Annotated in this window: 50 protein-coding genes and 2 pseudogenes (2 of these 52 running past the window's edge); 20 read left to right on the forward strand and 32 right to left on the reverse strand. The window is 64.6% G+C overall.

What is annotated here, in order from left to right; all coding sequences use genetic code 11:
- From IVA91_RS10555 to soxX, 10 genes are all read right to left on the reverse strand, one after another.
- Positions 1-373, reverse strand: partial view of an MFS transporter gene (locus IVA91_RS10555; protein ID WP_247281913.1) — the beginning only. Its footprint begins 836 nt before the window's first position; 373 of the gene's 1,209 nt are visible here — the first part of the coding sequence; its start codon is at positions 371-373; the stop codon falls past the left edge of the window.
- A 176-nt stretch (positions 374-549) separates the two neighbouring features.
- Positions 550-738 (reverse strand): hypothetical protein, encoded by a 189-nt coding sequence (locus tag IVA91_RS10560; protein WP_247281912.1) that lies wholly within the window; start codon positions 736-738, stop codon positions 550-552.
- Positions 739-824: 86 nt separating this feature from the next.
- Positions 825-1,862 carry an MBL fold metallo-hydrolase gene (locus tag IVA91_RS10565; RefSeq protein ID WP_247281911.1) on the reverse strand — a complete coding sequence of 346 codons (1,038 nt, stop codon included), beginning with the start codon at positions 1,860-1,862 and terminating at the stop codon, positions 825-827.
- A gap of 252 nt (positions 1,863-2,114) precedes the next feature.
- Positions 2,115-2,573: a hypothetical protein gene (locus IVA91_RS10570; protein ID WP_247281910.1), complete on the reverse strand. Its 459-nt coding sequence runs from the start codon at positions 2,571-2,573 to the stop codon at positions 2,115-2,117.
- Positions 2,570-4,321 carry a thiosulfohydrolase SoxB gene (gene soxB, locus IVA91_RS10575; RefSeq protein WP_247281909.1) on the reverse strand — a complete coding sequence of 584 codons (1,752 nt, stop codon included), beginning with the start codon at positions 4,319-4,321 and terminating at the stop codon, positions 2,570-2,572. The genes IVA91_RS10570 and soxB overlap by 4 nt, the downstream gene beginning before the upstream one ends.
- A gap of 153 nt (positions 4,322-4,474) precedes the next feature.
- Positions 4,475-4,783 carry a hypothetical protein gene (locus IVA91_RS10580; protein ID WP_247281908.1) on the reverse strand — a complete coding sequence of 103 codons (309 nt, stop codon included), beginning with the start codon at positions 4,781-4,783 and terminating at the stop codon, positions 4,475-4,477.
- Positions 4,780-5,643 carry a sulfur oxidation c-type cytochrome SoxA gene (gene soxA / locus IVA91_RS10585; protein WP_247282052.1) on the reverse strand — a complete coding sequence of 288 codons (864 nt, stop codon included), beginning with the start codon at positions 5,641-5,643 and terminating at the stop codon, positions 4,780-4,782. The genes IVA91_RS10580 and soxA overlap by 4 nt, the downstream gene beginning before the upstream one ends.
- A complete protein-coding gene (soxZ, locus tag IVA91_RS10590; RefSeq protein WP_247281907.1) occupies positions 5,643-5,954 on the reverse strand; it encodes a thiosulfate oxidation carrier complex protein SoxZ in 312 nt (103 codons plus the stop codon). The genes soxA and soxZ overlap by 1 nt, the downstream gene beginning before the upstream one ends.
- 13 nt (positions 5,955-5,967) lie before the next feature.
- A complete protein-coding gene (soxY, locus tag IVA91_RS10595) occupies positions 5,968-6,459 on the reverse strand; it encodes a thiosulfate oxidation carrier protein SoxY (protein WP_247281906.1) in 492 nt (163 codons plus the stop codon).
- A 26-nt stretch (positions 6,460-6,485) separates the two neighbouring features.
- Positions 6,486-6,839, reverse strand: coding sequence for a sulfur oxidation c-type cytochrome SoxX (gene soxX, locus IVA91_RS10600; protein ID WP_247282051.1), 354 nt, complete (start codon positions 6,837-6,839; stop codon positions 6,486-6,488).
- A gap of 259 nt (positions 6,840-7,098) precedes the next feature.
- Between soxX and IVA91_RS10605 the strand changes: the two genes are divergently transcribed.
- Positions 7,099-7,773 carry a DUF938 domain-containing protein gene (locus IVA91_RS10605; protein WP_247281905.1) on the forward strand — a complete coding sequence of 225 codons (675 nt, stop codon included), beginning with the start codon at positions 7,099-7,101 and terminating at the stop codon, positions 7,771-7,773.
- Between the two features lie 11 nt (positions 7,774-7,784).
- Here the strand turns inward: IVA91_RS10605 and IVA91_RS10610 are convergent, their stop codons facing one another.
- Complete coding sequence (locus tag IVA91_RS10610) at positions 7,785-9,854, reverse strand: prolyl oligopeptidase family serine peptidase (protein WP_247458716.1); 2,070 nt, start codon at positions 9,852-9,854, stop codon at positions 7,785-7,787.
- Positions 9,855-10,052: 198 nt separating this feature from the next.
- Here IVA91_RS10610 and IVA91_RS10615 point away from each other — a divergent pair, with 198 nt between their 5' ends.
- Positions 10,053-11,300, forward strand: coding sequence for an MFS transporter (locus IVA91_RS10615; RefSeq protein ID WP_247281903.1), 1,248 nt, complete (start codon positions 10,053-10,055; stop codon positions 11,298-11,300).
- 189 nt (positions 11,301-11,489) lie between these two features.
- A complete protein-coding gene (locus tag IVA91_RS10620) occupies positions 11,490-12,722 on the forward strand; it encodes an MFS transporter (protein ID WP_247281902.1) in 1,233 nt (410 codons plus the stop codon).
- Between the two features lie 165 nt (positions 12,723-12,887).
- On the opposite strand, the gene IVA91_RS10625 is transcribed toward IVA91_RS10620, so the two are convergent.
- On the reverse strand, positions 12,888-13,382 hold the full coding sequence (locus IVA91_RS10625; protein ID WP_247281901.1) for a VOC family protein: 495 nt from the start codon (positions 13,380-13,382) through the stop codon (positions 12,888-12,890).
- 200 nt (positions 13,383-13,582) lie between these two features.
- The gene (locus IVA91_RS10630; RefSeq protein ID WP_247281900.1) at positions 13,583-14,128 is read right to left on the reverse strand and encodes a carboxymuconolactone decarboxylase family protein; all 546 of its coding nucleotides are present in this window, start codon (positions 14,126-14,128) and stop codon (positions 13,583-13,585) included.
- A 148-nt stretch (positions 14,129-14,276) separates the two neighbouring features.
- Here IVA91_RS10630 and IVA91_RS10635 point away from each other — a divergent pair, with 148 nt between their 5' ends.
- Positions 14,277-15,491 (forward strand): acyl-CoA dehydrogenase family protein, encoded by a 1,215-nt coding sequence (locus IVA91_RS10635; RefSeq protein ID WP_247281899.1) that lies wholly within the window; start codon positions 14,277-14,279, stop codon positions 15,489-15,491.
- A gap of 126 nt (positions 15,492-15,617) precedes the next feature.
- Positions 15,618-16,757 carry an acyl-CoA dehydrogenase family protein gene (locus IVA91_RS10640; protein WP_247281898.1) on the forward strand — a complete coding sequence of 380 codons (1,140 nt, stop codon included), beginning with the start codon at positions 15,618-15,620 and terminating at the stop codon, positions 16,755-16,757.
- 256 nt (positions 16,758-17,013) lie between these two features.
- Here IVA91_RS10640 and IVA91_RS10645 read toward each other — a convergent pair whose 3' ends face one another.
- From IVA91_RS10645 to IVA91_RS10690, 10 genes and pseudogenes are all read right to left on the reverse strand, one after another.
- Positions 17,014-18,051 (reverse strand): amino acid ABC transporter substrate-binding protein, encoded by a 1,038-nt coding sequence (locus tag IVA91_RS10645; RefSeq protein ID WP_247282050.1) that lies wholly within the window; start codon positions 18,049-18,051, stop codon positions 17,014-17,016.
- Between the two features lie 54 nt (positions 18,052-18,105).
- Positions 18,106-18,699 carry a L,D-transpeptidase gene (locus tag IVA91_RS10650; protein WP_247281897.1) on the reverse strand — a complete coding sequence of 198 codons (594 nt, stop codon included), beginning with the start codon at positions 18,697-18,699 and terminating at the stop codon, positions 18,106-18,108.
- Positions 18,700-19,147: 448 nt separating this feature from the next.
- Positions 19,148-20,119 (reverse strand): hypothetical protein, encoded by a 972-nt coding sequence (locus tag IVA91_RS10655; RefSeq protein ID WP_247281896.1) that lies wholly within the window; start codon positions 20,117-20,119, stop codon positions 19,148-19,150.
- 51 nt (positions 20,120-20,170) lie between these two features.
- Complete coding sequence (locus IVA91_RS10660; RefSeq protein WP_247281895.1) at positions 20,171-20,773, reverse strand: thioredoxin family protein; 603 nt, start codon at positions 20,771-20,773, stop codon at positions 20,171-20,173.
- Positions 20,774-20,804: 31 nt separating this feature from the next.
- Positions 20,805-21,502 (reverse strand): annotated as a pseudogene (locus IVA91_RS10665) (cytochrome c biogenesis CcdA family protein).
- Positions 21,503-21,869: 367 nt separating this feature from the next.
- Complete coding sequence (locus IVA91_RS10670; protein WP_247281893.1) at positions 21,870-22,481, reverse strand: sigma-70 family RNA polymerase sigma factor; 612 nt, start codon at positions 22,479-22,481, stop codon at positions 21,870-21,872.
- 338 nt (positions 22,482-22,819) lie between these two features.
- Positions 22,820-23,557, reverse strand: a complete 738-nt coding sequence (locus IVA91_RS10675; RefSeq protein WP_247281892.1) for a response regulator — start codon at positions 23,555-23,557, stop codon at positions 22,820-22,822.
- A 10-nt stretch (positions 23,558-23,567) separates the two neighbouring features.
- Entirely contained in the window at positions 23,568-25,313 is a 1,746-nt protein-coding gene (locus tag IVA91_RS10680; RefSeq protein WP_247281891.1) for a DUF3369 domain-containing protein, read from the reverse strand.
- Positions 25,283-27,361 (reverse strand): ATP-binding protein, encoded by a 2,079-nt coding sequence (locus IVA91_RS10685; RefSeq protein WP_247281890.1) that lies wholly within the window; start codon positions 27,359-27,361, stop codon positions 25,283-25,285. Before IVA91_RS10685 ends, IVA91_RS10680 begins: the two co-directional genes overlap by 31 nt.
- Before the next feature lie 6 nt (positions 27,362-27,367).
- Positions 27,368-28,363, reverse strand: a complete 996-nt coding sequence (locus tag IVA91_RS10690; protein WP_247281889.1) for a TRAP transporter substrate-binding protein — start codon at positions 28,361-28,363, stop codon at positions 27,368-27,370.
- 143 nt (positions 28,364-28,506) lie between these two features.
- Between IVA91_RS10690 and ugpB the strand changes: the two genes are divergently transcribed.
- From ugpB to IVA91_RS10740, 10 genes and pseudogenes are all read left to right on the forward strand, one after another.
- Complete coding sequence (gene ugpB, locus IVA91_RS10695; protein WP_247281888.1) at positions 28,507-29,889, forward strand: sn-glycerol-3-phosphate ABC transporter substrate-binding protein UgpB; 1,383 nt, start codon at positions 28,507-28,509, stop codon at positions 29,887-29,889.
- 210 nt (positions 29,890-30,099) lie between these two features.
- Positions 30,100-31,059 (forward strand): aminoglycoside 3'-phosphotransferase/choline kinase family protein, encoded by a 960-nt coding sequence (locus IVA91_RS10700; protein WP_247281887.1) that lies wholly within the window; start codon positions 30,100-30,102, stop codon positions 31,057-31,059.
- A 385-nt stretch (positions 31,060-31,444) separates the two neighbouring features.
- A complete protein-coding gene (locus IVA91_RS10705) occupies positions 31,445-33,067 on the forward strand; it encodes an ABC transporter substrate-binding protein (RefSeq protein ID WP_247281886.1) in 1,623 nt (540 codons plus the stop codon).
- 233 nt (positions 33,068-33,300) lie between these two features.
- Positions 33,301-34,314, forward strand: a complete 1,014-nt coding sequence (locus tag IVA91_RS10710; RefSeq protein ID WP_247281885.1) for an ABC transporter permease — start codon at positions 33,301-33,303, stop codon at positions 34,312-34,314.
- A 218-nt stretch (positions 34,315-34,532) separates the two neighbouring features.
- Positions 34,533-35,432, forward strand: a pseudogene (locus IVA91_RS10715) (ABC transporter permease).
- Between the two features lie 274 nt (positions 35,433-35,706).
- Positions 35,707-37,491 (forward strand): ABC transporter ATP-binding protein, encoded by a 1,785-nt coding sequence (locus tag IVA91_RS10720; protein ID WP_247418703.1) that lies wholly within the window; start codon positions 35,707-35,709, stop codon positions 37,489-37,491.
- A gap of 17 nt (positions 37,492-37,508) precedes the next feature.
- Positions 37,509-37,688 (forward strand): DUF4089 domain-containing protein, encoded by a 180-nt coding sequence (locus tag IVA91_RS10725; RefSeq protein WP_247281882.1) that lies wholly within the window; start codon positions 37,509-37,511, stop codon positions 37,686-37,688.
- 7 nt (positions 37,689-37,695) lie between these two features.
- Positions 37,696-39,090: an AtzE family amidohydrolase gene (locus tag IVA91_RS10730; protein ID WP_247281881.1), complete on the forward strand. Its 1,395-nt coding sequence runs from the start codon at positions 37,696-37,698 to the stop codon at positions 39,088-39,090.
- Positions 39,091-39,102: 12 nt separating this feature from the next.
- The gene (gene hpxZ / locus IVA91_RS10735; protein WP_247281880.1) at positions 39,103-39,498 is read left to right on the forward strand and encodes an oxalurate catabolism protein HpxZ; all 396 of its coding nucleotides are present in this window, start codon (positions 39,103-39,105) and stop codon (positions 39,496-39,498) included.
- Positions 39,495-40,217, forward strand: coding sequence for a GntR family transcriptional regulator (locus tag IVA91_RS10740; RefSeq protein WP_247458718.1), 723 nt, complete (start codon positions 39,495-39,497; stop codon positions 40,215-40,217). The genes hpxZ and IVA91_RS10740 overlap by 4 nt, the downstream gene beginning before the upstream one ends.
- 113 nt (positions 40,218-40,330) lie before the next feature.
- Here the strand turns inward: IVA91_RS10740 and atzF are convergent, their stop codons facing one another.
- Both atzF and IVA91_RS10750 read right to left on the reverse strand, forming a co-directional pair.
- Positions 40,331-42,136 (reverse strand): allophanate hydrolase, encoded by a 1,806-nt coding sequence (atzF, locus tag IVA91_RS10745; RefSeq protein WP_247281878.1) that lies wholly within the window; start codon positions 42,134-42,136, stop codon positions 40,331-40,333.
- 181 nt (positions 42,137-42,317) lie between these two features.
- Entirely contained in the window at positions 42,318-42,812 is a 495-nt protein-coding gene (locus IVA91_RS10750) for a MarR family winged helix-turn-helix transcriptional regulator (RefSeq protein WP_247281877.1), read from the reverse strand.
- A 150-nt stretch (positions 42,813-42,962) separates the two neighbouring features.
- On the opposite strand from IVA91_RS10750, the gene IVA91_RS10755 reads away from it, so the two are divergent.
- Positions 42,963-44,813, forward strand: coding sequence for a feruloyl-CoA synthase (locus IVA91_RS10755; protein ID WP_247281876.1), 1,851 nt, complete (start codon positions 42,963-42,965; stop codon positions 44,811-44,813).
- Positions 44,814-45,157: 344 nt separating this feature from the next.
- Here IVA91_RS10755 and IVA91_RS10760 read toward each other — a convergent pair whose 3' ends face one another.
- Positions 45,158-45,664 (reverse strand): MarR family transcriptional regulator, encoded by a 507-nt coding sequence (locus IVA91_RS10760; RefSeq protein WP_247281875.1) that lies wholly within the window; start codon positions 45,662-45,664, stop codon positions 45,158-45,160.
- Between the two features lie 83 nt (positions 45,665-45,747).
- On the opposite strand from IVA91_RS10760, the gene IVA91_RS10765 reads away from it, so the two are divergent.
- Genes IVA91_RS10765 through IVA91_RS10775 form a run of 3 tightly spaced genes read left to right on the forward strand, consistent with a single transcriptional unit; the run spans position 45,748 to position 48,573 of the window.
- Complete coding sequence (locus tag IVA91_RS10765; RefSeq protein ID WP_247281874.1) at positions 45,748-46,968, forward strand: cytochrome P450; 1,221 nt, start codon at positions 45,748-45,750, stop codon at positions 46,966-46,968.
- Positions 46,969-46,979: 11 nt separating this feature from the next.
- A complete protein-coding gene (locus IVA91_RS10770) occupies positions 46,980-47,303 on the forward strand; it encodes a 2Fe-2S iron-sulfur cluster-binding protein (protein ID WP_247281873.1) in 324 nt (107 codons plus the stop codon).
- Positions 47,304-47,361: 58 nt separating this feature from the next.
- Positions 47,362-48,573 carry an ABC transporter substrate-binding protein gene (locus tag IVA91_RS10775; RefSeq protein ID WP_247458728.1) on the forward strand — a complete coding sequence of 404 codons (1,212 nt, stop codon included), beginning with the start codon at positions 47,362-47,364 and terminating at the stop codon, positions 48,571-48,573.
- A 163-nt stretch (positions 48,574-48,736) separates the two neighbouring features.
- On the opposite strand, the gene IVA91_RS10780 is transcribed toward IVA91_RS10775, so the two are convergent.
- Positions 48,737-49,999, reverse strand: a complete 1,263-nt coding sequence (locus tag IVA91_RS10780) for an NAD(P)/FAD-dependent oxidoreductase (RefSeq protein WP_247281871.1) — start codon at positions 49,997-49,999, stop codon at positions 48,737-48,739.
- Between the two features lie 312 nt (positions 50,000-50,311).
- Between IVA91_RS10780 and IVA91_RS10785 the strand changes: the two genes are divergently transcribed.
- Positions 50,312-51,484: an ABC transporter substrate-binding protein gene (locus IVA91_RS10785; RefSeq protein WP_247281870.1), complete on the forward strand. Its 1,173-nt coding sequence runs from the start codon at positions 50,312-50,314 to the stop codon at positions 51,482-51,484.
- A gap of 273 nt (positions 51,485-51,757) precedes the next feature.
- Here the strand turns inward: IVA91_RS10785 and IVA91_RS10790 are convergent, their stop codons facing one another.
- The 5 genes in view from IVA91_RS10790 to IVA91_RS10810 are tightly spaced (at most 12 nt apart) and all read right to left on the reverse strand, a layout consistent with a single transcriptional unit that may run on beyond the window.
- On the reverse strand, positions 51,758-53,629 hold the full coding sequence (locus IVA91_RS10790) for a sugar phosphate isomerase/epimerase and 4-hydroxyphenylpyruvate domain-containing protein (RefSeq protein ID WP_247281869.1): 1,872 nt from the start codon (positions 53,627-53,629) through the stop codon (positions 51,758-51,760).
- Positions 53,626-54,363 carry an ABC transporter ATP-binding protein gene (locus IVA91_RS10795; RefSeq protein ID WP_247281868.1) on the reverse strand — a complete coding sequence of 246 codons (738 nt, stop codon included), beginning with the start codon at positions 54,361-54,363 and terminating at the stop codon, positions 53,626-53,628. Before IVA91_RS10795 ends, IVA91_RS10790 begins: the two co-directional genes overlap by 4 nt.
- 12 nt (positions 54,364-54,375) lie before the next feature.
- Positions 54,376-55,119, reverse strand: a complete 744-nt coding sequence (locus tag IVA91_RS10800; RefSeq protein ID WP_247281867.1) for an ABC transporter ATP-binding protein — start codon at positions 55,117-55,119, stop codon at positions 54,376-54,378.
- The gene (locus tag IVA91_RS10805) at positions 55,116-56,114 is read right to left on the reverse strand and encodes a branched-chain amino acid ABC transporter permease (RefSeq protein WP_247281866.1); all 999 of its coding nucleotides are present in this window, start codon (positions 56,112-56,114) and stop codon (positions 55,116-55,118) included. Before IVA91_RS10805 ends, IVA91_RS10800 begins: the two co-directional genes overlap by 4 nt.
- Positions 56,111-56,569 carry the 3' portion of a branched-chain amino acid ABC transporter permease gene (locus IVA91_RS10810; RefSeq protein WP_247450611.1) on the reverse strand. Its footprint extends 417 nt past the window's final position, so the window shows 459 of its 876 coding nt (coding positions 418-876); its start codon lies off the right edge, out of view — the gene reads right to left on this strand; the stop codon is at positions 56,111-56,113. The genes IVA91_RS10805 and IVA91_RS10810 overlap by 4 nt, the downstream gene beginning before the upstream one ends.

Here is a 56,569-nt window from a genome sequence, read left to right on the forward strand (position 1 = left end):
GATGGTAGACGCTGTTGGCGAGGCCCAGCAGCACGGCGCACGCGATTAGCGAGGCGTAGCTGAGGTGCAAGCCGAGCAGGATCAGCGCGAAGCCGCCGAGCGCGAGCCCGGCCAGCAGAATTCGTCGCGCGCCAAAATGGTCGACGAGATAGCCGGTCGGCGCCTGCGTCAATCCCGACACCACCGCAAACACGGTGAGTGCGAAGCCGAGCTCGATATAACCCACGCCGAGCTGGCTCTTGAGGAACGGGAACAGCATCGGAAGCACGAGCAGATGGAAATGGCTGACCCAATGCGCGATCGAGATCCCCGTCAGCGTGCGCAGCGCGCTGTCCGCCTTGCCTTGCTGCGGTGCGGCGAGAACGTCGACCATTGCAGTTCCGTCTTGCGTCCCAAAGGAGGCGCAAACTATCGGGCAGAGCGGTTATTTGTCCATGAACGCGGGCGCATGGCAGGTAGCGCGGGCGGCGGCATGAGGTTGCCTCCACTTCGCCGGAACGACTTTGGAGGATGTTGCGCCAGCGTGCGCTCAACCCGCGAGCACCGTCCTCACAACGGCTCGTCGTCCGGCCCGTAGCGGTCGCGCTTCGGGGTGGCGATGTCGCCGTCTTCGTAATCGTCATGGTCGATCTCGCGCGGAGGCTTGGGCTTTTTCGCCTTGTCTTGCGCTTGCTTATCGTCCGCGATCTTGTTGTCCGCGATCTTGGGCGGCTCGCTCGGCTTGCCGATCTTGGCCATGGCGGCTCCCGGATGGTGATGCTGCATCCGTCCTAGCCCGACATATGGGAACTTCCTGATCTATCTCAAGCACGGCACTCGGCCGTTCAGTGCACCACCGGCCCGCCTGCCTTCTTCCAGGCATCCAGACCGCCGGCGATGTGCGCGCTGTTGGAGAGGCCCGCCTCCTTGGCGGCGGCCACCGCCATCGCCGAGCGTTCGCCGAAGGCGCAGAAGAACACGACGCGGCGGCCGGTAGCGGCTGCGACCTCCCGCAGCATGCCGCCGGGCTTCAGGCTCTCCTCCACAGATTGATAGGGCGTGTGCAGCGCGCCTTCGAGCATGCCGTGCTTCATCCGCTCGTTGCTCTCGCGCAGATCGACCAGCAGGATGTCGGGCCGGCCGAGGATGCGGATCGCCTCGGCGGCGCTGAGCGCGCGGCCCTCTTTCTCGAGCTCCTCCTGATGCAGGCCGACATGCATGTTGGCAGGGACCGCCACATCCATCATCTTCGGATTGGGCAGCTTCAGATTGGCCATCAGCTCGATATATTCGTCGACCGAGCGGACCTGGAGCCGCGGATTGTAGCGCTTCTCCTCGCCGATGGTGGAGACGGTATCGCCCTTGTAGTCATGCGCCGGAAACACCATCGTCTCGTCCGGCAGCTTGAGCAGGCGGTTGAAAATCGAATCGTATTGCGCGCGCGATGAGCCGTTCTGGAAATCGGTGCGGCCGGTGCCGCGGATCAGAAGCGTATCGCCGGTGAAGACACGGTCGCCCATCAGATACGAATAGGAATCGTCGGTGTGGCCCGGCGTGTACATCACGTCGAGCGACAGGCCCTCGATCGTCACTTTGTCGCCGTCGGCGACCCGCATCGCCACCACGTCGGCCTTGGTCTGATCGCCCATCACAGTCATGCAATGGGTGCGGTCGCGCAACTCGCCGAGACCGGTGACGTGATCGGCATGCAGATGGGTGTCGATCGCCTTGACCAGCTTGAGGTCGAGCTCGCGCAGCAATTGGCAGTAGCGGTCGACCTTCTCCAACACGGGATCGAGGATCAGCGCCTCGCCGCCTGGGCGGCTCGCAAGCAGATAGCTGTAGGTGCCCGAAACACTGTCGAAGAGCTGGCGGAAGATCATGGCGGGACCTGACGTGTGGTGATTTCTAGGATTCTACTACGGGACGGGCCCCAGAGAGAAGCAAATCACTGTGTAGAGAATGAATTTTAGAAGATCTTTATTGCGCGGGTGGCCGTCCCCACCCACCCCTGTCATCGCCCGCGCAGGCGGGCGATCCAGTATTCCAGAGGCGCTGAACGGGATGAGGGGGCCGCCTTCGCGGGGAATGACACCGATTGTGTTGCGCGGACGTGCGACAAGCTCGGACAGCTCCTACGGCCGCACCACCGTGTAGCCGTTCTCCGCCAGGAACAGGATCTGCCCGACGCCCACCTGCACCGGCGTCGCCGCGGGAATGAACTCCGGCCGCTTGCCCGTCTCGCGCTCGATCGTGTCCACCGTATTGAGGCAGATGTCGAAGCGCACGCCCTGTGCGATCAGGCTCTCGACCTGCTTGCGACGCTCGCTGCCGGACAGCAGCAGATCGATACCGGGACCGAACGCCACCACTTCGACCGCGATCTTGTCAGGGTCGTAAGCCTTCAGCAGGTTGTTGGTGACGCTGAGCACCAGTGCCTGTTTCTTCGCATCGCCGTCGGAGAGCTGAAGCACGACCTTGTGCTCGGCGAACGGCTTGTCCTGCAGCGGCACCTGCTGCGCCAAAGCCGGCGGGATCGCTGCCCAGACGAGCAATGCCAGCAGCATCGCGGATGAGATTTGCGACCGCATCATCCTTGTCCTGCAATGCCTGGATTGCCCTCGACCCCTTTCAGCGTGACGCCGGAGCCGAGCCGCTCCTGAAACATCCGGCCCGAGCGCAGATATTTGCCAACGACGTCCCACACCGGCGCGCCTTGCTGGCGGTTGACCGAGGCCCAGCCTGCGACCTTGTAGCGGTGGCTGGCGCCGAGCGCCTTGCCGCCGTTGAGCTTCAGCTCGGAGATGCGGCCGCCGATCGCAGCCTCCGGCGTGCAGGTGTAGCTGAACCCGCCGGCGCGCACCATGTCGCCACCCTGCTGGTAATAGGGATCTGCGTTGAAGAGGTTGTCGCAGATGTCCTCCAGCACGTCCTTGATCTGTGCGCCGGTCATCTCCTGCACATAGGTCTCGGGATAGGTGATCGCGGTTTCCGCGAGCAGATCCTCCATGGTCAGCGCCTGGCCCGACAGCGCCGTGACGCCCCAGCGGAAGCCCGGCGACAGCGCGATCTCGGCATCGAGCTCGCTGCGCAGCGCCGTGCAGATCAACTCGTCGACGGGACCGGAAAAATTGCCCCGGCGGTAGAGCAGGCGATCGGGCGTTGTGATCTTCTCCGACCAGTCGCTCACATGCGGCGCGCGCAGCCGGCCGATCAGCTCGGCCATCCCCGGATCCGGCTTCAGCAGCTCGGAAAAAACCGGCAGCAGATGATAACGAATGTCGCTGACCTTGCCCTTGCCGATTGCGAGATCGAGCACGGCCAGGAATTTTCCGTTGGAGCCGGCATTGGTGACGAGCGTGGTTCCTCCAGCGTTCTTCACGGCAATCGGCTGCGGCACGGCGTCGTGGGTATGGCCGCCGAGGATGACGTCGATGCCGGTGACGCGGCTCGCGAGCTTGAGATCGACGTCCATACCGTTGTGCGACAGCAGGATGACGGCATCGACCTTCTCGGTGGCGCGCAGAGCATCGACATGCTTCTGCAACTCCTCTTCGCGGATGCCAAAGGTCCAGTCCGGCGTGAACCGCTTGGGATGCGCGATCGGCACGTAAGGGAACGCCTGGCCCACAATTGCGACACGATGGCCGCCGAGCTCCTTGATGACAGACGGTTTGAACACGCGCCCGCTGGCCTTGTCGAAGGCGGGGGCGTCGTTGAAGGCGGCCTCTTCGGTCAGGAAGACGTTCTGTGCCAGAAACTCGCCCTTGAAGCGCTCGAGATTGTCGCGCAGCACCTGCTCGCCATAGGTGAATTCCCAATGTCCGGTCATCGCCTCGATGTCGAGCAGATTCGCGACCTCGACCATGTCGCGGCCCTGCATGACGTTGGCAAGCCCGGTGCCCTGCCAGAGGTCGCCGCCATCGACGAGCAGCGAATGTTTTGCGCCGACGTCGCCGCGCAAGCGGTCGATCAGCGTCTTCAGATGGGCAAAGCCGCCGAGCTTGCCGAAGCGGCCCGCAGATTTCTCGAATTCGAAGCAGGTGAAGGCATAGGCATCCGCGCTGTCGGACCGGATGCCGAACCGCTCCAGGAAGGCGCGGCCAACCAGGTGCGGCGGTCGTCCCGCCATCTCGCCGATGCCGATATTGATGCTGGGCTCGCGGAAATAGACCGGATTGAGCTGCGCATGCGTGTCGGTGATGTGCAGGATGCGCGCATTGCCGAAACGCTCGATGTCATAGATGCTCGCGGTGTCGGCACCGCGCGCGAGCCGCGGCAGTCCGAGCGATGCGGCGGCTAGGCCCGCGCTCTTCAGGAAATCGCGGCGGCGGATGCCCATCTTAACTTCTCCGCGCCCTCAACGCTGTCGACTGTTCTACAAGCATATCCGGATCCGAAGGGCCGCGTCAGCGCAAGGTTTGGTGCGGCTTTCCGACAAGATCATGCTCAAAGAATGATCTGGAGCACGATGTTCTCGCGCGCCAAGCCCAGTCTAGCGGATTTCCATCGCCTTCCAGGCCTCTTTTTCGGAATTAGCCTGGAAGATCGACGCCTTCGCCAGCGCCTCGGCCTCTTTCGCTGCGGCAAATGCGCGGTCGAAATCGCCGCCATCGGCCGCCTTCTTCGCCGCCGTCAGCGTCGAGACGGTCGTGGTCCATTGGTGACGCAGGCTGGCCGCCTCCTTGGCTGCGGCTTCGGCGGCGGCATAGGCCGCCTTGTAGTCCGCTTCCGTTGCCGCGCGCGCCGACGGTAGCGCGATGGTCAACGCAACCAATGTGGCCAGGAGACATGCCCGCTTCATGGCCGCGCTCCCGGTCCCGAGATCGGCAGGCCGTTGGCGACGTAGGAGAGGAAATATTCGACGTCGCGATATTCGTCCGATTGCGGCTCCAGCGGAACCGCGCGGGTCTGGCTGTTGCAGGTGACGAAGCGGCGGCTGGTCGTGCCCATGCCGCTCCATTCGGAGCGGTAGATCGGCATCGCATTCAAAATGCCGAGCGCCGGCGCCAGAGTCTCGGCGCGGATGCGCTCGCCCGGGCTCTGCACGTGGCAGCTCGCGCAGGAGAAGTTCATCTGGCCGCGGCGGGTGTAGAAATACCGCTTCCCGTTCTCGAACGCTTCGAGCGCACGGGGATCATCGGGAATCTTGATGTCCATCGGCTTGCCGCGCGAGGTGTAGGCCATGTAGGCGGTGAGCGAGGCCATCTCGTCTTTGACGTAGGAATAGGGCGCCTCGCCATTGGCCTCGCGGCAGCGGTTCAGCGCGAGCTCCAGCGTGATGACCTTGCCTTCCTTGGTGTCGAAGTAAGGATAGTTCTGGCGGATGCCGATGCCGCCGTTCGGGAAGCAGTCGGCGTAAGTCTTGCCGTTCTTGAACGGGGTCGCAAACATTTCCTTGCCGGCGTCGAGCGCGAACTCGTAAGGCGGGAATTCTTCCTTCTCCTGCCACTGCCGCTTCATGTCCTCGTTCATGGAATAAGGACCGTTGACGAAATCCTCGCGCTTCACGTTCGGAAATTTCTGGAAGAAGAAATTCTGGAACGCCTTCGCATCAGCAACGGGATCGACCTTGTCGGCCGCGACGACGCGCGGCGAGGTGAGGGCGCACGCAACGAGTGCGGCGCCTACCGAGCCAAGCAGGAGGGAGAAGCGGGTCTTCATCACGCGATCTTCGCGGTGGTCGTATCCGACGCACCCTTGTTGTCGGTCCAGGAGATCTTGAGCTCGTCGCCCTTCTTGGCGCCCTTGAAGCTGAATTTGACGTAGGGGTCCTTGGAGACCGCCGTGCCCCAATTGGCGACAAAGACGTCCTTGCCGTTACATTCGAACTTCAGCTCCTGGATGAAGTGGGCCGGGATCAGCTCGCCCTTGGAATCCTTGACCAGGCCGGTGTCCATGGGGTGCTGAATCAGCGTCTGCACCTCGGTGATGTCGCCATTGGATGTTGCGCGCACGCGAATGCTTGATGCCATCGGACCGATCCTCCTAGCCGCCGCAGCCGCCGACGGTGACCTTCACTTCCTTGGTCGCGCTGTAGAGCTTGCCGTCAGCCTCGACGATGGCGACCAATTTGGTGGTCTTGGCCATCTTCAGCCGGTTGGCAACGCCCGGAATCGTGCCGTCGGCGATCCTGTAGGACGCGGCGAGAGCGTACGGGTTCTCCGCCACGAAGAACGAGATCGAGGTCACCTTGTCGAGCGTCGTCGTCACTGAGACCGGCACCACGCCGCCATTCTCGGCGATCTCCGGCGCGTCCAGCTTGACCTTGTCGGAGGGCTCGGCGGTCCTGCCATAGAGCGCCTTGATCGCGTCGGCCTCGCTCTTCTGCTTGAAGGCCTCTTCCGGATATTTATCGTTCGCCGCGGCGCTCGCTGGGCGGGCCGCGAACGGCAGGTTGCCGAGCCCGATCAGCGCGACCGAGGCAGCGCCCAGAAGGATCAGGCGCCGCGTCGGATGAGGGCCTGTGGTCGTGGTCATCGGAGGTCTCCTGGCCTACCGGCCGTTTACAGCGTTTGCAGGAAGTCAACGATCGCGTTGATCTCCTGTTCGGTCAAAATCCGGTTCCGGCCGAACGGCGGCATCATGGTCTGCGGATTGCGTTTGGTCTCGTCGAAGATGATCGCGGCCAGCTCGTTGCGGTCAGGGTATCTGGCCTTGATGTCCTTCAGTTCCGGCCCAATCGTCCCCGGCAGGTCGCCCCCCTGGATAACGTGGCAGGTCAGGCAATTGCCCTTGCTGCGGTCGAAGGCGAGCTTCCGGCCCTCGTTTGCCGCGGATTGGGCCTGCGCCGGGCTGGCGAGGCCGGCAGCGACGGCCAGCAGGAGGAACAGGACAGGCGTCCGGGACAAAGCAGGCAAGGCGTCATTCCGAGGCGTTATGGCGATGGTCGCGATCGCTGAAATAAAGGCGTTCCAGAGCATAAAGGACATCGCCTGACAATCGAGACTATGCACGGAGCAAAATGGAGTTAATATCTTCCGCATTGCAATTAAAGACATTATTGGTTCGGCCGATCTGGCCAACAATAAGGACAATGGGCGCGGGCCGGCTGTTTCGAGGGCGTTTTCGCGCCCATCCTGTTTTCATCGCGTTCTCGTGTTTTCAAGGGGACCTCACTTGGCTGAATATGTCGTCGAATTTGGCGGGGATGGCGGACGGGTCGCGCCCGATGGGCGGCTCGATGCGCCGGCCTTCCATCGCAACCACGAGCCGATCTGGGCGGCGCTGGAAAAGCATCTCGCCGGCACAACCGGTGACGTGGTCGAGCTCGGCAGCGGAACCGGGCAGCACGTGGTCCATTTCGCCCGTCATACGCCCGGCCTGATCTGGTGGCCGAGCGACCTCAACCAGCGCCATCTCAAGAGCATCGAGGCCTGGCGCGTTCATTCAGGCCTGCAAAACGTCCGCCCGCCCTTACGGATCGATCTCACCGACCCCGACTGGTGTCCGGAGATGAAAAGCGGGCAGGGGCCGACCAACCTTGCCGCATTGTTCTGCGCCAATGTCATTCACATCGCGCCATGGAGCGTGGCCGAAGGCCTGTTCGCCGGCGCCGGGCGCTATTTGCGCGCCGACGGCAAGCTGTTCCTCTACGGCCCGTTCAAGCGCGGCGGCAAGCACACCGCGCTCAGCAACGCCGTCTTCGACACGTCCTTGCGCGAGGGCAATCCCGAATGGGGCGTGCGCGACATCGGCGATGTCGAGGCGCTGGCGCAGGGCGTTCGCCTCCGGCTGATCGATACGATCGAAATGCCAGCGAACAATCTCACGCTGGTGTTTTCGCGGGACTGAGCGCGAGGCCGTCAGGCCTCGCCGTCCCGCCACCCGATCTTCTCCTTCAAGAACCGATAGCCCAGCACCTCGAAGCCGGCGCGCTCCTTGTTGTCCTTGCCGTAGCCGTGGCCGCCGGCTGCCGGTTCGTAGAACCAGGCCTCGTAGCCCATCGCCTGGAGCTTGGCAGCCATCTTGCGCGCGTGGCCGGGATGCACCCGGTCGTCGCGCCGTGTGGTGGCGATCAGGATCGGCGGATAGGGCTGAGCGGCCTTGACGTTGTGATAGGCCGAGTAGGTCTTCAGCCAGTCCCATTCCTCCGGCTTGTCCGGGTCGCCATATTCCGCGATCCAGCTCGCGCCCGCAAGCAGCTTGGTGTAGCGGCGCATGTCGATCAGGGGGATGGTGCAGAACAGCGCGCCGAAGCGCTCAGGGTATCGCACCAGCATGTTGGTGATGAGGATGCCGCCGTTCGATCCACCCTGTGCGGCGATGCGCTTTGACGTCGTCACGCCGCGGCGGACGAGATCGGCGGCGACGGCCGCGAAATCGTCATGCGACAGCCTCTTGCCGGCGAGCCGCCCGGCATCGTGCCAGCGCGTGCCGAACTCGCCGCCGCCGCGCAAATTCGCCTGCACAATCGTGCCGCCGCGCTCCAGCCACAGCTTGCCGAGCGCGGCATTGTAATACGGCTTCACCGAATGGGCGAAGCCGCCATAGGCGCTCATATAGACCGGTGCATCGCCGGTCTCGCCGGCAGGGCCGGTCTGGACATAGGGAATTCGCTCGCCGTCGATCGAAATGGCCTCGTGCTGCGTCACCACGAGACCATCGGCGGTGAACGTTTTCGGCGCCTGCTTGAGCACGGTCGGGCTGGCGACGCCGCGTTCGATCAACAGCAGCGACGGCGGCGTGAGTGGATCCTGCACATTGGCGAGCAGATCGCCGTTGCTTTCGGACGGATGGCGATCGAGCGGCCAGATGTCGACGACGCCGATCTGCGGCAGACCGCCAAGCATCTCGCGGCTCCAGCCCGCAGCGGATGGCGTGCAGATCTCGAAGCACGGGCGCAGCTCGTCGAGAATCGACAGCATGAGCTTGCCCGCGGCCCAGAACAGACCTTGCAACGCGCGCCGCGGCGCTGGCTCGAACAGCACCGAGAAATTGCGGCTACCGGCGAGGAACGCCGACAGCGACATGCCGAGCACCGTGTCAGCGGTATAGGTTCGGCCTTCGATGGACCAGTCCTTGCGCAGCTTGATCGCGAACCAGTCGCCATGCGCCTGCAACCAGATGCCGGTCGGCAGGTCGAACTTCGTCATCGCGCCGGCCGCATCGCGCAGCCAGATGGCGTGATTGAAGAAGTCGATCTGGTCGACGATCCAGGCGCGCGGCGCCGCGCCGGTGTCGTCGGCCATGCCGTAGATCACCATGTGATCGGCGGTGGTCTCGATAATGATCTCTGCCTGATCGACAGGCTGGCTGCGCCGCCACAGCCGAACGGTGCGCGCATATCCCGAGCTCGTGGCCATGCCCTCGCCATGCGCGCTCGACAGCAGCAGTGTGTCGGCATCGAGCCAATCCACGCCGCCCTTCGCTTCCGGCAGCGTGAACCCGCCGGCCACGAAGCTCTTGGTGTCGAGGTCGAACTCCCGCAACGTGACGGCATCGCTGCCGCCACGCGACAGGCTCAGAATCGCCCGCGAGCTTCCGGGCATCGTGGCGATCTGGCTCAGCAGCCAGTCCTCGCCTTCGCTTGCGGCGAGCTGGTCGATGTCGAGCATGGTCTCCCACGCTGGGTTGGCTTTGCGAAACTCCGCCAGCGTCGTCCGCCGCCACAGGCCCCGCGGATTGGTGGCGTCTTTCCAGAGATTGTGCAGATCGCTGCCGCGCCGGCTGACATAGGGAGTGTTGTCGGGCCGGTCGTAGATCGCGGCGAGCGTGTCGCGGTCGCGCACGAATGCTGGGCCACCGAACGCGGCGAGCGTCAGTTGATTCTGCCGTTCGACGAAATCGAGTGCCTGCTTGCCTTCGATCTCTTCCAGCCAGAGCCACGGATCATCGTCGGGAGCGCTGAGCGTAGGCCTGTCGTCGACGGTCATGAGCGAAACTCCAGGAAGATCGCGGCGAATAGGATTCAATCGAGCGCAAGGCGTCAAGGGCGCCGCTCGCTATCATCCGTCCGATTGCGCCAGAGGCATGGCCCGCGCCCGTTTGCGCCGGTTGCCCGCCCTCTCGCGCCCCTCCATAGTGCCGGGATCAATGAGAGCTTCTTGAGCGCCCTTGGGGCGGAAATGCCGATGTTAGACGTGATCTCTACCGCCGAAATCGCCGACGACGCGCGCGTGCGTGCCAATGTGGTGCGCCTTGCCGCCGCGCAGGCGCTGACCGGCGCCAACTCGGCGGTGATCTTCGCCACCGGCTCGATCGTCGGCGCGACGCTCGCGCCGGACATGTCGCTCGCGACCGTGCCGCTGTCGATGTACGTGCTGGGGCTCGCCGCCGGCACCTTGCCGACCGGCGCGATCTCGCGCCGCTTCGGCCGCCGCGCCGCCTTCGTCATCGGCACCGGCCTCGGCACGCTCACTGGCCTCACCGGCTCGTTTGCGATCCTGCACGCCTCCTTCGCGCTGTTCTGCGTCGCGACTTTCCTCGGCGGCCTCTACGGCGCGGTCGCGCAATCCTACCGCTTCGCCGCCGCCGATGGCGCCAGCGCGGCCTATCGTCCCAAGGCGGTGTCCTGGGTGATGGCGGGCGGCGTCTTCGCCGGCGTGCTCGGTCCGCAGCTCGTGCAATGGACCATGGACCTCTGGCCGCCTTACCTGTTCGCCTTCAGCTTCCTGGTGCAGGCGGCGGTGGCGCTGGCCGCGATGGGCATCCTCGCCGGCGTCGACATGCCAAGGCCCGCGCCGGCCGATCTGCATGGCGGCCGGCCGCTCCTCAGCATCGTGGTCCAGCCGCGCTTCATCGCGGCCGCTTTGTGCGGCGTCATCTCCTATCCCATGATGAACCTGGTGATGACCTCGGCGCCGCTCGCCATGAAGATGTGCGGCCTCAGCGTTTCCGATTCCAATTTCGGCATTCAATGGCACATCGTCGCCATGTACGGGCCAAGCTTCTTCACGGGTGCGCTGATCGCGCGCTTCGGTGCCCCGAAGATCGTTGCGGCCGGCCTGCTGCTGGAGGCCGGCTCCGCCGGCATCGGCCTTTCCGGAATCAGCGCAATGCATTTCTGGGCGACGCTGATCGTGCTCGGGGTCGGCTGGAATTTCTCCTTCATCGGCGCCTCCGCGCTGGTGCTGGAGACGCACCGTCCGCAGGAGCGCAACAAAGTGCAGGCCTTCAACGATTTCCTGGTGTTCGGCATGATGGCGATCGGCTCGTTCTCCTCCGGCCAGCTGCTTGCCAATTACGGCTGGTCCGCGGTGAACATGGTGGTGTTCCCGCCGGTGGTTCTGGGTCTCGCCGTGCTCTCCCTGGTATCCTGGGCCCGCCGCCGCAAGGCGCGGCTGGACGCTGCGATGGGCGAGCTCCCGGATGCGATTTGACGCATGATCCGGAACCTGCGCAGCGGCTTTCCGGACCATGGTCAATAGGTTGGCAGGAGGCTGTCAGCAGCGTTGATGCTTCGATCGCGGTCGAAGTGATTTTCGGAGCTGGTGTCGTTACATGATGCTCGTCATGAAGAGACGGGCGTGAAGCAAGGCGCTCGCGGGGGAAACAAAGGAGAAGCGCAAATGCTCGACAATCCCCGGCCCGCTGCTCCAATCAACGAATCCTCTCTCCGCTACGAAGGCTGGCGCATCGTCGCGGTCTGTTTCCTGCTCGCGACCTTCGGCTGGGGGCTCGGCTTCTACGGCCAGAGCGTCTATGTCGCCGAGCTCCAGCGCGCGCATGGCTGGTCGGCGTCGCTGATCTCGTCGGGCACGACCTTCTTCTATCTGTTCGGTGCGCTGCTGGTCGTCTTCGTTGGCGAGGCCATCCAAAAGCATGGCGCGCGCCTCTGCCTGATCGCCGGCACGCTGGCGATGGCGGCGGCGGCAGTGGCGATCGGCGCGGTGCGCGAGCCCTGGCAGCTCTATCTCGCCAACGCCGTGCTCGCCTTCGGCTGGGCCGGAACCAGTCTCGCCATGATCACCAACACGATCAGCCTGTGGTTCGACCACAAGCGCGGTATGGCGATCAGTCTCGCGCTGAACGGCGCCAGTTTCGGCGGCATCGTCGGCGTGCCGCTACTGGTGGCGCTGATCGGTCATGTCGGCTTTGCCAGCGCGATGTACGCCGCGGCCGGCGCCATGCTGGTGCTGCTCCTGCCGGTGATCCTCATTCTCGTCGGCCGGCCGCCCGATCACGGCTGGCATGCGACTGCGAAGCCGAAGCCGCAATCGTCGGCGCAGATCCGCGCGCAGGCCTTGCGTGACGTCGGCTTCCTCACCGTGACGATTGCGTTTGCATTGGTGCTGTTCGCCCAGGTCGGCTTCATCGTGCATCTGATCTCGTTCCTCGATCCCGTGATCGGCCGCGAGCGCGCCGCCGTCGCGGTCGCGGTGCTGACGGCGATGGCGGTGATCGGCCGTGTGCTGTTCTCTCTGGTGATCGACCGCCTCGACCAGCGACCGGCATCGGCGCTCTCGTTCCTGAGCCAGGCGGCGGCGCTCCTCGTCATCATCAATTTTCACAATGATTACGTGCTGATCGCGGCCTGCGCGGTGTTCGGCTTCTCGGTCGGCAACCTCATCACGCTGCCGTCGCTGATCGTGCAGCAGGAGTTCGAGTCCGCCTCGTTCGGCGTGCTGATCAGCCTCAACACTGCGATCAACCAGGTCACCTACGCGTTCGGCCCCGGCGTCGTCGGCTTCCTCCGCGATCTCTCCGGCGGCTACTCGCTGCCGTTCTATCTCTGCATCGCGCTGGAAGTGATCGCCGCCGCGCTGATCATGGTGCGCGGAAGGCGCGCGAACAAGTCATAGAGACGCGACGGCGTTTCCAAAAAATTCCGTCATTGCGAGGAGCACTTGCGACGAAGCAATCCAGACTGTTTCCGCAGAGACAGCCTGGATTGCTTCGCGGAGCCTGTCATCGGGCCGCGCTGCGCGCGGACCCGTAGGCTCGCAATGACGAGGGGAGAGCGGAGCTCACGCCTCCCGCTGCTGCAACAGCGCTTCCACATCCAACCGCTTCGTAAACATCGCCAGCTTCCCATCGGGCCCGAACGGCCATCGCTCCCTCGGCTTGTCCCAATAGAGCTCGACGCCATTCTGGTCGGGGTCGCGCAAGTAAAGCGCTTCGCTGACGCCATGGTCGCTGGCGCCATCGAGCGCAATGCTCGCCGACAGCACCCGGTGCAGCGCGTCCGCCAGCGCCGGCCGCGTCGGATAGAGAATCGCGGTGTGATAGAGCCCGGTCGTGCCTGGCGGCGGCGGCGAGCCACCCTTGCTTTCCCAGGTATTGAGGCCGATGTGATGATGATAGCCGCCGGCCGAAATGAAGGCCGCGCCGGAGCCCATCCGCTGCATCAGCTCGAAGCCGAGCACGCCGCAATAGAAGCCGAGCGCACGATCGAGATCAGCGACCTTGAGATGGACGTGGCCGATCCTGGTGCCGGCGGCGATGGCTGGGCTTTGCGACATGCTGGTGCTCCGTTCACACTATGCACATAAGGCCTGCCTTGGGATCGCGCTACGGGCCGATCCCGAAACCCATTGTTTCCAAACGGGAAGCCAATCGGGGATGAAATTGATGGTGTCGGTATCAGCCCCAGGCGGAGGTGACCTCTCCCCGCTGGGGAGAGGTGAACAAAGTCCGGCGATCGTGCCCAAGGTCACTCGCTCTAGCTCAGCTCCGACACTTCGCCCTCGGGCAACCCGAATTCGAACGTGTTCAGCGTCATCGACACCATGGTGTAATAGCCGCACAGCCCGATCACCTCGACGACGCCGCGTTCACTGAGCAGTTTGACCGCCTCATCGTAGAGACCCTTCTCGACGCCATGCCCTTCGTGCAGCGACTTCGCGACGTCGTAGATCATCTTTCCCTGGGGATCGTCGAACTCAGGCGTGCGGCGGTCGCGGATCGCCTCGATGATTTTTGGATCCATGCCGCCGGCAAGCGCGAGGCGCTTATGCGCATACCATTCGTAATGCGCAGTCCAGTGCCGTGCCGTCACCAGGATCGCGATCTCCGAAAGCCTTGCCGGAAATATGGTGTCGAAGCGGAGCACCTCGCCAAGCCGCGTGGCGTGCCGCGCCATCTCGGGGCTGCTCAGCCAGGCCATCATCGGCGCCGGCGGCTTGCCGCGCTTGCCGGCAATGGATTCGTCATAGGTCTGGCGCTGGCTTTCGTTCATTTCGCCAGGCGAAAGAAGTTTCAGGCGCATCCTCGTTTCCTCTTTGTTTTCAAGCCGACATGCCCCGGATTATAGCCGAAGGCAGCGCGGCGCGCGCGGCACGGAAGTGGTTGAATTCCACGGTGCGATGGCCCAGAGTCGCGTCCAACAAGTCGATTTTGATTGATGGAAACGACCAATGGCTGAATCTAGGACCAGCGACACTGAGAGCGCCGATCTCGAACAATTCCGCAACAAGACGCGCGCCTGGCTTGAAGCCAATTGCCCGCCGGAGATGCGCAAGCCGGCGACGTCGGATGCCGACGTGTTCTGGGGCGGGCGCAACGCAAAATTCTCGTCCGAGCCGCAGCGCGTCTGGTTCGAGCGCATGCGCGACAAGGGCTGGACAGTGCCGGACTGGCCGAAGGAGTATGGCGGCGGCGGCTTGAGTGCTGCCGAACACAAGGTGCTGCGCGCCGAAATGGCAAAAATGGGCGCGCGCCCGCCGCTGTCGAGCTTCGGCATCTGGATGCTCGGGCCGGCACTGCTGAAATACGGCAACGACGCCCAGAAGAAGGAGCATCTGCCGAAGATCGCCGCGGGCGAGATCCGCTGGTGCCAGGGTTACTCCGAGCCGAACGCCGGCTCCGATCTCGCCTCGCTCCAGACCCGCGCCGAGAGCGACGGCGACGACTTCATCATCAACGGTCAGAAGATCTGGACGTCCTACGCCAACTACGCCGACTGGATCTTCTGCTTGGTCCGCACCGATCCGACCGCGAAGAAGCACGACGGCATCAGCTTCATCCTGTTCGACATGACCTCGAAGGGTGTCTCCACAAAGCCGATCCTCCTGATCTCCGGCTATTCGCCGTTCTGCGAGACCTTCTTTGACAACGTCCGCGTGCCGAAGTCGCACGTGGTCGGCCAGATCAACCGCGGCTGGGATGTCGCAAAGTATCTGCTCCAGCACGAGCGCGCGATGATCTCGGGCATGGGCGAGCGCGGCGTCGGCCGTCCACTCGGCCAGATCGCGGCTGACACCGTCGGCACCGATGCGCTGGGGCGGCTCGATGATGCCATGCTGCGTGGCCAGATCGCGCGCTTCGACGTCGACGAAGCCGCGCTTGCCGCCTGTGCCGAGCGCGCGGTCGATCTCGCCAAGGCGGGCCAAGCGCATCCGGCGTTCTCGTCCGCGATGAAATATTACGGCACCGAGCTCAACAAGCGGCGCTACGAGATCCTGATGTCGGCCGGCGGCGTCGATGCGCTGGAATGGGAGAGCGAACGCTCGAAGCAGGGCGCCCGCCCGCGCGCCTGGCTGCGCACCAAGGCCAACTCGATCGAGGGCGGCACGTCCGAGGTCATGCTCGGCATCGTCGCCAAGCGCATCCTGGATCTGCCGGGGGCGTAACGTCCCGTCGTTCCGGGGCGGTCCGCAGGACCGAACCCGGAACCTCCAGATTCCGGGTTCGATGCTGCGCATCGCCCCGGAATGACAGCAACAATTCATTCCGCGCGATACTAGAGACTTAGACACATGGCCCTCGTCCTCACCGAAGAACAATCGATGCTCCGCGACTCCGCGCGCGGGCTGATCAGCGACAAGGCACCGGTGTCGCACCTGCGCCATTTGCGCGACAGCAAGGATCCCACCGGCTTCTCCAAGGAGCTTTGGCATTCCTTCGCCGAGATGGGGTTTGCCGGCCTGCTGGTCCCCGAAGAGTTCGGCGGCTCTGGCCTCGGCTATGTCGAGGCCGGTGTCGTCATGGAGGAGATCGGCCGCACCTTGATGCCTTCCCCCTTCCTCGCCACCGGCGTGGTCGCGGCCTCGGCCCTCAATCGCGGCGGCAATGCCGCGCAGAAATCGGAATATTTGCCGAAAATCGCGAGCGGCTCTCTGCTTGCGGCGCTCGCCATCGACGAAGGCGCAAAGCATCGTCCGCTCCAGACCAGCCTCCGGGCCGTGCGCGCCGGTAACGGCTTCAAGCTCTCCGGCGCCAAGGCACTGGTCGTCGACGGGCACGTCGCCGACCTCCTCATCGTCGCCGCGCGCACCGCGGGTGCTGCCGGCGAGCGTGAAGGCCTGACGCTATTCCTGGTCGACTCCAAGGCGAAAGGGATCGCGGTCGAACGCACCGTCATGGTCGATGCGCACAATGCGGCGCGGGTCGAATTCGCCAATGTCGAGGTCAATGCCGACAGCGTGCTCGGCGAGGTCGATCAGGCCGCCGGCCTGCTCGACAGCGTGCTCGATATCGGCCGGGGCGCCGTCGCCTCCGAAATGGTGGGATTGAGCGAAGAGGTGTTCAATCGCACCGTCGAGTACCTGAAGAGCCGCAAGCAATTCGGCAAGCTGATCGGCGAATTCCAGGCGCTCCAGCACCGCGCCGCCGAACTCTACATCGACATCGAGATCACCCGCGCCGCCGTCATGAAGGCGCTTCAGGCGCTGGATGCCGATGTCGCCAAAGCAGCCTCAGCCGTGGCGGTCGCCAAGGCCCGCGCCGGCACCACCTCGACGCGCGCGGTGCACGAAGGCGTGCAGATGCACGGCGGCATGGGCATGACCGACCAGTTCGACATCGGCTTCTTCATGAAGCGCGCACGGGTCTGCGAGGAACTGTTCGGCGACGCCAATTACCACACTGAGCAACTGGCACGGGCGCGGGGATATTAGGCGCACCGTCACGTCACCCTCGGTGTCATCGCCCGCGAAGGCGGGCGATCCAGTACGCCGCGGTTTTCCGGATACGATTGACATCTCGTAATACTGGATCGCCCGGTCTAAGCCGGGTGACGACAGTTGAGAATGTGACAGCGCTTGCCCCAAGCTCGTCATTGCGAGGAGCCCTTGCGACGAAGCAATCCAGACTGCGTCCGTGGAAAGATTCTGGATTGCTTCGCTTCGCTCGTAATGACGGCGGAGGGATCTCCTACCTCATTGGCGGTGCATACTGCACACCACCGGCATTCCACAGCTGGTTCATGCCGCGCGGGATCTTCAGCCTGGACTTCTCGCCGATGTTGCGGTCGTACATCTCGCCGTAATTGCCGACATGGCGGATGATGCGGGCGGCCCAGTCCTTGGTGAGGCCGAGCTGCTCGCCGTAATTGCCCTCGGTGCCGACGAGGCGCATCACTTCCGGCTTCTTCGACTTCAGGGCTTCGTCGATGTTCTCCGAGGTCACCCCCAACTCCTCGGCGTTGATCATCGCATAGAGCGTCCACTTCACGATCATCATCCAGTCGTCGTCGCGCTGGCGCACGACCGGGGCGAGCGGCTCCTTGGAGATCATGTCCGGCAGGATCATGTGGTCGCCGGGTTTTGAGAGGTTCAGCCTGAGCGCATAGAGCTGGGAGACGTCGGCGCTCAGCGTATCGCACTTACCGGTGTCGTAGGCTTTCACCACGTCGTCGAGCTTGTCGAACTTCACCTCGTCATACTTCATGTTGTTGGCACGGAAGTAATCGACGACATTGAGTGCCGTGGTGGTGCCGGACTGGACGCAGACCTTGCTGCCGGTCAGGTCGAGCGACGTCTCCTTGTTGCGCGAGCGCGGCAGCATGAAACCTGCGCCGTCATAATAGGCCACGGCCGGGAAATAGAGGTCGTAGTCGAGCTCGCGCGCCATGCTCCAGGTCGAGTTGCGGGAGAGGATGTCCACCTTCCGGCTCTGCAATTCCTTGAAGCGCTCGCTGGCATCGAGCGCGACGAACTTCGCCTTGCCCGGATCGTTGAAGATCGCCGCGGCCACCGCGCGGCAGAAATCGACGTCGAAGCCGGTCCAATTGCCCTTGTCGTCCGGGATCGAGAAGCCCGGCAGGCCCTTGTTGACGCCGCACAGCACCTCGCCACGGCGCACGGTCCGCTTCAGGGTGCGGGTGTCGTAGAATTCATAGATGATGGCCAGAACGGCGACCAGCACGGCGACCGCGAGCCCGATCAGCAGGCCGCCTCGAAAAGTGCGCATCATGTTGCTCTCTCGAAAAATCGGGAAAAGGAATATTCGCTAAGGCGAGGAAGATCAGAGCTCAGGCTTCTGCCGGATGACAACCTTGGTCCCGACCGGGACGCGATCGTAGAGATCGGCGACGTCATTGTTGACCAGGCGGAAGCAACCCGAGGACACCTTGGTGCCGATCGTATCCGGACGGTTGGTGCCGTGGATGCGGTAGACCGTGGTGCCCAGATACATGGCGCGGGCGCCGAGCGGGTTGCCAGGGCCGCCGGCCATGAAACGCGGCAGATAGGGCTGGCGCTGGATCATCTCGGGCGGCGGCGTCCAGTCCGGCCATTCCTTCTTGTTGGTGATGTTCACCAGCCCCTGCCACTGGAAACCGTCGCGGCCGACGCCGATGCCGTAGCGGATCGCGCGCCCGCCGGGCTGCACCAGATAAAGGTGCCGCTCGGCCGTCGAGATGATGATGGTACCGGGCGCCTCGGTGGTGCGGAAGTAGACCACCTGCTTCTGCCATTCCTGGTCGAGCTGGTAGCCGTCATCGGCGATCAAGCCCGGCTCGTCGCCGCGATCAGGCTGCTGCGCGAAGACGTGGGGAGCCGACAGGATCAGGCCCATCGCAGCCACAAACATCCCGGTCAGGCGACGAAAATCCGTCATGTAAAAGCTCTCCCCGCTGCCACAGCGCAAATCATTTCAGAACCATCAAACCTGAGGGGCAGGTTCATGGCAAGTTGATGGCGCGCCGCCCTAGTATGTCACGAGAATGCTTTGGTTTTTTGACGGGCGGCGCAATGCCACAAACAGGGGATGGCGCGAAAAGCATATATTGTCGCGGCAGGTCGGCGCACTCGCTTTCCCCGCGTGTGGAGAAGGGGATCGCATAGGACTTCCCGGCGGCCTAAGCGCGCGCCTCGTCCGTCGAGACGGCGCTCACGCGCCTCTTCAGGATGAGGCTAAGAGGCATCGCGGCATCACTCAAATTGCTGCCGCGGACTCCGTTCCTCATCCTGAGCGCCCGCCGGAGGCGGGCGTCTGGAAGGATGGCCGCAGGCGATTTGTCAGCTCCTCTCCAGATGCGACCGCTCTGTCGCAAGCAGGGTGAGAGCTAAATCCGGTTATTCTCCGCCGCGATCCCCAGCCGCCGGACGATCTCGGCGCCCACGGCGCGGGCCTCGAGCCGCGAGCCGATGCGGGGGCTGCGGAAGCGCCGCCCGGAGTGCAACCGGATCACGACGATGCAGTGCTCGTCCTCGGATCGGCCGCGGCGCTCGACCGTGATCGCCTTCACGTCGCCGCCCTCGATATGGTCGGCGCGCGGCGTGCCGTCGCCCCACAGGCGTTCGACGCGAATATCCCGTTGCCGGATGATCCAGAAAGCGCCGGTCACGAGATTGGCGTATCTGTGCACGGCGAACGCGGCGATCGCGCCAACCGGCAGCAGCATGATGTCGATCGGTCCGGGCGGCAGTCCGCGCCAGAGTTTGTAGGCGTAGGGAACGGCGCACAGTGCGACAGCGATCAACGCCACGATGCGGATGTCGCGCGCGGAAAACGGCTCGAGGGGTTCGCCGAGATGCATCTCGGGATTGCTGGCATCGAGTGGATTGCTAGGTGCCTCGACGTTGGGAACGCCGAATTGCGCGGCGATCTGGGCCACGGTATCGCGCACATGCGTGACGTCGGAGATCGGTGGGGACGTTAGGCGTTCCCCGGAGGCCAGCGTGAAGGCCAGCTGGAAGCGGGCTTTCGCCCTCTTACTGCCGGGAACCTGCAATTCCCTGATGTCGTCCTTCGGGACGACCCGCGTGCGGAGCTTTCCGAAAGGACGCTGTTGCCCGATCAGGATCTCGTTCGGTGTGATGATCCACACCACCGCCGGCGCCAGCATAATCCCGCAGACGAATGCCGCGCCCAGGAGGAGAGCGGCCACCGAGATGGTCACTTCCAGTGCGTCGTGCGTGAACAGGCCCGGCGTGAAGCACAGCGCAACCGCGGCCGCAGAGCCGGCCATGATCAGCCGCTGCGCGATCGAGGAGCCTTCACGAAGGCGGATGTCGGTGCTGGTGGTCGCGTCCATCGCGGGCGGCTGATTCCGGGGCTGCGAAACTCCACGGACGGCTCCGTGGAGTCAAGCAACAAGGACGACAGATGAAGCCGGCGGGGCGATGCCGGCGCGGCAGCTGTTCACGTTCAGGAGCCGCGCCACCGTCTGGTCGTAGCTGCCTTCGCCTTCGTGCTGGAACACGATCTTGCCGGTCTGGTCGATGATGTACTGCGCCGGCCAATATCGGTTGCGGTAGGCGTTCCAGGTCTTGGAATCGTTGTCCTGCGCCACCGGATAGGTGATGCCGTGGCGTTTCAGCGCAGCCTGCACGTTGGAGGCGGAACGCTCGAACGGGAATTCCGGCGTGTGCACGCCGACAACGATAAGGCCTTTGTCCTTGTACTTGGCGTAGAGGTCGGTGACGTGCGGCAGCGTGTTGACGCAGTTGACGCAGCCATAGGTCCAGAAGTCGACCAGCACGACCTTGCCGCGCAGCTCGGCCATGCTCAGCGGTTTCGAGTTGAACCAGGTGTTGATGCCGGTGAAGTCGGGCGCGGTCTGCTGGCTCGCGGCCGCGGTGACGACGGGCGCAGCGCGTGCGGCCTCGTCGCAGATGCCGGGGATGACGGCGCCTGATATGGTCATGCTGATCAGGGCGGTGGCCACAGCGAGCAGTTTGAAAGTCATGAACGAGTCCTCCGGTTGAGATGCGCGATGATCACAGGCCGATCTGGCCGGTGGGATAGAAGCCGGTAAGCCACGCCACGATCAGCGTGTCGTATTGAAAATAGGCCGCAACCGCGAAGGCGTCACAACGATGCCAAAGCCCTGCTGCAGCCGCGGCGAGATGCGGGCGAGGCTGCGCACCCGCGTGCTGGCGGCCTGGCCGCCATAGGCGATGGCCAGCATCGGGATCGCCGCGCCGATGGCGTAGGCGACCAGCAGCGTGCCGGCCCAGGTCAGATTCTTGGAGGTCGCAACCAGCGTCAGGATCGAGCCGAGCACCGGACCGGCGCAGGGCGTCCAGACCAGGCCGGGCGTGGTGCCGAGCACGAGCCCACCCAGTGCGCCCTCGCGCTGGATGGCGCTAGAGCTGCCGAGATCGAGCCAGCCATTGAGCCGGATCGACAGCCATTCGAACGGCGTCGGCCACAGCATCAACAGGCCGAAGCCGAGCAGCAGGATGGACGCGGCCTCACGCAACACGTTCGGATCGAAATCGAACAGCCGCGTGATTGCTCCGAGCAGCAGCGCGGTGGCCGAGAACGACATGACGAAGCCGAGCGCGATCATGGCGGGGCGCAAGTGCCCCGCGCGCCCGATCGAGGCGCCGAGCAGGATCGGCAGCATCGGCAGCGTGCACGGCGCGGCGATAGTCAGGATTCCGGCAAGGACGGCGAAGAGAAGTTCGAGCATGGAGCCACTCGTGCATGAGGTCACGAGGGCTGTTCGGGATGGATGTGTCAGACGTTACGCAGCGTCACGCCTCGTGACGAGCGAGCTGCGTACCACGACGGCGGTGCGCCCCCTCTCCCGCAAGCGGGAGAGGCGGGAGCGCGCGGCACGAGTCTAGCCCCAAACACAAAACGACCCGGAGGGGGGCATCCCGTCCGGGTCGCTGGAGGTCCTTGGGAGGTTTAAGCAAAACCGTATGTGACTTTTATAGGAGGGAAGTTTTTCCGCCTGATGTTGTGCTTTGTTTCAATTGTTTCGTCGGCGGTAACACTTCCGTGTCCGGGGATGGGGCCAAAGGAGCGGTCCTATCCCATTGAATCCATTGAGCTTAGGCGGCGAAACGATCCACGCCGGCGCCCTTAAGCAAATCGGCCAGTTGTTTGCGGGCGTAGAACATCCGCGTCTTCACCGTGCTCTGCGGGATGCCGATGATCTGGCCGACCTCCTCCACCGACTTCTCGTGGTAGTAGACGAGATTGATGATCTCGCGGTGGGCGGGCGACAGCTTCTGCACGCAGGCGCGGAGGATGGCGCTGGTATCGTTGCGATCGAGCGAGGTCTCGGGCGTCTCGGCATCGTCGGGGATCTGGCGCACGTCCTCCTGGTCGATGTCCTCGAAGCGCCGCTGGCGCATCGCGGTCAGCGCCTTGAAGCGGGCGATCGAGAGCAGCCAGGTCGAGACCTGCGAGCGGCCTTGGAACTGGCCTGCGGTCCGCCACACGTCCAGAAACACCTGACTGACCAGATCTTCCGCCGTGGTGGCATCGCGCACGATGCGCAGGATGAAGCGGTACACCCGAACGTTATGGCGGCAGTACAGCATGTGCATGGCCGTCCGGTTGCCGTCGGCGATGCTTTCGAGAAGCATATCGTCCGAAGTCGCCTGAACGGCAATGATGCTGTGGCTGGCTTGGGCGTTGATGGCAATGACGTTCGGCATGGACTTAGCTCCCCGTAGCGCCGCAACCGAGCGGCGTTTCCTTAAGCCGGAGTGTTAATGAGCCAACGTTTCGGGACGTCTGCACGAAAAGGAGAAAATGGTTTCGTGCGCCGCCAAATTGTTTCTTCGGAAGGGGTGCGACGAAACATTCGGGGCAAAAAATCGTGGAATTTCAATGTGCGGAAAATACGGGATAGGGGGGTAAAGCCGGGCGTACGCGCCGGGAACGGATTTCCGGCCCTTGCGTTTGGTGCGCCAAACACTCTCCTGTCGTCCCGGGTTCGCTTCGCGCCTAAGGGCGCGCTTGTCCGGGACGACAACTTTATTTGCCGCGCGATTTACGCCTTCTCGCCGGCCGGCGAGAACAGATAGCCGCCGCCGCGGATGGTGCGGATCACGGCGGGTTTTGCCGGGTCGGGCTCGATCTTGCGGCGGATGCGCATGATGCGCAGGTCGACCGCGCGGTCGAAGGCCTCGGCGTCGCGCGCGTTGGCGAGCTCCAGCAGGCGCTCGCGCGACAGCACGCGTTTCGGATTGGCCGCGAACACTTTGAGCAGCCCGAACTCGGAGGCGGTCAGCGGATGCTCGTTGCCCTCGTCGTCGCGCAAGGCCTGCGCTTCGAGATCGAGCCATTTGGTGCCGAAGCGCACCAATTGGTCCTTGTCGGACTTTGCGGCCGCGGCGTCCGGCGCGGCAGCCTTGGCCGGCCCGCTTCGCCGCAGCACCGAACGGATGCGCGCCATCAGCTCGCGCAGCTCGCACGGTTTTGCCACGTAATCATCGGCGCCGAGCTCGAGCCCGACGACGCGGTCGATCGGGCTCGCGGTCGCCGTCAGCATGATCACGGGCACGTTGATGCGGCTCTTGAGATCGCGGATGATCGAGAGCCCGTCTTCCTCGGGCATGTTGAGGTCGAGTACGACGAGGTCGGGCATGCTGCCCTGGATCGCGGCGCGCAAGGACTTGCCGCCGTCGCACAGCGTCACGGTGAAGCCGTGCATCTTGAGGTAATCGCCGACCATCTCCCGGGCCGGGGCCTCGTCGTCGACGATCATGATGTGCTGGCTTTGGGTCATGGTCTTGAGATCACGGCATTTCGGTCGCGGGGAGGGTGATGGTGAAGGTCGAGCCCTTGCCAGGGCCGTCGCTGTTGGCGGTCACCTCGCCGCCATGCATGTCGATAATGCGCTTGACGATGGACAACCCAAGCCCCGTCGAGCTCTCGCCGGCGGTCGGCTTTGCGGACAGGCGCTGGAACCGACCGAACAAGCGGCCGAGATCCTCCGGCGACAGGCCGGCACCCTCGTCGCTGACCCGGACGGTGGTTTCGGTACCCTCATGGGTCACGGCGACGGTGATCTTGCCGCCGATCGGCGAGTATTTGATGGCGTTGCTGATGAGGTTGTCGATCGCCTCGCGGATGCGGTCGGTATCGCACATGGTGACGATGTTGGGCGGCGCGGCGACGCTGATCGTCTGCTGCTTGTTGACGGCGAGCGGCTGGTTGGCATCGGCGACCTCCTTGACCAGGGCCGCGACGTCGACCGGCTCGCGGCGGATGGTGATGTCGAAAGCATCGGCCATCGCGTCCGAAATCAGGTGATCGACCATCGTGGTCAGCCGCTTGGTGGCATCACGGATGTGATCGACCTGAGCAACCACGCCGCTTTCCGATGCGCCGGTCGAGATCAGCTCCTTCAGCATCTCGGTGCGGCCGAGGATGACGCCGAGCGGATTCTTCAGATCGTGCGCGACGGTGCCCAAAATCTCGTTCTTGAAGCCGTTGGCGCGCTGGAGCCGCAGCCATTGCGCGGACAGGCGGCGGTTGGCCTGCATCAGCGCGCGGGTGCGCTGGGCGACGCGATCCTCCAGCTGCGTGTTGGCGTCCTGAAGCTGCTGATAGAGGATCACATTGTCGAAGGCGATCGAGAGCCGGCTGGAGAAGATCTCGACCAGCGAACGGTCGGTCTCGGACAGTTCGCGCTCGGCCTGGAGCAGCACCACCACCTCGCGGCCGCTGCCGGTGCGCAAGTAGATCACGCTGCGGTGGTCGGCGAATTCGTTCTTGCGGCGCTGGAACGCGGCTTCCACCATCTCGCGCAGATCGGGATCAAGCGCCTTCGATGTCGTGCTGCCGATGAAGCGGCTGTAGCAGCCGCTGCCGGCGAGCACCGAGAGCTCGGGGTCGATGCCGCCATTGTCGCGCAAGACCAGGATGCCGGCGCAGTCGACGTTGAGCAGCGAGGCGAGCTGGGTCAGCACGCCCTCGGCGAGCCGCTGCATCGACTTGAAGTCGTACAGCGTCGAGGCGGCGTCGATGATGATCTCGAGCCCGCGCCGCGTCTGCACCATGCGCTCGAGCTGCTGATAGGAGCGCAGCGCCGCGGTCAGCGAGGTAAACAGCTTGTCGGCGGTGAGCTCGGTCTTGGCCTTGTAGTCGTTGATGTCGTACTGCACGATCACCCGCCGCTCGGGCGCCTGGCCGGGCTGCCCGGTGCGCAGGATGATGCGGACAGTCTCGTTCTTGATCTCGTTGCGGATGAATTCGACGAGCTCGAGGCCTGCGACGTCGGTCTCCATGATGACGTCGAGCAGCACGGCGGCGATGTCGCCGTGCTCGGCCATCAGCTTGCGACCTTCTGCCGCGGAATAGGCCGACAGGATCTCCAGGCGCTGGCCGTTGAGGCTGTAGTCGGACAGCGCGAAACGGGTGCCGTCATGCACGGCCGGATCGTCGTCGATGACGGCGATCTTCCATTTCCGGGTGTTGGCATCCTCCGACGCGGTACCGGTGTCGTCGATCAGGTGGAGGACATCGTCCTGTTCGGCCATTGAGAAGTCCCGTCACTTTCTGTGCTTTGCGCGCCGCCCTTGGCAATGCGCGGCATGATAATGCGAAATGTAGTGCCTTGTCCCAGCTTGGATTCCAGCATCATGCGGCCGCCGAGCTGCTGGGTGACGAGGTTATAGACGATATGGAGGCCAAGTCCCGTGCCGCCTTCATTGCGCCGGGTGGTAAAGAAAGGGTCAAAGGCCTGGCGCTGCACGTCGGGGGTCATGCCGGCGCCGTCATCGGTGAAGCTGATCTCGATGTCGTCGGTCCCGCGCGGCCGCGCCGAGATGATGATGGTGCCGGCACGTCCGTCGGCGAAGGCGTGGTTGGCGGCATTGAGGAACAGGTTGGTCAGAATCTGGCCGTAGGAGCCGGGATAGCCGTCGAGCAGGAGCCCTTCGGGCACGTCGACCTGAAGCGTGATCGGCGAGCGCTTCAGCACCGGGCGCAAGCTGGCGATGATCTGCTCGGTGGCCTCGCTGAGCGAGAACTGCCGACGCTCGGCATGGGAGCGGTCGACCGCGACCTGCTTGAACGACTGGATCAGCTCGCCGGCGCGCTGGAGGTTGGCAACCAGCTGCTGCGAGGCCTCGCGCGAGGACTGCACGAATTCTTCCAGCTGCGAGCGGCGCAGGCCCCCATCGCCCTTGAGCTGCGCCTCGAAGATCTCGCTTCGCCGGGCAAAGCTCGAAGCGACCGTCAGGCTGATGCCGATCGGATTGTTGACCTCGTGGGCGACGCCGGCAACCAAGCCGCCGAGCGCGGCGAGGCGCTCGGCGTCGATCAGATTCTGCTGTGCGGTGTTGAGCTCGAGCAGCGCACTCTCGGCTTTTTCCTTCGACGCGCGCAGCTCGTCCTCGGTCTGGCGCTTGGCGATGGCGTTCTCGCGGAACACTTCCACGGCGCGCGCCATCGCGCCGACCTCGTCGCGTGCCTTGGTGCCCTGCACCTCGCGGCCGAGGTCGCCGAGCGTGATCGCGCGCATCGCCGTCATGAGCTGCTGGAGCGGCAGGCGGATCGACAGCGCGATCAAGACGCCGGCGGCGAGGATGATGCCGAGGAAGATCACCGCAACGGAGAGTACGCGGCGAGAGATGTCGGCCAGCGTGCGGTCGAAAGTCTCCTGCGCCTTCTGCTCGCGGTGGCGCATCTTGGTCGAGAGGTCGTCGATGGCGCCGATCGCCTCGGCTTGGCTGGCGTCGATGGTGTTGCGCAACAGCTCGGTGCGGCTCGCCAGCTGCTCGGACAGTTTTGCAAAGCCCTCGCGCAAGGACGCGGTGCGGTCCGCGAGCCGCCGCAAGGCCATGCGCTGGAGGTCGTTGTCGGCGAGGTCGATCATGACCGGGATGGTCTTCTCGATCGTCTCGGTGTTGCGCCGCGCGTCGTCGGCCGCGCCTGACGACAGCGACAGATAGTACGAATTGGCCGCGACCAGCATCGCGGTGAAAGCCTCGCGGGATTTTCCGAGCGAGGGCCAGATCAGCGCGTCGCGATGGCCGGTGGCGCCTTCGATGATGGAATAGAGCCCGGCCATGTCCCTGGCCGGACCCTGCACCTGCTCCTCATAGGTCTTGGCGATGGTGGCTTGCACGCTGCGCAGCTCGCCAAAGCCGTTGAGGAAGCGGTCGGTGGTGCGCTCGAGCTCCTCGACCGAGCCTGACAGCATCGGGTCCTTGGTGGCGCGGCCCGTCAGCGTGCCCAGCACCGCCTCGCGCAGCAGCAGGATCTCGGCGAACAGGTCCGGGCTCGGCTGGTTGATGTAGCGGTGGATCAGGTTTTGCAGCCGCCCGGTCTCGCTTTCGAGCAGCGCCAGGATCCGGTCGGACTCGCGCACCTGGCGCACGTCGTCCCAGGCCGAGCCCAGCACTTGCACGCCGTTCCAGATCATCGCGACCAGCACCACCACCACGGCGGAGTTCAGCGCCGCGATTGACAGGATGCGCCAGCGGATCGGCACCGCCCGGAGCGCGGCGACGATGCGCGCGCGCACCCGTCCGAGCGGGCCGGGCGGCCTCTCTGCGGTCTCGCTGTGTCCGAGCCCAGCCAAGAAGCTCTACTCCACCTTGCGAATGCGTTCGATCAGCGCGGCCGCGGCCGGATCACGCCCAGCCTTGGCATAGATTGGGGCCATCGCCTCCTCGAACGGCTTGCGGTCGACGTCCTTGATGACCGTGACGCCCGCGTCCTGGGCCTTGCGCTGCGACTGCTCCTCGAGATCGCGCCATTTCTCGCGCATGAAGCGGCCAGAGCGCTGCGCGGCCTCCCTGAAGATCACCTGCTCCTCCGCCGAGAGGCTCTTCCAGGCCTTCAGCGAGATCACCAGCACTTCCGGGCTCATCGTGTGCTCGGTGAGCGTGTAATGGCCGGCGTGTTTGTAATGGTCTGTCGTCACGAAGGATGGCCAGTTGTTTTCGGCGCCGTCGATCAGGTGGTTGGCAAGCCCGGTGAGCACCTGCCCGTAAGGCAGCTCGACCGCTTCGGCGCCGAGCGCGCGCATCATCTGGCTCATCAACTCCGACTGCTGTACCCGGATCCGCATTCCCTTGAGATCGGCGACGCTTCGGACCGGGCGGAGAGCGTTGTAGATCGACCGCGCGCCGGAATCGTAGAAGGCGAGCCCGACGAACCCATAGGGCTCGAAGCTGCCGAGGATCTCGCTGCCGATCGGCCCGTCCAGCACCTTCTGCATGTGCTCGATGGACCGAAACAGGAACGGCATGGCCAGCACATTCATCGCCGGAACGAAATTGCCGATCAGCGCCACGTTGGTCCGGTTGAGGTCGATCGCGCCAGCGCGGGTCTGCTCGATGGTCTCCTTTTCCTCACCGAGCTGGCGGGAGTGGAACACCTTGATCTCGTGCCGGCCGCCGGTGCGCTCGGCGATCAGCGTCCCCATGTAGCGCAGCGCCTGGACGGTCGGGTAATCCTCGGTCTGGGTATCGGCGGCGCGAAATTCGCGCGCAACGGCGTCCGTTGCACAGACGGCAAGCAGAAGCGCGACGAAGATCACCCCGGTCCGCGAGAGTTCGGCACGGCTCAGCACTGGCACACTCAACCCCTCAGTGGTGCAGTCTGTGGCGGAAGGAAAAGGTTCAACGCAATCTAGCAGATGGTAAAGGGAAGGCCATCCCGCTCCGGGCGGTGGGCCGATTGTGCGGCGCGGCCGCCGCGCATTCCCGGTTGAAACTGCCAATGCCGCGCCTTAAGCAGGGCAGCCGCCTTTTGTCGCGCGCGCCGGGAAGAGCCATCGTGATTTCAGCATTGCGCTTTTTGCAGGTCGCCGCCGTCTTTGCGGCTGTCGCCTGGGCCACTCCGGTGCGTGCCGCCACGGACATCGCGCTGTGGCACGCGATGTCCGGCGAGCTCGGCCGGCAGCTCGACAAGCTTGCCGCTGACTTCAACGCTTCGCAATCCGATTACCGGATCGTGCCTGCGTACAAGGGCAATTACACCGAAACGGTGACGGCGGCGATCTTCGCCTTCCGCTCGCGCAGCCAGCCCGCGATCGTCCAGGTCAATGAGGTCGCCACCGCCACCATGACCGCAGCGAAGGGCGCGATCTATCCGGTGTTCAGCCTGATGCGGGACCAGGGCGAGCCGTTCTCGCTGAGCGATTACCTCCCCGCCGTCTCCGGCTATTACACCGATGCAGCCGGCAATCTGTTGTCATTCCCGTTCAATTCTTCGACGCCGATCCTCTACTACAACAAGACCATGTTCCGGGATGCGGGCCTCGATCCGGAAACGCCGCCGAAGACCTGGCCGGAATTGGGACTAGCTGCAAAGCGCCTGCGCGAGCGCGGTGCTCCTTGCGGCTTCACCACGTCCTGGCCGTCCTGGATCCATGTCGAGAATTTCTCCGCCTTTCACAATCTGCCGCTGGCGACGCGGGCGAACGGCTTTGCCGGGCTGGATGCGGAATTGACCATCAACAATCCGTCTCTCGTGCATCACATCGCAGTGCTCAGCGAGTGGCGGAAGACCAAGCTGTTCGACTACAGCGGCCGCGGACAAGCGGCCGAGCCGCGTTTCCAGAACGGCGAATGCGGCATCTTCATCGGCTCCTCGGCAACGCGGGCCGACATCAAGGCGAATTCGAAGTTCGAGATCGGCTACGGCATGATGCCGTACTGGCCCGACGTGAACGGCGCGCCGCAGAATTCGATCATCGGCGGTGCCACGCTCTGGGTGCTGCGCGACCGGCCGCGCGAGGAATACAAGGGCGTGGCGCGGTTCTTCGCCTATCTGTCGCAGCCCGGCGTGCAGGCCGCCTGGCATCAGAACACCGGCTATCTGCCGATCACCCGCGCCGCCTTCGAGCTGACGCGGGCGCAGGGATTCTACGAGCGCAATCCCGGCTCGGCGATCTCGTTCGAGCAGATCACGCTGCATCCGCCGACGGAGAACTCCAAGGGCGTCCGGCTTGGCTCCTTCATTCTGATCCGCGGCGTGATCGAGGACGAGCTGGAGCAGGCTTTCTCCGGCCACAAGAGCGCGCAAGCCGCGCTGGATTCGGCAGTCGAGCGCGGTAACAAGCTCTTGCGCCAGTTCGAGCGTGCCAGCCCGGAGCGGTAGGCACCTCGGTGCCGTCGCAAAGAAGGTGCGCTCCCTCCCCCGCCTGCGGGGGAGGGCAGGGGAGAGGGTTGACTCCGCAACGGGACAATCCCCTAGAGGAGAAAACCCTCACCCGACGCTTCGCGTCGACCTCTCCCGCAAGCGGGAGAGGTGCACCGCCTGCTCGGTTTGCACTGAGTCAATCAAGCTTCTCTTGCTGAGTGAATGCGGATGACCAAAGGTCCGTCGCAACAGCTGCCTCACCTCACCGATGCCGCAAGCTTCCGCGCCTTCCGCTCCGCGTCCGCGCAATGGCTGCCGATCGCGCTCGACATCGCCCGCAGCCACGGCCTCGATGCCGGCTCGCCGCAGGTATTTGCGACCGGCACCAATCTCGTGGTCGGCCTCGGCGACACGCTGATCCTGAAGATCTTCCCGCCGCTGCTCGCAGCGCAGTTCGCCTCGGAGCGCGCCTCGCTGACGCAGCTCGCCGGCCGTCTGCACCTGCCGATCCCCGAGATCGTCGCGGACGGGATGCGCGACGGCTGGCCCTATCTCGTCATCACGCGGCTTGCCGGCACGCTGGGCTCGGAGGTCTGGCCCTCACTGCCGGAGCGGCAGAAGGAGCGTCTGCTGCGCCAGATCGGAGAGATCATCGCCTCCGTGCAGCGCGTTCCGCTAGGGGAGCTCGCGTCCATCGAGCCGCGCTGGGACGCGTTCATGCACGCCCAGATGCAGGGCTGTAAGGCGCGGCACACGCGCCTCGGTCTCGCGCCGAAATTCCTCGCCGGCCTCGACGATCTCCTGCGCGATGCGGCAAAACTCATTCCAATGGATGCGCCGCCGGTGATCCTGATCGGCGAATACATTCCGGAGAATTTTCTGCTCGCCTGTGATGACGGCCAATGGTCGCTCGCCGGCCTGTTTGACTTCGGCGACGTCCTGACGGGGTGGCGCGATTACGATTTGCTCGGGCCCAGCGCTTTCATGGCGGCGGGACGGCCGGGCAGGGTGCGCAGCCTGCTCGACGGCTTTGGCTATGCAAAGCTCGACTTCGCGCTCAAGCGGCGCCTGATGGCGCTGATGCTGCTGCACCGGGCCAGCGACCTCAACAGCCACATCTGTGTCGAAGGCTGGCAGGAGAGGGCGAATGATCTGGTCGAATTGCAGGAGCTGATCTGGCCTGGGTGATCCCGCCCCACAGTCCGGGGCGCTGCGGAGCGGCAAGCCCGGAATCATTGTCCCGCGCATTCTGCGGCTGGATGGATTCCGGGCTCGATGCTGCGCATCGCCCTGGAATGACGGCCAATCCTCATCGCTTCAGCAGGTCGCCACGCTACCTGCTCAAGGGATTCTGCTATCGCCTCTGAATGGGCCTCTGCGCTCCGGCTTAATATTTAGGCAATTTCCTGTCCTTGTATGCAGAAGAGGAGCGTGCCGCATCGGCTGTGAAAGGCCTCCTGCCTTCATTTTCGTGGAATACCAATGTCTTAGGATCAGGCTAAGCCTCCATTAAGCCTTGGCACGAACCTTGCGAATCCGGCTCCAACCAAAAACTTTGTGTTGGAGCGATTTCATGAAGCGCCGCGATTTCCTCAAGTCCGTTTCCGGATTGGCCGCTGGCGCGGCGCTCCCGGCCATGCCCTCGATGATCTCCTCGGCCGAAGCCGATGCGCGCTCCGAGACGCTGCTGATCGTCTCCGAGGGCGGCCCCAACAATCTCGACATCCACGGCGTCGGCACCAACGTGCCCGGCTATGAGGTGTCCTGGAATTGCTACGACCGCCTGATCAGCCACGAGATGAAGAGCGGTCCCGGCGGCGTGCCTTATTACGACCGCGACAAGTTCAAGGGCGAGCTCGCCGAGGACTTCAAGATCGACGACATGTCGGTCACCTTCAAGCTGAAGAAGAACGCCAAATTCCACGACGGGGCGCCGGTCACCGCCAAGGACGTGAAATGGTCGCTCGACCGCGCCGTCAGCGTCGGCGGCTTCCCGACCTTCCAGATGAGCGCGGGCTCGCTGACCAAGCCGGAGCAGTTCGTCGTCATCGACGACCATACGGTGCGCGTCGATTTCCTGAAGAAGGACAAGCTGACGATTCCCGATCTCGCGGTCATCGTGCCCTGCATCGTCAATTCCGAGTTGGTGAAGAAGAACGCCAGCGAGAAGGACCGTTGGGGCCTCGAATTCACCAAGCAGCAGACCGCGGGCTCCGGCGCCTACAAGGTGACGAAGTGGACGGCCGGCACCGAGGTCATCGTGGAGCGCAACGAGGATTGGGTCGGCGGTCCCTTGCCCAAGATCAAGCGCGTGATCTGGCGCATGGTGCCGCAGGCCGGCAACCGCCGGGCCCTGCTCGAGCGCGGCGATGCCGACATCTCCTATGAGCTGCCGTTCAGGGATTTTCAGGAGATGAAGGCGAACGGCAAGCTCAACGTTGTATCGCTGCCGTTCTCCAACGGCATCCAGTATATCGGCATGAACGTCACCAAGCCGCCGTTCGACAATCCCAAGGTGCGGCAGGCCATCGCCTTTGCATTGCCGTACCAGAAGATCATGGAAGCGGTGCTGTTCGGGCTCGGCAATCCCATGTTCGGCGCGCCCAAGGACAAGCCGACCGAAGTCGCCTGGCCGCAGCCGCACAAATTCAACACCGACATGGACAAGGCGAAGGCGCTGCTCAGCGAAGCCGGCTACGCCAACGGTTTCGAGACCACGATCTCATTCGATCTCAACTTCGCCGGCGTCAACGAGCCGCTCTGCGTGCTGGTGCAGGAGAGCCTCGCCCAGCTCGGCATCAAGACCACCATCAACAAGGCGCCCGGCGCCAACTGGCGCACCGAATTGAACAAGAAGGAGATGCCGCTTTTCACCAACGTGTTCTCGGGCTGGCTCGATTACCCCGAATACTTCTTCTACTGGTGCTATCACGGCAACAATTCCGTCTTCAACACCATGAGCTACAAGTCGGCGGAGATGGACAAGCTCATCGACGGCGCGCGCACGGCCGCAGCCACCGGCGACAAGGCAGCCTATGAGGCCGACGTAAAAGGCTTCGTCGATCTCGCCTATTCCGACCTTCCGCGCATCCCGCTGTACCAGCCCTTCGTCAACGTCGCGATGCAGAAGAACATCAGCGGCTACCAGTACTGGTTCCACCGCCGCCTGGATTACCGCGCGATGGCGAAGGGGTGAGGGGGCATGGTCGGCGCGCGCGATATGGTCGCGACTCTGGCTGCGTTTCCGAGTGAGGTGGCCACTGCTCTCTCACTCCCTCCCCCCTTGTGGGGGAGGGGCGGGGAGGGGGGTAGCCACAAACTCCGACCTCTCCCGGAGCCACTCCCCTCCCTAGCCCTCCCCCACAAGGGGGGAGGGAACGCAGTGGAGTGTGCGGCCAGCAGCGCGCGCAACACGCCCAGGAGCACCGCATGCTGACCATGATCGGCAAGCGGTTGATGTTCGCGATCCCCTCGCTGATCGGCGTCGTCATCGTCACCTTCCTGCTGACGCGCGCGCTGCCAGGCGATCCCGCCGCCTACTTCGCCGGCCCCGCCGCGACCAAGGAAGCCGTCGAACAGATCCGCAAGAAGCTCGGCCTCGACAGGCCGCTGATCGAGCAGTTCTTCCGCTACACCAACGATCTCGCTCATGGCGATTTCGGCAACTCGCTGACCACCGGCCAGCCGGTCGCGGCCGAGATCCGCAACCGCCTGCCGGCGTCCGCCGAGCTGACGCTGCTCGGCCTCTTCGTCTCGATCGCCATCGCCATTCCGCTCGGCGTGCTGGCGGCAACGCGGCCGGGATCGTGGATCGACCATCTCTGCCGCGTCACCACCACGGCCGGCGTGTCGCTGCCGGTGTTCTTCACCGGCCTCGTGCTGGTCTATCTCTTCTATTTCCGTCTCGGCTGGTCGCCGGCGCCGCTCGGCCGGCTCGACGTGTTCTACAGCGCGCCGCCGACAGTGACCGGCTTCTACCTGATCGACACGCTGCTCGCGCGCGACATTGAGGCGTTCCGCTCCGCGCTGAGCCAGCTGATCTTGCCCGCGACGACGCTCGCGATCTTCTCGCTGGCGCCGATCGCGCGCATGACGCGCGCCTCGATGCTGGCGGTGCTGGCTTCGGAGTTCGTGCGAACGGCCCGCGCCAGCGGCCTGTCGCCGGGGACCGTCATCGTCACCTACGCCTTCCGCAACGCCATGCTTCCGGTCATCACCACGCTGAGCATGGTGTTCTCGTTCCTCTTGGGTGCCAACGTGCTGGTGGAGAAAGTGTTCGCATGGCCTGGCATCGGCTCCTATGCGGTGGAAGCGCTGATCTCGTCCGACTTCGCGCCGGTGCAGGGTTTCGTGCTGACCATGGCCGTCATGTACGTGCTGCTCAATCTCGTGATCGACATTTTGTACGGCGTGATCGATCCGCGCGTCAGGCTGGAGGGATAGCGCATGAGGTTTGGTGGGATTAAGCTAGCCGCGGGGACGGTCACCTCTCCCGCTTGCGGGAGAGGTCGGCGCGTAGCGCCGGGTGAGGGCTCTTTCCTCTTGGGGAGCCTCAATGAGGAGACACCCCCACCCCAGCCCTCCCCCGCAAGCGGGAGAGGGGGCGCACTTCCTTTGTGGCAACAACCGGATTCGACCGCATCACGATTCTGGGGGACATCATGAGCACCGTTGCACCAGCGGTCGAGCCCGTCGGCCCCGCCCGCACCTCGGGCCTGGTCGCAATCCTCGAACAGACGCGCTATGTGCTCGGCGAGAACAAGGTCACGGGCTTCGCCTTCGCGCTGCTGATTCTGATCCTGGCCGCCGCGATCTTCGGCCCCTATGTCGTGCCGTATGATCCGCTCGCCTCCGATACCGCCGTCGCGCTGAACCCGCCGTCGGCGGCGCACTGGTTCGGCACCGACCAGCTCGGTCGCGACATCTTTAGCCGCGTCATCGTCGCCACGCGGCTCGATGTTTTCATCGCGGTCGCCTCCATCGCGCTGGTGTTCTTGATGGGCGGGCTCGCCGGCATCGCCGGCGGTTATTTCGGCGGCTGGACCGACCGCATCGTCGGCCGCATCGCCGACACGATCATGGCTTTCCCGCTGTTCGTGCTGGCGATGGGCATCGTCGCTGCGCTCGGCAACACCGTGCAGAACATCATCCTCGCCACCGCGATCGTGAACTTCCCACTCTATGCCCGCGTCGCTCGCGCCGAGGCCAATGTCCGCCGCAATGCCGGCTTCGTGTAGGCGGCACGTCTGTCCGGCAACGGCGAATTCCGCATCCTCCTGGTGCACATCCTGCCGAACATCATGCCGATCATGATCGTGCAGATGTCGCTGACCATGGGCTACGCCATCCTCAACGCCGCCGGCCTGTCCTTCATCGGCCTCGGCGTCCGCCCGCCCACCGCCGAATGGGGCATCATGGTCGCCGAAGGTGCGGGCTTCATGGTCTCGGGCGAGTGGTGGATCGCGCTATTCCCCGGCCTTGCTTTGATGATCGGCGTGTTCTGCTTCAACCTCCTCGGCGACGGCCTGCGCGACATCGTCGACCCGCAGCGGAGGACGTGATGGTGGTCGGATTCGTGCAGCGAAGTCGTGAGGAGGGCACGTCTCTCTCGCTCCCTCCCCCCTTGTGGGGGAGGGCAGGGGAGGGGGGTAGCCCCAAGCGACGTCGGAGTTCGTGGCTACCCCCCTCCCTGCCCCTCCCCCGCAAGGGGGGAGGGAATGAGAGAGCCAAACCTCCCTCACGCGCAAAAATCCGTCAAAAATTCCCCAATGATTCCAACGCCATTCTACTGTGCATGGGGTTGTTTTCGCGTTTTTTGAGCGGCGGGACCGCGTCATGACGGCCCAACCCCTGCTCGACGTCCAGGACCTCACCGTCGAATTCACCACCCGTCGCGGCATCGTCAAAGCGGTGCAGCAGGTCAGCATCTGCCTCGCCAAGGGCGAGACGCTGGCGATCGTCGGCGAGTCCGGATCCGGCAAGTCGGTGACCTCCTATGCGGTGATGCGCATCCTCGATCGCGCGGGGCGGATCGCCGAAGGCTCCGTGATGTTCTCCGGCATCGACGTCAAGGCCGCGACCGAGGACCAGATGCGCGATCTGCGCGGCCGCGAGGTCTCGATGATTTTCCAGAATCCGCGCGCCGCCCTGAATCCGATCCGCAAGGTGGGCGACCAGATCGAGGACGTCTTGCGTACCCATGTGCAGCAGGCCCAGGTCGCCGACCATGGTGAAAAAGCCATTGAGGCGCTGGAGCAGGTCAAGATCGCCCGGCCGCGCGAGCGCTACCACGCCTATCCGTTCGAGCTGTCAGGCGGCATGTGCCAGCGCGTCGTCATCGCGCTCGCGCTGGCCTGCAATCCGCAGCTCCTGATCGCGGACGAGCCGACCACCGGCCTCGACGTCACCACGCAGAAGGCGGTGATGGACCTGATCGTCGAGCTGACCAAACGACGTGCGATGTCGACCATCCTGATCACGCACGACCTCGGCCTCGCCGCCGCCTATTGCGACCGTGTGGTGGTGATGGAGAAGGGAAGGGTGGTTGAGACCGCCAAGGCCGCCGACATCTTCGCGAGCCCGCAGCACCCCTACACCAAGAAGCTGATGCGCGCGACGCCGCGGCTGGGTGTATCGTTGCGAGACTTGCTGCCGGAGGAGGGGGCTGGAGCGGCGCAATCCCCATCCGTCATGGCCGGGCTTGACCCGGCCATCCATCACACTTCGAAAGACCACCCTCAGTCGATGGACCCCCGGGTCAAGCCCGGGGGTGACGAGAGTACAAAGCCCCTTCTCCTCGTCGAAAAGCTCGTCAAGGAATACCCCCGCCAGGGCGCGACCGCCGTGCTCGGCAAATTGTTCGGCCGCAAGCCGCCCGTCGAGCCGGACGTGTTCCGCGCCGTCGACGGCATCAGCTTCTCGATTCGCGTCGGCGAGAGCGTCGGCCTGGTCGGCGAGTCCGGCTGCGGCAAATCGACGACGTCGATGATGGTGATGCGCCTGCTCGACCAGACCTCGGGCCTGATCCAATTCGGCGGCGATGACATCGGCAGCATCGCGCCTGCCGCCTTCGCCCGGCTGCCGCAGCGCAGCCGCATCCAGATGGTGTTCCAGGACCCGACCGACAGCCTCAACCCGCGCTTCACCGCCGCGCGCGCCATCGCGGACCCGATCATGCATCTCGGCGACATCAGGGGGCGCGACGCGCTGCGCGCCCGTTGCGAGGACCTGGCCACGATGGTCGGCCTGCCGCACGACCTGCTCGATCGCTTCCCACATCAATTGTCCGGCGGCCAGAAGGCCCGCGTCGGCATCGCCCGCGCCATTGCCCTGCATCCAAAACTCATCATCCTGGACGAGCCGACGGCGGCGCTTGACGTGTCGGTGCAGGCCGTTGTCCTCAATCTACTTCAGGACCTGAAGCAGCGCCTAGGTATGAGCTATCTGTTCGTCTCGCATGATTTGAATGTGGTGCGCTTGTTGTGCGATCGTGTCATTGTGATGCGGACGGGACGGATCGTCGAAGAAGGCTCTTCCGAGAAGGTCTTGAGCGATCCGCAGGACGCCTACACCAAGGAACTGCTGATGGCGATCCCGCATCCGCCGTTGCAGGTTCACTGAGATAGTTTGGGAGCGTGATGGCCGAGCCGCTGGACGACTATATCGAAGCCGTATCGAAGGCGCTTGCGCTACCGGTCGAGGAGGCCTGGAGACCCGCCGTTCGCGCCAATCTCGAAGTCTCGCTGCGGCTTGGCCGCCTCGTCGACGAATTCGCGCTGCCGGACGAGACCGAGCCGGCGCCGATTTTCACGGCCTGATGTCGCCATGATCACAAAGCCAGAGATGACCGCCACCGAGATCGCGAGCGCGGTTGCGGGCGGCAGGATGTCGGCGCTCGCTGCCACGGAAACAGCTCTCGCGCGCATCAAGCAGCACGACACCATCCTCAATTCCTTCACCGATGTCACCGCCGACCGCGCCCGTGCCAAGGCGCGCGCGATCGATGCCGAGATCGCCGCGGGTAAGAAAGTCGGCCCGCTCGCCGGCGTGCCCTTTGCAGTGAAGAACCTGTTCGACGTAGCTAACCTCGTGACGCGCGCGGGCTCGAAGATCAACCGCGACCTCTCGCCAGCCAGGCGCGACGCCGCGCTGATCGAGCGGATGGAAGCAGCCGGCGCCGTGCTGGTCGGTGCGCTCAACATGGGTGAATACGCCTACGACTTCACCGGCGAGAACGTCCATGACGGTCCCTCGCGCAATCCGCATGACACCACGCGGATGACCGGCGGCTCCTCGGGTGGATCGGGCAGCGCCGTTGGCGCCGCGTTGGTGCCGATCGCGCTGGGCTCGGACACCAATGGCTCAATCCGGGTGCCGTCCTCGTTCTGCGGCATCTTTGGTTTGAAGCCGACCTACGGCCGGCTGTCGCGGGCGCGCTCGTTCCCGTTTGTCGCGAGCCTCGATCATCTCGGCCCGCTGGCACGCTCCGTCGCCGACCTCGCGCTCGCCTATGACGTCATGCAGGGACCGGATGCCGACGATGGCGCCTGCACCACGCGTGGCGTCGAACAGGTGGCGCCGCTGCTCGGCCAGTCCATCTCGGGCTTGCGCATCGCGATCGCCGGCGGTCACTTTCAGAAGAACGTGTTTCCGGAAGCCGTCGAAGCCGTCAGCCGCGTTGCCAAGGCGCTTGGCGCGACTGAGATCGTCGACATTCCCGAAGCCTCGCGCGCCCGCGCGGCGGCTTACGTCATCACCACTACCGAAGGCGCTTCGCTGCATCTCGATCGCCTGCGCAAGCGCCCGAACGATTTTGATCCTGCCGTGCGCGACCGGCTGATTGCGGGCGCCATGGTACCGGCGCCGCTGGTCGACCGCGCACAAAAATTCCGACGCTGGTATCGCGGCCAGCTCGCCGAGATTTTTAAGTCTGTCGACGTGTTGCTTGCGCCGGCGACGCCGTGCACCGCGCCGAAGCTTGGCCAGATCAATTTCACGCTCGACGGCGTCGAGCTGCCGGTGCGCGCCAGTATCGGCATCCACACCCAGCCGATCTCCTTTATCGGCCTGCCGGTCGTCGCCGTGCCGGTGCCGCTCGAGCCGCTGCCGATCGGCGTGCAGATCATCGCCGCGCCCTGGCGCGAGGACCTCGCCTTGCGCGTCGCGTACGCACTGGAGAAAATGGGCGTGGTATCGGCGCCGTCGCCAAGGGGACTTTAAGAGGATTTTGAGATGGAGATCGATCTTCCCGACGTGATCGCCGAAGTCAGAGCCGCGTTCGAGCGCTATGAGCAGGCCCTCGTCAGCAACGACGTCGCCGTGCTCGGTGAGCTCTTCCGCAACGACCCCCGCACGCTGCGCTACGGTATCGGCGAGAACCTCTACGGCTATGAGGCGATCTCCGGCTTTCGCGCCGGCCGCTCGCCGGTCGGCCTGAACCGGCGCACCGCGAAGACCGTGATTACGAGCTATGGCCGCGACACGGCCGTGGCCTCCACCTTGTTCTATCGCGACACCGCGCCCGGCAAGGTCGGCCGGCAGATGCAGACCTGGATTCGCTTTCCGGAGGGCTGGCGCGTCGTCGCCGCCCATGTCAGCATCATCGACGAGCCGAAAGAGACCGTATGAGGCTTGACGACTTTCCGCCGGGAGCGCTGCCAGCCGAGCCGGTGGTGCCGCGCGTCGACCGTCCCTCACCGTCGCTGCACAAGGTCACGCGCGCGGAAGAGCTGCGTCTTCAGCTCGCCGACGAGATCGTGCGTGGAACTTTGGCTCCCGGTGCGCCGCTCGACGAGACCGACATCGCGCGGCGCTTCAGCGTCTCGCGCACGCCGGTGCGCGAGGCGTTGCGCCAGCTCGTCGCGAGCGGTCTTGTCGAGGCGCGCGCCCATCGTGGGGCAGTGGTGGCGCAGCCCTCGATCGAGCGGCTGAAGAGCATGTTCGAGGCGATGGCGGAGCTCGAGGCATTGTGCGCCGGCCTTGCCGCCGAGCGCATGTCGGCCGCCGAGCGGCACGGCCTGGAGGCCGTCCACGAGGAGCTACGGGTGCTGAGCTATGCCGGCAATCCCGAGCGTTTCCACGAGGTCAACGAGCGCTTCCACAACGCGATCTGTGCGGGATCGCAGAACGGCTACATCGCCGAGATCACGCTCGCCACCCGCGTCCGCGTGCAGCCGTTCCGCCGCGCCCAGTTCCGCAATCTCGGACGGCTCGCCAAGTCGCAAGCTGAGCACGACCGCGTCGTCGTCGCCATCATGCGCGGTGACAAGCAGGGCGCCGCGGCAGCCATGCGCGCGCATATCGAATTGGTCCGCGGGGAGTATGAGATCTATTCGGTGTCGGTGTAGGGCGACTCGCTCGGTGCGGTAGGGTGGGCAAAAGGTGCGAAGCACCGTGCCCACCATCCATCCGCAATGATGTTGGATGGTGGGCACGCTTCGCTTTACCCACCCTACCGCACCTACGTCGTCGCGGCTTCCGCCATATACTTCCGCCAGCCGCCATACGCCGTGATGTCGCGTGCATCGGGCAACGCCTCCGGCTCGACGAGAAACCCTTTCACACTGCGGCCGTCAGTAAGCCTTATCGTGCCGATCGCCATCGGCGAAGGAATCGCATTGACGAACTTGCCGAAGGCAGACGACGACAGGGACCAGATCTCCAGCTCGATTGCGGCGCCCTTGCCGGCTTCGACGCGCAGCATGCCCGGCTTGGGCGGCGTCGTCTTGAGTGCATAGAGCTTGTAGTCCGGCGCGGTCTTGGTCGCTTCGATCAGGCGTCCGTTCAGCGCCTTGAGCTCGCCATTCAGCGCCATGCCGGAGAGATGGGCGCCGACGACTGCGATCGGAATCTCCTCGCCGCTGCTTGCGGGCAGCGGCGCGAGCGGTGCTTGCGCCACGTTCTTTGCGCCGAGACCCAGCTGCGTATCCGCATGGAACACACGGCCGATGCTGGCGAGCAACGCATCGCACCCTGCGGGGGCGAGCAGCGTAATGCCGAACGGAATGCCGTCGGCGCGCATCGACGCCGGCACGGCAAGGCCGCAGAGGTCGAGCAGATTGACAAAGTTGGTGTAGGTACCGAGCCGGCTGTTGAGCTCGATTGGATTGGCTAGCACCTCCGCGGTCGTATAGGCGCTCGGCGCGGTCGGCAGCACCAGCGCGTCGATGTTCGCAAATGTGCGCTCGGCGATCTTGCGCAGGCCCTGCAGGCGATAGAGCGCGCAGAAGGTCTCGGCGGCCGTCAACCGCGCGCCGGCCGCCGTGATCTCGCGCGTCACGGGGTGGATCGCATCGGGTGCGGACGCGAGCAGATCCTTGATCACGAGGTAGCGCTCGGCGACCCACGGGCCCTCATAGAGCAGCCGCGCCGTCTCGTAGAATGGCTCGAGGTCGAACTCGACGAGATCCGCGCCAAGCGCGCTCCAGCGTTTCAGCGCATCGCCGTAGGCGGCTTCCGCCGTCTTGTCGCCGAAGAAGATCAACTGCCCGTTGCGTGGCACGCCGAGGCGCAAATTCGCCGGGAACGGCGTGAGCTGCTGAAGCGGCCGGTCGCGCGAGAACGGGTCGGCCTGATCCGGGCCGGCCATCACGGAGAGCGCCAGCGCGGCGTCATCGACTGTCAGTGCGAACACCGAGATGCAGTCCAACGTGCGGCAGGCGGGCACGAGACCTGCGGTCGAGATCATGCCGAGGCTCGGCTTCAGCCCGACGATGTTGTTGAGCATCGCCGGCACGCGGCCGCTGCCGGCAGTGTCGGTACCGAGTGAGAGCGGCACGAGCCCGGCGCCGACGGCGACTGCCGAGCCCGAACTCGATCCGCCGGGAATGAGATCCTCATGGATCGAATTTTTGGGAATGCCGTAGGGCGAGCGCACGCCGACCAGGCCGGTCGCGAACTGATCGAGATTGGTCTTGCCGATGATAATGGCGCCCGCAGCGCGCAGGCGCTCCACGGCGCTGGAGTCGCGCGTTGGCGTATAGGCGAAGGCCGGACAGGCCGCGGTGGTCGGAAATCCCAGCGCGTCGATATTGTCCTTCACCGCAACCGGCACGCCATAGAGCGGCAGGCTCGCGGCATCCTTCGTGGCAAGTCTCTCGGCCTCCGCGATCGCGTCCTTCTCGTCGCGCAGGCTGATGAAGACCGCAGGATCGTTGTGGTCGCGAATGCGCTGGTAGGTCCGTGCGACCGTCTGCGCCGGCGTCAGCGTGCCCGCGCGATGCGCGGCCACAATCGCGGCGATCGTTTCAGGCTGCTCAGCCCCCATGACGACAAAACTCCGGCAACTGGTTCACCCGGCTCGAAGCAAGCGATGTGCCATTGTGTACAGCATCGAGGTTGGGCAAATACCCAGGATAATATCGTGATATCAGGGCTTTGCAGCGAGCTGGGGGTCGAGCGCACGCGCTTGGTTAGGGGGCATCTGCTTAAATTATGAGCAGCCGGGGTCACGTGAAGTCGGCGAGAATCCGAAGCAGGTGTTGCCGGTTCTCCCTTCCGATCTTCGCCTCGACATGCCGCTCATGCTCCGCGGCAAGTCGTTTGAACTTGGCCAGTGCCGTCGCGCCCTGCGCCGTGAGGTGCAACGCGTGCGAGCGCCGGTCCGTCTTCGACTTGACCCGCTTCACATATCTGCGCCGTTCGAGGCTGTCGAGCAGATGCACCAGCCGCGCGCGCTCGATGCCGAGGCGCTTGGCTACCGCCATCTGCGACAGGCCCGGATTGGCACCGATCACCGTCAGCACCGAATATTGCGTCGGCCTGATGTCGACCTCACCGAGCGTCCTGATGAAGTCCTGAAAGATCCATATCTGGAGGCGCCGCACCGCGTAGCCGGCATGCCCGACTAACGCATCGAGGCCGACCTCGTCGGAGTCACTCCGCTGCACTGCGCCGTTGCCGGCGCGTTTGCGTGGGGACGTCTGGGCTGCGCTGCTTGTCACATCGTGTCTCCCTCGGCGCGACCTTAGCGCCTCGACGGGCGGCGCGAAAGATTGTTGTTGACGACAACAATTGTCCCGCCCAACATTGTGGCCAAGCAGCCCGGAACGAGGCGGCAGCCGATCCCGAATCCGGGCGGAGGAGGAAACCCCATGACGACCGCCCCACGCGGTGACGCTGCAAGCCTGTTCGCAACGCCAAGGACGGTCGCAGAGCATCGCGCCGACGGCAGCATCGTGCTGCGCTCGCCCGAGCCACTTGGCGCGAGCGCGCGCTGCACCGGCGACTGGCTGGAGCAATGGGCGCGGCAAACATCCGATACGATCTTCCTCGCCGAGCGCGGCAGTGCCGATGCGCCTTGGACTACCGTCACCTATGCGCAGGCGCTGCGGCAGGTGCGGGCGGCCGCGTCCTGGATCCTGGCGCAGGGCCTCAGTGCCGAGCGACCGCTCGCTATTCTCTCCGACAACAGCATCGATCACGCGCTGCTCGCGCTCGCCGCGCAGCATGTCGGCGTGCCCTCAGCGGCCGTTTCATCCGCCTATTCGCTGGTGTCGAAAGATTTCGACAAGCTCAGGAGCATGATCGCGCTGCTCGCGCCGGGCGCGATCTATGTCTCCGCAACCAAGCCATTTGCGGCGGCGCTGGCCGCGATCAGGCCGTTGCACACGGCGCAGATCATCAGCGGCCATGCCGACGACGCCGATGCGCTGTCGTTCCGCTCCATTGCGGAGACCGTAGAGACGCTCGACGTCGCCAGAGCCTTCGCCGCGGTGACGCCGGATACGATCGCGAAATTCCTGTTCACCTCGGGCTCGACCGGTACGCCCAAGGCGGTCATCAACACCCAGCGAATGCTGACCTCGAGCCAACAGGCCAAGGCGCAGACCTGGACGTTTCTCGAACCGGGCCGCGGCGATCTCGTGATCCTCGATTGGCTGCCCTGGAGCCACACCTTCGGCGCCAACCACAATTTCAACCTCGTGCTGCGCAACGGCGGCTCGCTCTATATCGACGGCGGCAAGCCCGCGCCGGGTCTGTTTGCGACGTCCCTCGCCAATCTACGAAGCGTGATGCCGACGGTCTATTTCAACGTGCCGCGCGGCTTCGACATGCTGACCGCGGCACTGCGCGGCGACGAGGAGCTGCGCCGCCGCTTCTTCGGCGAGGTGAAATTCGCTTTCTATGCCGGCGCGGCGCTGCCGCAGAATATCTGGGATGCACTCGAAGATCTCTCGATCAAGACCGTCGGCCATGCGTTGCCGATGGTCTCGGCCTGGGGCTCGACCGAGACGTCCCCGCTCGCGACCGATTGCCATTTCCTCGCAGAACGCTCGGGCAATATCGGCGTGCCGATTCCCGGCACCGAGCTCAAGCTCGTCGCCGCCGGCGACAAGCTGGAAGTTCGCGTGCGCGGCCCCAACGTCACGCCGGGCTATTGGAAGGCGCCGGAGCTGACGAAGCAGGCGTTCGACGACGAAGGCTTCTATCTCATCGGCGATGCCGTAAAGTTTGCCGATGCGAAGCGGCCTGAGCGCGGCTTGTTCTTCGATGGGCGCGTCGCGGAAGATTTCAAGCTCAATTCCGGAACTTGGGTCAGTGTCGGCACCTTGCGTGTCGCCGGCATCGCCGCATTGGCGCCGCTCGCGCAGGATATCGTCGTTACCGGCCATGGCGGCGACGAGGTGCGCTTCCTGGTGTTTCCGAATATTGCTGCCTGCCGCGCCCATGCCGGGCTGGGCGACACGGCGGCTGTGAACGACGTGCTGGCGCATGATAAGGTCAGGACCGCGATCGCGCAGGCTCTGACGCGGCTGAAACAGCAGAGCAGCAACTCCTCCGGCCATGCCACGCGCGCGCTGCTGCTCGCCGAGCCGGCCTCGGTCGACGGCGGCGAGATCACCGACAAGGGGTACATCAACCAGCGCGCCGTGCTGACGCGTCGTGCCGATGCGGTGGCGCGGCTGAATGATGATGCGTCGAGCGAGTGGGTTGGCTTGTAGCTATCTGCTGGTCGAGACGAAGTCAGGCACGCTCTTTCCACGTCGTCGTTGCTGTGCAGAGGGACCCTTGCGACGAAGCAAATCAGACTGTCCCCGTGGAAGGACTTCCGGCGAAATCCGACTAAACGGCTTGGCCAATAGGCCAGTCATTCTGTCGCAATATCTTGCAAATTCTTTTTGTTGCCCAAGCAACTAATTTATGCGAACCGTTTCCGGCAGGGAGGACGGCGGGGCAACCGCCGCATCCGCTTCGGAGGAACACCATGCGCGGCAGGAATGGCACCGTCGGCAGGTGCCGGCGTATGCCTGGGCAGGAGAGGAGCAGACAGCTCGCGCGCGATCTGTCAGGGCTCAGTGCTGCCGGTCACCGCGCCGAGATTTTCGTGCAGCCGACGGAGCAGGTCGATCAGCACCTCGCGCTCGTCCTTGCTGAGGCAGGACAGGAGGCGCCGCTCGCGTTCGAGCGCCGCGACGATCACCTTGTCGTGGGTGGCGCGGCCCTTCGCCGTGAGCGAGATCGAATGGGTGCGGCCATCGTTCGGGTCGGTGCGGATCGACACCAGCCCGCGCTTTTCGAGCCCCGCGAGCGTCCGGCTCACCGGGCCCTTGTCGAAGCCGATGACGTGGCAGATGCGCGACGCCGGAATGCCGGGCTCGATCGCCAGCAGCGACATGATCCGCCATTCCGTGACGTTGACGCCGAACTGCCGCTGATAGAACGAGGTCGCGCTGTTCGAGAGCTTGTTGGCGATGAAGGTGATGAAGGCCGGGACGTAACGGTCGAGATCGAGCGTCGGCCCGAATTCGGCGGGCGCAGGCTTTTGGCGGGCTCTGGTCAAGGACGGCGGCATATCGGGGTTCTGAGTCGCGGCTTGTCCCATGACCTAAGGGTAAGCGCCGCCCTTTCACAAGATCAAAATGAGAGAGGTCTTCCATGACCGCATCCGGCTCCCCTGTAGCAACTGACGTCGCGGCCGTGCCGCATCTCGACGTCGATCCCTTCGCGATGAGTTTTTTTGCCGATCCCTACCCCACGCATGAACTGCTGCGGGAGGCGGGCCCGGTCGTCTATCTCGACAAATGGAGCGTGTACGGTGTGGCGCGCTATGCCGAGGTCCATGCCGTGCTGAATGATCCGGCGACCTTCTGCTCCAGCCGCGGTGTCGGCCTCAGTGATTTCAAGAAGGAGACGCCGTGGCGGCCGCCGAGCCTGATCCTGGAGGCCGATCCGCCCGCGCACACCCGCACCCGCGCCGTGCTGTCAAAGGTGCTTTCCCCCACCGTGATGAAGCAGGTGCGCGACCGCTTTGCCGCAGCGGCCGAGGTGCGGGTCGATGCGCTGCTGGAGAAGCGCAGCTTCGATGCGATCGCGGATCTTGCCGAGGCCTATCCACTCTCGATTTTTCCGGATGCGCTCGGGCTTAAGCCGGAAGGCCGCGAGCATTTGATTCCCTATGCGAGCGTCGTGTTCAACGCCTTCGGCCCGCCCAACCAGTTGCGCCAGGAGGCGATCGAACGTTCGGCGCCGCATCAGGCTTATGTCGCCGAGCAGTGCCAGCGCGAGAATCTGGCACCCGGCGGATTCGGCGCCTGCATTCATGACCGCGTCGATGACGGCGAGATCACCGCGACCGAAGCGCCGCTGCTGGTGCGCTCGCTGCTGTCGGCCGGCCTCGACACCACTGTCAACGGCATCGGCGCCGCGGTCTATTGCCTCGCGCGCTTCCCGGATCAATGGCAGCGCCTGCGCGAGGATCTCTCGCTCGCGCGTGGCGCTTTCGAGGAGGCCGTGCGGTTCGAAAGCCCGGTGCAGACCTTCTTCCGCACCACCACGCGGGAGGTCGAGCTGTCCGGCGCGAAGATCGGCGAAGGTGAGAAGGTGCTGATGTTCCTCGCCGCCGCCAACCGCGATCCGCGGCGCTGGGACAAGCCCGACAGCTACGACATCACCCGCCGCACCTCGGGCCATGTCGGGTTCGGCTCCGGCATCCATATGTGCGTCGGTCAGCTCGTCGCCCGCCTCGAAGGCGAGGTGATGCTGACGGCTCTGGCGCGCCGTATCGCGAAAATCGAGATCGCGGGTGAGCCGAAGCGCCGCTTCAACAACACGCTGCGCGGGCTCGACAGCCTGCCTGTCACCATCACCCCGGCCTGACGAGGAGCTTCATGCCCGCCATCACTTTCATCCATCCCAACGGCAGGTCTGATCGTGTCGAGACCAGCGATGGCGAAAGCGCCATGCAGGCCGCGACCCGCCACGGCGTCGACGGCATTCTGGCCGAATGCGGCGGCAACGCCATGTGTGCGACCTGTCACGTCTATGTCGACGAGAGCTGGCTCGCGCGCCTGCCAGCAATGGCCGACGAGGAGGATGCGCTGCTCGAGGGCACCGCAAGCGAGCGGCTCCCGAACAGTCGGCTGTCCTGCCAGATCCACATCACGCCCGCGCTCGACGGGCTCATCGTGAGGCTGCCGGAGCGGCAGGTCTGAAATCTGTGCCGCGCCGGCAACGGTCGGCGTGGCAACACATTCAACAGGAGAGGGAACGATGAAGCATCTGAAGTGGACGCTCGCACTGGCTGCGAGCCTGATGGTCGGCGCGGCAAGCGCCGAGATATCCGACAATGTCGTGCGCGTCGGCGTGCTCAACGACATCTCCGGCATCTTCCAGGACACCAACGGCATGGGCTCAGTCGAGGCCGCGCGCATGGCGGCCGAGGATTTCAACGGTGGCGGCAAGGGCATCAAGGTCGAGATCGTCTATGCCGACCATCAGAACAAGGCCGATGTCGGCCGCGCCATCGCGCGCAAATGGCTCGACGTCGAAGGCGTTGATGCCATCGTCGACGTGCCGAACTCGGCGGTCGGCCTCTCCATCAACTCGCTCTTGCGCGATAGCCGCATGACGTTCCTGGCGTCCTCGACGGCAAGCTCCGATCTCACCGGCAAGGCCTGCTCGCCCAACACCATTCAATGGGTCAACGACGCCTGGGCGACCGGTAACACCACGGCGGCCGCGATGATGTCGCGTGGCGGCAAGGAGTGGTATTTCCTCACGGTCGACTACGCGCTCGGCAAGGGAATCGAGGCTGAGGCACAGAAATACATCGAGGCGCATGGCGGCAAGGTGGTGGGTTCGTCCAAGCATCCGCTCGGGACCTCCGATTTCGCGTCCTTCCTGTTGCAGGCGCAAAGCTCGAAAGCGCAGGTTATCGGCCTCGCCAATGCCGGCGGAGATACCATCAACGCAGTGAAGCAGGCCGCCGAATTCGGCATCCAGCAGAGCGGCCAGAAGCTGGTTGCCTTCCTGCTCTTCATCAACGACGTCCGCGGCATGGGCATCAAGGTCGCGCAAGGGCTCCAGCTGATGGAAGCCTTCTACTGGGACATGAACGACGACACGCGCGCTTTCGCCAAGCGCTTCGCCGCGCGGCCCGGCATGAACGGCAAGATGCCAAGCGGCAATCAGGCCGGCGTCTACGCCTCCACGCTCGCCTATCTCAACGCCGTCGCCGCCACGGGCAGCGATAATGCCAAGAACGTCGTGCCCGAGATGAAGAAGTTCAGGGACAAGGACAAGCTGTTCGGCGACACCACGATTCGTCAGGATGGCCGGGTCGTGCACCCAATGTACCTGTTCGAGGTGAAGAAGCCCGAGGAGTCGAAATACCCCTACGACTATTACAAGCTGGTCTCGACGATTCCCGCGGACCAGGCGTTCCGCCCGCTGGCGGAGGGCGGGTGTGAGTTGGTGAAGTAGGTGGAGCTGCGCGCGCTGCTGCACCCTCTCCCCTTGTGGGAGAGGGTGGCTTCGCAAAGCGGAGCCGGGTGAGGGGTTGTCTCCTCACGAACTCCCTTTCGAGTTGAGAGAACCCCTCATCCGGCGCTTCGCGCCACCTTCTCCCACAAGGGGAGAAGGAGAACTACACCACCTTGCTACTCCCTTGCGTGATCAGTCGCGCCGCCCGCTGGTCGCGGGCGTAGATCCAGAGCCAGCTCAGCGCGACGCTGAGGCGGTGGCGGAGGCCGATCAGGAAGTAGATGTGGGCGATGCCCCAGATCCACCACGCGATGGTGCCGCGCAGCTTGATGCGGCCGAAATCGATTACCGCGAGCCGCTTGCCGATCTGCGCGAGGCTGCCGGCGTGCTTGTAGCGGAAGGCGCCCTTCGCCTGCCCGCGTAGCCGAGCCTTGATGGTCTCGGCGACATGGCGGCCCTGCTGCTTCGCCGCCGGCGCGATGCCGGGCACCGGCTTGCCCTCCCAGGCATTGATGCTGACGGTATCGCCGATCGCGAAGATCTCGGGATGCCCCGGAATGGTCAGGTCCGCCTCGACCTGCACCCGCCCGGCGCGATCGCTTGGTGCGCCCAGCCATTCGGCAGCGGGCGAAGCGCGCACGCCGGCGGCCCAGATCCTGGTCTTGGCGTTGAGCCGCGTGCCGCCGAACACCACGCCATCGCGGTCGATCTCGGTCACGGGTTGCCCCAGCACGACCTCAACGCCGATCTTTTCCAGCGACGCCTGCGCGTAAGCCGAGAGGTCGTCGGCAAAGCCGGCGAGCACGCGCGGGCCGGCCTCGATCAGCACGACACGCGCCTTGGTCGTGTCGATGTTGCGGAAATCGCCGGGCAGAGTGTGGTGCGCCATCTCGGCGATGGTGCCGGCGAGCTCGACGCCAGTCGGGCCGGCGCCGACGATGACGAAGGTCAGCCGCGCCGCGCGCCTCTCCTGATCCGTTTCGCGCTCGGCGCGCTCGAATGCCACCAGGATGTGCCGGCGCAGCGTTGTCGCGTCCTCCAGCGTCTTCAGGCCCGGCGCGAATTGCTCCCATTCGTCGTGGCCGAAATAGGCGTGTCGCGCACCGGTGGCTAGCACCAGCGTGTCGTAGGGCACCTCGCTGCCGTCGTCGATCAGAACGCAGCGACGTGCCGTGTCGACGCCGCTCACTGTGGCAAACAGCGTCGTCACCTCACGGCGATCGCGCATGAGATGGCGAATTGGCCAGGCGATCTCGCTGGTCGCCAGCGAGGCGGTCGCGACCTGGTAGAGCAGCGGCTGGAACAGATGATGGTTGCGGCGGTCGATCAGCGTGATCTCGACCGGCGCGCCCGCGAGCCGATAGGTCGTCTCCAGCCCGCCAAAGCCGGCTCCGACGATGACGACGCGGTGCGGTGTCGTGGTCATGATGCGCCCCTCGAATCGCGCTGCTCTATTTGTTCATTTAAGTGCGGTTCTGGGGCCGCGGTCCAATAGGCGTCATCAATCGTCGAATAGGCCAAGTGTATCGATGTGGCGCGAAAAAGCGCCGCAGCGTTGATCATGGCTTGGCCGAAGTGAGTAGAACTATATTTCTTGCCATCTCCAATTGGGGCGAAATATGGTGCAGGGACGGGCCCTGAGCCATTGGCGGCTCGACAGATTTTGCGTTCAATAGAGACTGGCCCGGGGGCGGCGATCACCCCGCCTCGGGACCGATAATCAAGGAGGGGAGTGGTTATGAGGACGGCATTCTGGCTGGCGGGCGCAGCGGCGCTGGTGCTGGCAAATCCGGCATGCGCCGGCGACACCATCAAGATCGGCTTCGTGTCGACCTTCAGCGGCCCGACCGCCGTGATCGGCAATGACATGCGCAATTCCTTCGAGCTCGCGCTCGATCATCTCGGCCGCAAGATGGACGGCAAGCCGGTCGAGGTGATCTACGAGGACGACGGGCAGAAGCCGGATGTCGGCAAGCAGAAGACCGAGAAGCTGGTGCAGTCCGACAAGGTCGATTTCATCGTCGGCTACATCTGGTCGAACGTGCTCCTGGCCTCGCTCAAGACCGCGGTGGACTCGCAGACCTTCCTGATCTCGGCCAATGCCGGTCCCTCGCAGCTCGCGGGCGAGCTGTGCTCGCCTTATGTGTTCTCGACCTCCTGGCAGAACGACCAGACGCCGCAGGCGATGGGCCTCTACATGAACCAGAAGGGCGTCAAGAGCGTGTTCCTGATCGGGCCGAACTACGCCGCCGGCAAGGACATGCTCGCCGGTTTGAAGAGCACGTTCAAGGGCGAGATCAAGGGCGAGGAGTACACGGTCTGGCCGAGCCAGCTCGACTTCTCCGCCGAGCTCTCCAAGGCGCGCGCCTCCGGCGCCGAGTCGATCTTCGTGTTCTACCCCGGTGCCGCCGGCGTGCAGTTCCTCAATCAATATGCCCAAGCCGGCCTCAAGAGCACCATGCCGCTCTACACCGTCTTCACCATCGACGAGCTGTCGCTGCCGCTCCAGAAGGAGAATGCGCTCGGAGTGCCCGGCGCGCAGGAATGGGTCAATGACCTCCCCAACGAGCAGAACAAGCGCTTCGTCGCCGATTATCGCAAGAAGTATCCCGGCCTGCGGCCGACCTACTACGGCGCACAATCGTATGATGCCGCCCAGCTCATCAACAGCGCCGTGGTCGCGGTGAAGGGCGACACCAGCAAGAAGGATGCGATGAAGGCCGAGATGGAAAAGGCCAACTTCAAGTCGCTGCGCGGCTCCTTCAAGTACGGCAACAATCACATCCCGATCCAGAGCTTCTATCTCCAGGACGTGGTCAAGGACGCCGAAGGCCAGCTCGCGCTGAAGACCGTCGCCACCATCGTCGAGAACGACCAGGATCGTTTCCACGACAAGTGCAAGATGAAGTGAGGTCTTGATCTTCCCCTCTTCCCGCGCTTGCCCGCCGAAGCTTTAGCGTACGCGGATGCGGGGAGAGGGGCTGGGTGAGGAGAAGTCTCCGTTGGGACGGAGAGAGACGTTTATTCGATAGTCGCCGCACCGTCATTGCGAGCGTAGCGAAGCAATCCAGAGTCTTTCCGCGGAGGGATTCTGGATTGCTTCGCTACGCTCGCAATGACGTGTTGAGGGAGCCTTGCTCGTCGCTGCGATGTGACTCGCGGAGACCCCCTCACCCGGAGGAGCCTACATCCTTGGCATGCTCGCAGGCCGCACCTCGCGGGCCTGCGCTGCGAGCCTGATGCCGGCATTGGCCGCGCCAAAGCCCTGATAGCGCCGCCGTTCGACGATCTCGAAGAAGAAGCGCTCGTCGAAGATGTGGGTGTAGACCTGGAAGAATTCGCCGTCACCCTCGCGGTCGTAGAGGATGTGATTGGCGCGCAGTTGCGCCATCAGCTCGGGCGAAAGGTCGTATTTGGCTTCGATGTCGTCGTAGTAATTATCAGGGATGTCGAGGAAATCCGCGCCGCGCTTGCGCATCTCCGCGACCGTCGCAAAGATGTTGCGGCACGAGAACGCGACGTGCTGCACGCCGGAGCCGAAGAACTCGGAGATGAAGCGCGACGGCAGCGTGCGGTTGGCAGAGGAGCCGTTGAGCACGAAGCACAGGCTCTGGTCGGCGTTGATGATGGCCTGGCTCTGCACCAAGCCTCTCGGGTCGACGATCTCCATCTGCGGCAGTCGCGTCAGGTCGAGGATGCCGGTGTAGAACAACAGCCAGGACAGCATCTCGTCATAGGGCATCGACTGCGCGATGTGATCGACCGCCAGCAGCGCGTCCTCGCTCGCCTCGCTCGGTACCGGCTCGAAATCGGTGTCCCAGTTCTTGCCGGCCTGATCCAGAAAATAGAGCAGGCTGCCGCCGACGCCGTGGATCGCCGGGATCTCGAGTTCGCCCGGCCCGACCGGCTGGTAGAAGGTGCGCGCCTTCAGCGCTTCGGCGCGCTGCATGGAAAGGCCCGCATTGTCGACGTCGAGTGCGATCGCACAGACGCCGGGGCCATGGGTGACGTAATGCGAATGCGCAAAGCCGTCCGTCTCGGAATTGATGACGAGCTCGACCTTGCCTTGCGACCAACGCTCCACCGCCTTGCTGCGGTGCTTGCCGGTCCTGCGAAAACCGAGCTGCGCGAACAGTCGGGCAAGCTCGCCGGCCTTGGTCTCGTTGACGGCGAACTCGACGAAGCCGGTACCGTGGCTTCTGGATTTCGGCGCCAGCGGCTCGCGGACAAGCTTTGGCCAGTCCGGTGCGAGCTGGTCCTCCAGCAGGATCAGCGAGCGCAGGCCGTCGACCGCCGTCTGGGCCGCCGAGCCGGCGCGGAACTGGTCGTTGAAGATCTCCAGCGACAGCGGCCCGGCATAGCCGGTCGCCGCCACCGCCGCCATGAACTCGCGGACCGGGAGGTCACCCTGGCCCGGGAAGGAGCGGAAGTGCCGGCTCCAGGAGAGGATGTCGAGCTCGAGCTTCGGCGCGTCAGCAAGCTGCACCAGAAAGATCTTGTCGCCGGGAATCGAAGCCATCGCGCGGGTCGGAAAGCCGGGCGCCAGCGCATGAAAGCTGTCGAGGATGATGCCGATTGCCGGATGATCGGCGCGGCGCACGATCTCCCAGGCGTCGCGGTAGTCGTTGACGTGTCGTCCCCAAGCCAGCGCCTCGTATCCGACGCGCAAACCACGTTTCACCGCACGTTCGCCGAGCTCGCGAAAATCGTCCGCGGCACGGTCGATGCCGCCAAGCGAGGTGGGCGAAACGTTGGAGCAGATCAGCAAGAGATCGGTGCCGAGCTCTTGCATCAAATCGAACTTGCGCATCGCACGGGCAAAGTTGCGCGAACGCTGCGGCTCCGGCATGCCTTCGAAATCGCGGAACGGCTGGAACGCGCAGATCTCGAGATTGAGGTCCTTGCAGAGCTGTGCCACCTCGCGCGGGCCCGCGCCGAACGACAACAGATCGTTCTCGAAGATCTCGACCGCGTCGAAGCCGGCTGAGGCGATGGCGCGCAGCTTTTCGTCGAGGGTGCCGGAGAGGGACACGGTTGCGATCGAACGCTTGTTCATGCGGCGCTCTCCTCCATGGCGCCGCCCAGGAACAATTGCCCGATGCGGGGATCGTTCAGAATGCGCTTGGCGTCGTCGATCATCCGGGTCTGGCCGAGCTCGAGCACGATGCCGATGTCCGAGATCTCCAGCGCCGAACGTGCGTTCTGCTCGATCATCAGGATCGTGACGCCGCGGTCGCGCAAGCTTTTGAGGATATCGAAGGTCTGCTGCACCATCAGCGGCGACAGGCCGATCGAGGGCTCGTCGATCAGCACCAGCCTGGGTTCGAGCAGCAGCGAGCGGGCGATCTCGAGTTGCTTCTGCTCGCCGCCGGACAGCGTGGAAGCCTGCTGCGTCGATTTTTGCCGCAGCGCCGGAAACAGGTCGAGTGCCGCCTCGATCCGCTTGGGAAGATCGAGGCTCTTGTCCGCAGCGACGCCGCCGAGTTCGATGTTGTGGCGTACCGAAAGCTCGGGAAAGATGTTGCGGCCCTGCGGCACGTAGCAGATGCCGGCATTGAGCAGCGCGCGCTGGCTCAGGTTCGTGACGTCGCGGCCGGCAAAGCTGATCTTGCCCTCGCGCAGCTTGAGCAGGCCGAAGATTGCCTTGAAGACGGTGGACTTGCCGGCGCCGTTCGGGCCGATGATCGTCGTGATCGTGGCTTGCGGCACGGCGAAGGTCGTGCCGTTCAAAATCGTCATCTTGCCGTAGCCGCCGACGAGATTGTGAACAGAGAGGATCGGGTCGCTCATGGCTCGCGCTCCCTAATGTCCGAGATAGGCTTCGATGACGGCGAGGTTTTTCCGCACCTCATCCGGCCGTCCCATCGCCAGCACCTTGCCTTCCGCCATCACCATCACCCGCGAGCACAGCGACATCACGAATTCCATGTTGTGCTCGATCACGACGAAGGTGGCGTTCTTCTCGCGGTTGATCGCAACCAGGCGGTCCTTGAGGTCCGCCAGCATCGACGGGTTGACGCCGCCGGCTGGCTCGTCGAGCAGCACCAGGCGCGGTCCGCCCATGAAGGCCATGGCGGCATCGAGCAGTTTTTGCTGGCCATAGGAGAGGCCGCCGGCCGGCTCGTCCGCGAGATGGTCGAGCTTGAAGAAGCCGATCATCTGGTTGGCGGCGTCGCTCAGCCCGGCATCGGAGCGGCCGACGAGGCGCGAGGCCATGTTGCCCTGGTGCTCCTGTCCGGCCAGAATCAGGTTCTCCCGCACCGAGAGCTTTGGAAAAACCTGCAGGAGCTGGAAGGTGCGGCTGACCCCCAACTTGTTGAGTTCGGAGGGCCGCAGGCCCGTCACCACCTTGCCGTCCAGCCTGACCTCGCCGCCTGACGGCGTGAGCTGGCCGAGGATGCAGTTGAACAGCGTCGACTTGCCGCAGCCGTTCGGTCCGATCAGGCCGAGGATCTCGCCCTCGCGCACGTCGAAGCTGACGCCATCGACGGCGCTGATGCCGCCAAAGTTTTTCTTGATATTGGTAACCTCGAGGACTGCGCTCATTGCACCGTCTCCAGGCGTGACTTTGCGACGGCGCGCAGCGCGGACGCCGCCTTGGTCCGTCGCGCCGCCATCGCGCGATCGAGGATTCCCAGGATGCCGGTCGGCGACCAGATCAAGAGCAGCATCACCGCAACCGCATAGAGCATGAGATAATAGCCTTCGGTGAAGCGCAGCCATTCCGGCAGCAGCACGGCAATCATCGCGCCCAGGAACGGACCGAAATAGAAGCCGGCCCCGCCGACGATCACCATCATCAGCAGGTCGAGCGAGAGCGACAGGTTGAACGGCACGGGATCGATATATTGCGTCAGCGGCGCATAGAGTGCGCCGGCGACGCCGCCGAGCGCCGAGCCGATCGCAAAGGCCATCAGCGTGTAGCGCCGGGTGTCGACGCCGAGCGATTGCGCACGCAGCGGATTCTCGCGCAGCGCCATGAAGGCGCGGCCCCAGGGCGAGCGGATCAGCCACCACACGGCAAGCGACACGATCGCGAGCGAGCCGAGGCAGACATAATAGAAGGGCAGCGGCTTGTTGGTCGCTAGCCCGAAGACGTGCGGGCGCGGGATGTTGGAGATGCCGTAGATGCCGCCGGTGAGCCAGCTCTCGTTGCGGAACACCAGGAAGGCGAGAGTGGAGAAGGCGAGGGTAACGAAGGCGAGGTAGTGGTGCTGCACGCGCAGCGCGGGATAACCCAGCACCCAGCCGACCGCAAAGCTCAAGGCGATCGCGACCAGAATCGCGGCCGGCAGCGGCCAGCCATGGGTGGTCATGATCGCCGCCGCATAAGCGCCGATGCCGACGAAGGCGCCCTGCGCCAGCGAGACCTGGCCGGCATAGCCGAGCGTAAGGTTGAGCCCCATCGCGGCGATGCTCATCACCGCCCATTGGCTCAGGATGAACAGACCGTAACGGTTGAAGTTCATGGGGACAATGATCAGCGCGGCGATGGCGATGAGGCCGAGCGCAATCTTCAGGGGTTTGCCAAAGCTGATCATACCGTGCGCTCCTCGGCGCGGCCGAGCAAGCCCTGCGGCCGGAACAGGATGACGGCGATCAGGAAGATCATCGGAACGGCGGCGCGATACTGCGTCGAGACATAGGCGGCCGCGAGATTGTCGAGCACGCCAATCAAAAGACCGCCGGCGATTGCGCCGCGCACCTGGTTGAAGCCGCCGACGATCGCGGCGATGAATGCCGCCTGGCCCAGCACCTCGCCGGAGGAGAATTTGGCGAGATAGATCGGCGTGATCAGCAGTGAGGCTAGCGCCACCAGGAAGGCGTTGATCAGGAAGGTCAGCAGGATCATGCGCTCGACCGGCACGCCGATGATCCGCGCCACCGTCGGGTTCTGCGCCGCCGCCTGCATCTGGTGGCCGAGCGAGGTGCGGTTGAGCAGTGCGGTCAAGCCGAAGACGGCAAGGATGGCGACGACGAGGACGCCGATGCTTTG

The sequence above is a fragment of the Bradyrhizobium sp. 153 genome (genome assembly GCF_023073835.1).
Lineage (GTDB): Bacteria > Pseudomonadota > Alphaproteobacteria > Rhizobiales > Xanthobacteraceae > Bradyrhizobium.

Bases quoted from the DNA above. Each gene is read 5' to 3' on its own strand.
- IVA91_RS10560 (WP_247281912.1), bottom strand. From the start codon at position 738: ATGGCCAAGATCGGCAAGCCGAGCGAGCCGCCCAAGATCGCGGACAAC.
- IVA91_RS10565 (WP_247281911.1), bottom strand. From the start codon at position 1,862: ATGATCTTCCGCCAGCTCTTCGACAGTGTTTCGGGCACCTACAGCTAT.
- IVA91_RS10570 (WP_247281910.1), bottom strand. From the start codon at position 2,573: ATGATGCGGTCGCAAATCTCATCCGCGATGCTGCTGGCATTGCTCGTC.
- soxB (WP_247281909.1), bottom strand. From the start codon at position 4,321: ATGGGCATCCGCCGCCGCGATTTCCTGAAGAGCGCGGGCCTAGCCGCC.
- IVA91_RS10580 (WP_247281908.1), bottom strand. From the start codon at position 4,783: ATGAAGCGGGCATGTCTCCTGGCCACATTGGTTGCGTTGACCATCGCG.
- soxA (WP_247282052.1), bottom strand. From the start codon at position 5,643: ATGAAGACCCGCTTCTCCCTCCTGCTTGGCTCGGTAGGCGCCGCACTC.
- soxZ (WP_247281907.1), bottom strand. From the start codon at position 5,954: ATGGCATCAAGCATTCGCGTGCGCGCAACATCCAATGGCGACATCACC.
- soxY (WP_247281906.1), bottom strand. From the start codon at position 6,459: ATGACCACGACCACAGGCCCTCATCCGACGCGGCGCCTGATCCTTCTG.
- IVA91_RS10610 (WP_247458716.1), bottom strand. From the start codon at position 9,854: ATGACCGTCGACGACAGGCCTACGCTCAGCGCTCCCGACGATGATCCG.
- IVA91_RS10615 (WP_247281903.1), top strand. From the start codon at position 10,053: ATGTTAGACGTGATCTCTACCGCCGAAATCGCCGACGACGCGCGCGTG.
- IVA91_RS10620 (WP_247281902.1), top strand. From the start codon at position 11,490: ATGCTCGACAATCCCCGGCCCGCTGCTCCAATCAACGAATCCTCTCTC.
- IVA91_RS10625 (WP_247281901.1), bottom strand. From the start codon at position 13,382: ATGTCGCAAAGCCCAGCCATCGCCGCCGGCACCAGGATCGGCCACGTC.
- IVA91_RS10630 (WP_247281900.1), bottom strand. From the start codon at position 14,128: ATGCGCCTGAAACTTCTTTCGCCTGGCGAAATGAACGAAAGCCAGCGC.
- IVA91_RS10635 (WP_247281899.1), top strand. From the start codon at position 14,277: ATGGCTGAATCTAGGACCAGCGACACTGAGAGCGCCGATCTCGAACAA.
- IVA91_RS10640 (WP_247281898.1), top strand. From the start codon at position 15,618: ATGGCCCTCGTCCTCACCGAAGAACAATCGATGCTCCGCGACTCCGCG.
- IVA91_RS10645 (WP_247282050.1), bottom strand. From the start codon at position 18,051: ATGCGCACTTTTCGAGGCGGCCTGCTGATCGGGCTCGCGGTCGCCGTG.
- IVA91_RS10650 (WP_247281897.1), bottom strand. From the start codon at position 18,699: ATGACGGATTTTCGTCGCCTGACCGGGATGTTTGTGGCTGCGATGGGC.
- IVA91_RS10655 (WP_247281896.1), bottom strand. From the start codon at position 20,119: ATGGACGCGACCACCAGCACCGACATCCGCCTTCGTGAAGGCTCCTCG.
- IVA91_RS10660 (WP_247281895.1), bottom strand. From the start codon at position 20,773: ATGACTTTCAAACTGCTCGCTGTGGCCACCGCCCTGATCAGCATGACC.
- IVA91_RS10670 (WP_247281893.1), bottom strand. From the start codon at position 22,481: ATGCCGAACGTCATTGCCATCAACGCCCAAGCCAGCCACAGCATCATT.
- IVA91_RS10675 (WP_247281892.1), bottom strand. From the start codon at position 23,557: ATGACCCAAAGCCAGCACATCATGATCGTCGACGACGAGGCCCCGGCC.
- IVA91_RS10680 (WP_247281891.1), bottom strand. From the start codon at position 25,313: ATGGCCGAACAGGACGATGTCCTCCACCTGATCGACGACACCGGTACC.
- ugpB (WP_247281888.1), top strand. From the start codon at position 28,507: ATGCCGCGCCTTAAGCAGGGCAGCCGCCTTTTGTCGCGCGCGCCGGGA.
- IVA91_RS10700 (WP_247281887.1), top strand. From the start codon at position 30,100: ATGACCAAAGGTCCGTCGCAACAGCTGCCTCACCTCACCGATGCCGCA.
- IVA91_RS10705 (WP_247281886.1), top strand. From the start codon at position 31,445: ATGAAGCGCCGCGATTTCCTCAAGTCCGTTTCCGGATTGGCCGCTGGC.
- IVA91_RS10710 (WP_247281885.1), top strand. From the start codon at position 33,301: ATGCTGACCATGATCGGCAAGCGGTTGATGTTCGCGATCCCCTCGCTG.
- IVA91_RS10720 (WP_247418703.1), top strand. From the start codon at position 35,707: ATGACGGCCCAACCCCTGCTCGACGTCCAGGACCTCACCGTCGAATTC.
- IVA91_RS10725 (WP_247281882.1), top strand. From the start codon at position 37,509: ATGGCCGAGCCGCTGGACGACTATATCGAAGCCGTATCGAAGGCGCTT.
- IVA91_RS10730 (WP_247281881.1), top strand. From the start codon at position 37,696: ATGATCACAAAGCCAGAGATGACCGCCACCGAGATCGCGAGCGCGGTT.
- hpxZ (WP_247281880.1), top strand. From the start codon at position 39,103: ATGGAGATCGATCTTCCCGACGTGATCGCCGAAGTCAGAGCCGCGTTC.
- IVA91_RS10740 (WP_247458718.1), top strand. From the start codon at position 39,495: ATGAGGCTTGACGACTTTCCGCCGGGAGCGCTGCCAGCCGAGCCGGTG.
- atzF (WP_247281878.1), bottom strand. From the start codon at position 42,136: ATGGGGGCTGAGCAGCCTGAAACGATCGCCGCGATTGTGGCCGCGCAT.
- IVA91_RS10755 (WP_247281876.1), top strand. From the start codon at position 42,963: ATGACGACCGCCCCACGCGGTGACGCTGCAAGCCTGTTCGCAACGCCA.
- IVA91_RS10760 (WP_247281875.1), bottom strand. From the start codon at position 45,664: ATGCCGCCGTCCTTGACCAGAGCCCGCCAAAAGCCTGCGCCCGCCGAA.
- IVA91_RS10765 (WP_247281874.1), top strand. From the start codon at position 45,748: ATGACCGCATCCGGCTCCCCTGTAGCAACTGACGTCGCGGCCGTGCCG.
- IVA91_RS10770 (WP_247281873.1), top strand. From the start codon at position 46,980: ATGCCCGCCATCACTTTCATCCATCCCAACGGCAGGTCTGATCGTGTC.
- IVA91_RS10775 (WP_247458728.1), top strand. From the start codon at position 47,362: ATGAAGCATCTGAAGTGGACGCTCGCACTGGCTGCGAGCCTGATGGTC.
- IVA91_RS10780 (WP_247281871.1), bottom strand. From the start codon at position 49,999: ATGACCACGACACCGCACCGCGTCGTCATCGTCGGAGCCGGCTTTGGC.
- IVA91_RS10785 (WP_247281870.1), top strand. From the start codon at position 50,312: ATGAGGACGGCATTCTGGCTGGCGGGCGCAGCGGCGCTGGTGCTGGCA.
- IVA91_RS10790 (WP_247281869.1), bottom strand. From the start codon at position 53,629: ATGAACAAGCGTTCGATCGCAACCGTGTCCCTCTCCGGCACCCTCGAC.
- IVA91_RS10795 (WP_247281868.1), bottom strand. From the start codon at position 54,363: ATGAGCGACCCGATCCTCTCTGTTCACAATCTCGTCGGCGGCTACGGC.
- IVA91_RS10800 (WP_247281867.1), bottom strand. From the start codon at position 55,119: ATGAGCGCAGTCCTCGAGGTTACCAATATCAAGAAAAACTTTGGCGGC.
- IVA91_RS10805 (WP_247281866.1), bottom strand. From the start codon at position 56,114: ATGATCAGCTTTGGCAAACCCCTGAAGATTGCGCTCGGCCTCATCGCC.